A 48,353-nucleotide genomic window follows, 5' to 3' on the forward strand; every position below is an offset into this window, starting at 1 on the left:
GAGATTGTATAATAGGCGTACCCATCCGCGTAAAAATTGGACGGCTCGCCGTTGGGTTCCAAGGACAGGGATACCGCGCCCGGCATAGCCACCGGCGTCCCGAAAGTGACTTCCCCGTCTTCATCCACCGTAATCAACGCGTAATGCACGTTGCAGATATTAAATTTTACCTTATTCTTCTTTGCAGACATTTCCTGCTCCCTCCATTTCCTTATCCGTCCTGTATGCGCCTTCCCCGTCTATCGGCATTTCAAACACATACAGGACCTCATACAGCTTCTCGCTGTCGATCCAGGTCTCCGATTTCTCATAAAAAATGCCGCAGGCGTCCAAAGCGTCTTCCAGCTTTCCCTCCGCGGCGAAATCCTTCTGATCCGTATATAATTCCACCCGCGCCTCGCTGATCCGGTAATAGACCTTCCCGTCCGCAGAAAAGTTATCGCTCCCCGGAAGCAGGTAACAGACAAAGGGCGGATCCGGCGCTTCCCCTTCCGCGAAATGGTCATAGGCATAGGGAAAACAGGCGCTTTTCAAAATTTCCAGAAGTTTATCCATCCCTCAGGCTCCTTTCGATCTCTTCCTCCAACTGCCGGATGCCTTTTTCCTCCGCCGGGGCGATGTGGGCTTTGCCCTCCACCCGGCCTCCGTTCCGCTTCGCGTGGCCGTACTCCAGCAGATGGGCCAGCTGATAGCGGTTTTTGGAATGGACGGTCAGCGTCAGGCTGCTGGATGTCTCTTTTGTCTTTTTCACCGCCCAGCTTTTGGCATAGTCCCCGGTATCTTTCGGAGCGTTGGCGCGGATCTCCTTCCTTACCGTCTCCCCGGCATCCCGGACCGCCTGCTTCACATCCTCCGCGGCCAGGTCCGCGTAATCTTCCAGCATCTCCATAACAGCGTCCGCCAGTTTCCCGATCTGTACCGTCTGTCCCATGGTCACCGCCTCGCTTTCTCACACCGGAACTTCAGCGTTTTCTTCTTATAGTTCATATGGTCCACGGCCGTGATGTTGTAGATTTCCCCTTGAAACAGGATGCGGAAACCGTCCGCCGTCACCTCCGCCGCCCGTTTGCAGAAACGGACGGTAAAAGCAATGTCGGCTTCCGCCACCGTCAATCCGGCGGCCGCCTTTTCCTGTCCGCTCTCCCCGCTGACTGTGGCATGGCAGGTGTAATAATCCTCCCAAACATTCTTCCGGTTCCCGATGGCATCCGAAACCACGGAATTCTTCTGGAAAGTCACTTTTACATTCAAAAGAGCAATCTCCATCAGAACGCCTCCTTCCGGCTGCCGAAGAGCAGGGCGCGGAGCGTCAGGTTCAGGGCATGGTGGTCGGCTTCCTCCCGGTGTTCATACAAATATGCCGCAGTGAACATCACAGCTGTCTTTCCATTCTGGACCGATGCCAGTTCTTCCTCACTGTCCGTACGCAGGATATCCATGCACTGCCGTTCTGCCGAAGCTATGATAGTTTCAATTAAAGTATCATCGTCATCATCATCCACCCGAAGATAATTTTTCATTTCCTGCAGCGTCACCATAGCCTTCACCTCCCGTCAGGCAGAGGGGCGTGAATCCGTCACACCCCTCTGAAGCTGTCCGCAGGCCATCAGCTGGAAGATCCTGATTTCTGCGCCAGCACCTTCACCGCCTCGGACAGCACCAGCTTCCCATCCACCCTCTGGGAGCCAAGGAAGCCCACCTGGCCGTTGGCGGCATACAGTTCGTTCAGCCGCTTGAAGGAACGTCCCTGCCGGTCCGCGATCCAGTAATAGCTGAAATCGCCGAAGGCAATGGTCTTCGCCCCCGCCGCAATCACCGGCATATAGGCGGAGGTCTTTACCGGCCTGCCAAGCAGGGTATCCGGCGTACCGGCCATCAGGGACGGCTGCCACAGATACTGCCCCGTGGAATCCTTCAGCTTGCGCACCGCCTTGATGGTGGAGTCGTTCAGCACCCATACCGCCTTCTTCCGGTAAGGGGATTTCAGGGAATAAAACAGGTCCATCAGCTCATCCGCCGTAATGGCTGTAGAGGAAGCCGCCGTCACCCCGGTCTCCGCCCCGCCGGTGGCTGCCAGCACACCCAGAGGCTTCCCGGAGCCGTCCCCGGTAAAAAAGGCCTCTTCCTCCTTCGCCCCGATCCGGCGGGCGAATTCCTTCGCGATATAGGATTCCAGGTCAAAGACGCTGTCGTTTAAAAGTTCCTCGGATACCTTGATCATGGTACCTACCTTATAAGCCCCGATGGATACCTGCCCGAAGGAATCATCGCTCTCCGTGTACGCCCCTTCCTCATCGATCCAGGAGGCCGTCCCTTTGGTTGCCACCACCGGGATCTTCCGGTCGCCGCTGGAAGTACGGATCACGTTTGCCAGCTGGCGGAACACGTTTTCTTCTTCCAGGGCTTCCACCAGGGTACGCTCATACTCATCCGGCACCAGATACCCGCCCTCGGAGTCCGTCCCTTCCTCCAAAGCGTTGACCACGCTGGGAAGCGGCACCTTGGAGCGCATGGCATTCCAGAAGTTCGTCCTGTATTCCTCCGAAGCGCGGCCGGTCTTTTCCTTTCCCGCGCCGCCGGATGCCGGACGCCCGGTCAGGGGCGTATTCACCGGCTGGGACAGTTCCCTCTCAAAGGCTTCCTGCCGCTCCATCCGGGCGATCTCTTTCCCCAGATCTGTGATCTCCTGCTCCATGCGGGTATAGGCGGCGTCATCCTCCGCAGACAGCACACCTTTTTCATTCCTGTGGGAATCCAGGAAGGCTTTCGCTGCCTTCCACGCCTTTGCCCTCTTTTCTCTCAGTTCTAAAATCGTCATGGTCATGTCCTCCTTCTAATTCTTCAATAAATTCAGCCGCTCGTAGAGGCTGTCTACGCTGCGGCCCATCGGTTCAGTTTTCGGTTTTGTCCTGCACTTTGCCGCAATCTTATCCATTAAGGAATTGACCGCGGCGGCTTCGGAATAAAGCATGGATACCGCAGGCGGCTCCATATCCTCCGGCAGTTCTGCCCTTCCCAGAATCTCATCAGCAAAGCCAAGTTCCACCGCTTTCCCGGCATCCATCCAGGTCTCCGCGTCCATCATGTGGGACAGCTTTGTCCGGGACAGGCAGGTCTTGATCTCATAGGCGTTGATAATGGAATCCTTCACGCTTTCCAGCATCTCAATGGCCTTCCGCATCTCCCCGGAATCCCCCCAGGCGATGGTCGCCGGGTTATGGATCATCAGCATCCCCACCGGCGAAATCAATACCTTTGTGCCTGCCATGGCGATCACGCTTGCGGCAGATGCCGCGATCCCATCGATCTTTACCGTGACATTTCCCTTATAATCCATCAGCATGTTGTAGATCTGCGCCGCGGCCACGCAGTCCCCTCCGGGGCTGTTGATCCATACCGTGATATCGCCGCTCCCCGCCATCAGCTCCTCCTTAAAAAGAGCCGGCGTGACTTCATCGTCATACCAGCTCTCTTCCGCGATGGTTCCATTCAGGAACAGCACCCTTTCAGTCCTTTCCTCACCGGAATCCTGATCCCGGATCTTTCTGCTTTTCCAGTTCCAAAATTTCTTCATCGGATCTCTACTCCTTTCCTTGCAAAATCATCCGCCCCTGCAGGCATCCCCTGCTGGCCTGTTCCAAACAGCCCGGCATCCGCAAGCTTCGTCATGTTCCCGTTGATCAGGTACAGATCCCCGCCCTGCTCCGCCGGGATCCGGTCCAGGTTTTCCAGTTCCCGGATATCGTTGGCGCTCATCCAGCCATTCTGCCTTGCCGTGGCGTATCCGTTCATCCGGCTCTGGTAGTCCCCACGAAGCAGGCCGTCCACATTGAACTTAATGAAATACTTTGATTTCTCTTCCCTGGACAGCAGCGAGCGCACCATGGACTGCTCCCACCGGGACACCCAGGGATCCAGGGTATATTTCACGAATTCCAGGGACTGCTGCTCGATGTTGTTGAAGGACGACTTTTCCAGGTCCCCGATCATATGGGGCGGCACCCGGAAGATCCGGGCAATCTCATCCAGCTGGAACTTCCTGGTTTCCAGGAACTGCGCCTGCTCCGGCGAGATGGAAATGGGCGTGTACTTCATCCCTTCCTCCAGCACTGCCACCTTGTTGGCGTTCCCGCTTCCTCCGAAGGTCCTCTGCCAGCTTTCCCGCACCCGGCTGGGATCCTTGATGGTCCCCGGATGTTCCAGCACCCCGGAAGGCGCCGCGCCGTTGGCGAAAAACTTCGCCCCGTATTCCTCGCAGGCCATGGCCATGCCGATGGCGTTCTTCGCCATAGCAATGGGCGAATAACCCACCAGTCCGTCAAATCCCAGACCTGGGATATGCAGCACTTCATAAGGAGACAGCCGGACAATGGATCCCTTCATGGTAGGCGCGTCATCGGAATACAGGGTGTACTCGTAGTACAGCTGCCCCTTGTCATCCCGATCCACATACATCCGGTCTGCCATCAGAGGATATAAGGCCACCACCTCACCCCGTCCGTTCCGGATGATCTGGGCGTAGGCATTGCCCCACAGAAGCAGGTGCGTCATCAGCGTCTCCCGGAACACGAAGGACGTCATCTCCGGGTTCGGCTCATCGTGGAGCAAAAAATAAAGCGGATGTTCCACCGCTTTTTCTTTACCGCCATCGTCAGTATATCTATAGAATTGTAATGGCAGGCTGGCCACCGCCTCCGACAGGATCCTCACGCAGGAGTACACCGCCGTCATCTGCATGGCCGTCCGTTCATTCACCCGCTTCCCGGATGTGCTACCTCCCATAAAGAAGGTATAGCCGCTGCCGGACGTCCGGTTCTCCGGCTTATCCCTGCTCCTTCCAAATCCAAACAAGCTTAAAATTCCCATCAAAACCTCCTATCAAAACACCAGCAGTCCTCTGGTATCGTAAACAGATTCCCTGGTATCATTCCCGCACCGGATCGCCCGGTCCAGCCCCATGATCGCCGCGATCGCGCCATCGATCTTCTCCGTAGACTTCTCCTTATCCGCCTTGATGTTCCCAGCCGGATCGGTACGGATAAAGATGTTGTCCATCATCCACCGCAGTACCGGATGCCCGCCGTGTGCGATCCTCTGCTCCAATGTCAGCTTCATCAGTTCCTTGGTGGGCGGCGACATATCCTTAAATCCCTGACCGAAGGGAACCACCGTGAATCCCATGCCTTCCAGGTTCTGGACCATCTGCACGGCGCCCCACCGGTCAAAAGCGATCTCCCGGATGTTGAACCGTTCTCCCAGGCGCTCAATGAACTTCTCAATATATCCGTAATGCACCACATTCCCCTCCGTGGTCTGCAGGAAACCCTGCCGCTCCCACACATCATAGGGGACATGATCCCTGCGTACCCGCAGATCCAGCGTCTCTTCCGGAATCCAGAAATACGGGAGCAGTTGGAACTTGTCTTCTTCATCCAGGGGCGGGAATACCAGGACAAACGCCGTGATGTCCGTGGTGGAGGAAAGATCTAGGCCGCCGTAGCAGACGCGCCCTTCCAGTTCCTCTTCGTTCACAGCAAAAGCGCATTGATCCCATTTCTCCATCGGCATCCAGCGCACCGCCTGCTTCACCCACTGGTTCAGCCGCAACTGCCGGAAGGAATTCTCTTCCCCCGGATTCTGCTTCGCCGACTCGCAGGCCGCTTTCACCTTGTCCATCCCCACTGTGATATCCAGCGAAGGATTGGCCTTCTTCCAGACCTTCGGGTCAGTCCAGTCATCACTCTCATCCGCCCCATAGATCACCGGATAAAAGGTCGGGTCGATCTTCCGGCCTTCCAGGATGTCCTTTGCCTTCTGGTGCGTCTCATAGCAGATGGAGTTGGTATCCGTCCCTGCTGTGGTGATCAGGAAATACAGAGGCTGCATCCTGGCATCGCCGGAACCCTTTGTCATAACATCGAACAGCTTCCGGTTAGGCTGGGTATGCAGCTCATCAAAGACCACTCCATGGATATTGAATCCATGCTTGCTGTAGGCCTCCGCAGACAGCACCTGATAAAAACTGTTGGTCGGCTGATAGATAATCCGTTTCTGGGATGCCAGGATCTTCACCCGCTTATTTAGAGCCGGGCACATCCGCACCATATCCGCCGCTACCTCAAAAACAATAGATGCCTGCTGCCGATCCGCAGCACAGCCGTACACTTCCGCTCGTTCCTCTCCATCGCCGCAGCAGAGCAGAAGGGCTACCGCTGCAGCCAGTTCGGATTTCCCCTGCTTCTTCGGGATCTCAATGTACGCGGTATTAAACTGCCGGTATCCATTAGGCTTCAGAATTCCGAACAGATCCCGGATGATCTGCTCCTGCCAGTCGATCAGTTCAAACGGCTTTCCCGCCCAAGTCCCCTTCGTATGACAGAGACATTGGATGAAGTTCACGGCAAAATCCGCCGCCTCCTTGTCGTAAACGGAATCCTTCGCCTTGAACTTTGTCGGCTTATATTTCTTCAGTTTCCGCATCTTCATCCGCATCACCGCCTTTCAGCCACTGCCGGTACACCTGCTCGGAGATTTTCGCCATCATCACCGGCGGAACACTCATGCCGCAGATATACTGGACACTCTGGCCCATAAAATCATAATCCTGCGGGAAGGTCTGGCAGCTGATGATATCCTTATCCGTCATCAGCAGGCCGTCGCACATCCGGTAAAGGCTGCTGCCGGAAACGATTGTCTGCACCGGTTCCTCATCCCTGTTGATTGGAGTGGAAAAACCGTTGTTCTTCACTTTCCGCACCCGCTCATTGATATCCGCGATACACCGGTCCGTCGGAATCCGGTATTTCAGAAGCTTCGCCTGCATACTGTCCGAATCCATCGGCTTGCCATATGGCTCCCGGACATCCCCAAACGGGATCGGCTTAGAATGGAACTCCATAGACAGCTTCGGATATTTCAGGTTTTTCCGATGGGCAATAAAAAAGACGCGCTCCCTTTTCTGAGGCACGCCCATCCTTGCCGCATTGAACAAAAAGATCTGCACCGCATATCCGGCATCATCAAATCCCTTCACAATCTGGTTGACCCAGCCCTTGGCATTTCCAATGATGATCCCCTTCACATTCTCCGCGATCACAACCTTCGGCTGAAGCCTCTTCGCTATCGCTATGAAATAAAGGAACAGATCATCCAGCCGCTGCTTTGCCTGTCCTTCCCGGAATACCTTTTCCGTGTTCCATCCTTCTTCCCTGGCTCCAGCCGTGGAAAACACGGAGCAGGGCGGCGAACCGTCCAGCACATCCAGACGGAATAACTCTTCCGGAATCTTTTCATCCGGCAATTTCAGAAAATCCCTGACATCCATAAGAAATGAATGCTTCGGATGATTGTTCTGCTTATAAACCTTCATCATATCGGGATCAATCTCACAACTGCCCACGACATCATATCCCGCCAACTTGTATCCCATCGAGGAACCGCCACCGCAGGAAAAACAGGAAAACACAGTATGCCCATGCTTCGGTCTTTTCTCCAGCTCCGACAGGCTCCACTTCCATGGAAACTCAGTTGAACCGGAAACCGCAGTTTGGGCATTCATATTTGAACTCTTCATCCCCAAACACCTCCGTATCAAGTTCCGTGGATCCTGTCAGTTCCTTATTGATTCCAGTGCCATCTCCGTCCACAGGCAGGTTGACAGCCATACCAAAAAAGTCGAACCCTTCCAGATCCAGTCCTTCCAGTTCGACTTCCAATTTCATAAGATCCCATGCCGCTTTTTCGCCGGTCTTGTTATCCAGAAACCGGTATTTCTTTTTCTGTTCCTCCGTCAGTCCATCGCAGATCAGGCATTCCACATCATCCATACTCAGAGCAACCAGCGCCTTGTATCTGGTATGGCCAGCGATGATCACATGATCCTCATCCACAATGATCGGCGCAATATAACCGCACTGACGGATGCTTTCCGCAACAGCATTCACCGCGGCATCGTTTTTTCTCGGATTGTTCTTATACGGTTCTATGTCAGCCAGCTTTAATCTCTGAAGCTTCATACATCGAACACCTCCCCGCAGCAGGGACAGGTCATCGTCTTAGGGCCTGTCTCTTCCGTTTCATCATCAGGAATCGCAATCTCAGGCTGTCCGAAATCATATCCCTGAAAATCCACATCACACAATTCCACTGAAAGCTTCTTCTGATCCCAGGAAGCCATCTCCGCCGTTTTGTTGTCATACAGACGGTACTTTTTCTTCTGTTCTTCCGTCAGATCAGAAACAACGACTGCTTCACACTCCTGATATCCCAGCTTTTTCAGTGCCTTATACCTTGTATGCCCCGCCAGGATCACACCATCCTCGTCAATAACGATCGGTGCGATGTAGGAACACTGCCGGATGCTCTCCGCAACATCGTCCACCGCCTCATCATTGATCCTCGGATTATTCTCATACGGCTTTAATTCCGAAAGCCTTTTTCTTATATACTTCATCCAAGTCCTCCTATCCCCGTTTCCGTGCCGACAGCAGATGCTCCATCAGGTCATCGTGAGGATTGGCGCCGCCGTACTCCACGGAGCAGTTTTCCTTCACAATCTGATAGATCTGGTACCAGCACTGATTTACCTGCTTCAAATAGTTCTGGCTCATGGTCACATACGGTGATGTGATCGCCGCCCCTGTGGTCGGATGCTTCGCCAGAAAGCCGTATTCAGAGATACAGGTTTCGCACTGCACCCACCGGGATACCGACATGGCATACTGCTCAATCAGCTGGGTATTCACCAGCCGGTCACACCCCCGCTCCTTCAGCCAGAGGAACGTAGACCGGAACACATCCTCCGCGCAGAGATCAATGCCGCTTTTCTGGGAAGCCTTTAGAAACTCCTTCACCGGAGGCACATCCTCGCCGCTGATCTCTTCCGGCTCCGGAAGGTCAATGACCGATGCCGCCAGCCCGCTGCCGATCTTTTCCGTCAGCGCTTTGGATTTTCTGCCGGATCCTACCCTGGCGCCGCCGCGCATCGTTCCATCTTTCGCCATATTCCTCTCACCTCCTCGTCCTCGCAAGCTCAGAAGCTCGTTCATTCCGCTGCTCGTCCTCTCCCCACGAAGCAAGCTTCGCGGGAACCCCAGACTTGCAGGGGATAATTCCCCCTTTGATTTCTCATTTTTGTGCGTGACACCCCCGCACCGTTCCCCGGAGGCTGTTCCCGTGGAGATTTTACCCGCCCCTACCGGGCTTTTCTCCACCGATCTCCCCTCTCGGCGTGCTCACGGGAATGGCACGACTTGCACAACGCGATCAGATTTCTCCGGTCATGAGTGCCGCCTTCACTCAGCGGCAGCTTGTGGTGGATCTCTTCCGTCTCCACAAGAATCCCTCGTTCAAAGCACCTCTCGCAGAAAGGATGCTCTGCCGCATACTTATCCCGGATCCTCTTCCAGGCTCGACCATACTTTCTCTTGGTATTCTTGTCTCTGCCATACTTCTCATAATCGCTGTTCACTTTGCTCTGATGCTCTGGACAATACCGTCCATCCGTCAGGTTGGGACAGCCCGGATAAGCACAGGGCTTCTTTGGTTTTCTCGGCATCTGTCCACCTTCTTTCTTCCACAGAAAAAGCCGCTGCAGATTTTCTCCGCAACGGCTTGTTTTCATTTTTGCCATCTTAACTATATCATACTTCCATACTGCACATCTATAGCATTTACTGCCAACTTTCAGGGATCACGATTTTTTTCAGCGTCTCGTCATGGAGCCGGAACACTTTCCTCATGCTCATGTTCAGCGTTGTAGCGATCTGCTCCCATTTCACCATCCGCAGATACCTCTCTTCCAAAATAATCTGGCATTCTGGATCTTCCACCTGCTTGATACACCGGCGGATCACCTGCTTCAGGTTCAGAAGTTCATTGGCATCCTCCTGGATCTCCCTCTGCAGATCCAGAATCTTCACAATGATATCCTCTGTTTTGTGGATGTTCCGGTTCGGGCTGCCAGGCATGTCACTCACGGTCGAGGTTGCCTTTATTGCCAATTCATTCAAGGAAGCTACCTGCTCCAGCTTGCTGTTGATCCGCTCATCCATATAATACGCTTTCATCAAAAAGTTCTTAACCGCCGTCTGCTGTTTATCCATAAGCCACCTCCGATTGAAATCCGTAAATAGTTCTCCTCGGATTGCCTCCCTTGATTGACTCTCATTCCTTCACTTCGTCCTGAAGTCTTCGAATCAGATATTCTCCGTCAACGGTTGTCAGCTGACTGTACCAGCCAGAACGTAAAAAACTCTCAACTCTCATGGCTTCATCTATTGTCTCCCGATTCTTCGGTTTCCGCTTGATCTGCTTTAGCGCCGCTCGATAATCTGTGACAGCCTGCAGAATAATGGCGTTCGCCAGCCGCTCATAAGGATCTTCTGCCAGGTTCTTAGTTCCCGTCATCTGCCGTCACCTCCGCCTTCACTGCATCAATCAGTCTGGCCTGTGTAGCATCTTTTTCGGATAACGCCTTCATGATCCGCTCATCTACAGTACCTGCTGTCAGGATGTGCTGTACCACCACAGTTCCGGATTCCTGTCCCTGTCTCCAAAGCCTGGCTATCGTCTGCTGATACAGTTCCAGGCTCCATATCATCCCAAACCACACCAGAGTACTCCCGCCACTCTGCAGGTTTAGCCCATGTCCCGCAGAAGCCGGATGTATCAGCCCAACCTCCAGTCTTCCCGCATTCCAATCACAGATACTTTTGTCCGTATCCAGCTTTTCATAACGCACTCCCAGGGCATCCAGTCTTCTGGAAATCCGTATCAGGTCATGCTTATACCAATAAGCCATCAGAAGACTCTTTCCATTCGCTGCTTCAATCATATCCTCCAAGGCATCCAGTTTCCGGTCATGGATATTCTCTATCCCGCCGGCATCTGAATACACAGCGCCATTTGCCATCTGCGTCAGCTTCCCGGATAAAGAAGCAGCGTTCGCAGCTGTAACCTCTCCACCCGGAAGGCTTACAACCAGATCACGCTTCATCTGCTCATATTTCCTGCACTCATCCTCATCCATGTAGACCATATATTCTGAATTTACCAATTCCGGCATCTTCAGATGGTCCGTTCCCTTCATGGAAATCGTAATATCCGAAATCCGGTTGTAGATTCTCCTGTCCGCTCCCGGCCTTAAACGGTAGCTGTACACAACGGGTCCGTTCATCTGATCCGGCACAAAATAATCCAGCCGGTACTGACTAATAAATCTTCCCAGGCGTTCCCCCATATCCAGGATCTTGTACTCGGCGAATAAATCCATCAAACCATTGGAAGAAGGCGTCCCGGTCAGCCCCACGATCCGTTTTACCTTCGGCCGCACCTTCATCAATGCCCGAAATCTCTTTGCCTGCCAATTTTTAAAGGATGACAGCTCATCGATCACCACCATGTCATAATCAAAAGGCAGGCCGCTATTCTCAATCAGCCAGGGGATGTTTTCCCGGTTGATGATATAAATATCTGCATCCACCATAAGGGCGCTCCTCCTCTCTGCCGCTGTACCGATTACTATGGAGTACCTGAGTCCCTTCAGCTGATCCCATTTCTGAATTTCTGTTGACCAGGTGTGTTTTGCGACCCTTAACGGCGCTATAATCAGCACCTTCGACACCTCAAAGCGATCAAATATCAGGTCATTCAGAGCCGCCAGCACTATACTGGTCTTGCCCATCCCCATATCCAGCAGGATCGCTGCTATCGGATGTTCCTTTATAAAATTGATCGCATATTTCTGATAATCATGTGGCTTGTATCTCATCTAAAATCCCTCCGATTTTCTCCGGACCATCAAGTACATACACCGAAAATCCAAGTTTCTCCATAAGCCTGTGCCTGGATACCTGCAGCGGCCTTGGCATCTTCCCAGGAGCCTTAACCTCCACAAATCCAAAATGCCTTCCCGGCAGAAATACGATCCGATCCGGCATTCCATCAAATCCCGGTGAAACGAACTTGGGACAGATCCCACCTCTGGCCTTTACGGCCTGAACCAGTTTCTGCTCCACCTGTTTCTCTCTCATAGCTCCTCCATCAATCGAATTTATGGTGCAGGGGGTGCAGAACATTTCTATATTCCCCTTATAGGGATTTTTCTTGAAAAAATTCTCTATATGCGATATAGGTAATAGTCCTGCAACCCCTGCACCTTTTCGGTATAATCATTCAGCAAAATCTGTGTCTTTGACCTGCAGCCCCTGCACCCACATGCCGGATTTCTTCTTTTTGCGGGTAAATCCTCTCTTCTCCAATTCCAAAACAAAATCCGCATTTGTACGCTGATACTCTCCGGTACGCAGGCAGTAAGCACGGAACTCTTCATACAGTTCCCCAGACTTATACTCCAGTCCGTCACCGACCTCGCAGCATTCCTCCAGGAAAATGCCCATCCAGTCATTCATCCCGCGATAAGCAGCAATGGCATCCACAACCACCTTCGGTTTTGTCGTCTTGTGGTCATGCCCGATCACCTTCCTTGCACCCTCAATGATCCAGCTCATGATGGCCGGCGCGGCGTGCTCATATAGATAATCCGAGTAATTCTTGATATCTGAATTACCTTCGATCTTTGCATGGAACGGAATCACGATCAGCCTTCGCCAGGTCCCGTCATCGGATGCGCTGACCTTCGGCAGATGGTTCGTATAAAGCACTACTGTGTGTGAAGGGACAAAATCAAAAGGATCTTTGAACTTCTTCTCACCCCGGATCTGATCCGTGGAGCACAGCTGTTTCAGGATGGAAGTTGACAATCTCATCCCTTCTTCCAACTCTGCCGCGATGATGAGACGCTTTCCCTTCAGCTCCGCAATCTCCGGTTTTACATTTCTCCTGCAGCCAGCCGTCAGGGCATCGGCGGAAATCGCCCCGGAATAGGTACCAAGCACTCTCGACACCGTATTCCAGAAGGTAGATTTACCGTTCCGCCCTTCCCCATACGCAATAATGAGAGCCTCCTCATATACCTTTCCAATCGCCGCAAGTCCCACCGTCTCCTGCACATAATCAATCAGATCCTGATCTTTACAGAAGAATACCTGCAGGGCATTTTCCCACAAGTCTTTTCCCTTATCCCCCGGCGACACATTCGTAATCTTCGTCAGAAGATCCGCTGAATTATGGGCCCTCGCGCCTTCTATCCCCTTCTTCAGGTCATAAGTTGCTTCCGGCGTATTCAGGTAATTCTCCTGCGCGTCAAACAGGTTGATATCTGTCGCAACCATAGGCTTCGCCGCATTCTGCGTGTTGACGATATTCTTGTAATTCCTGTACTTCATCACGAAAGCGTAATAAGCTTTTGCCGCCAGATATTCCTTATAAGCATCATTCAGTTCCGGGGAAATCAGCTTCTCCAAAGCCTTCCCGCCGGTTCTTACAGCCTGCTCCGGAATACCTCCGGAGATAAGCGCCTGCATCGCTGCCGAATACTGGGATCTGGAATCCACAAGCTGCATATCCAAAAACTCTTCCACAGTTCCGACCGCCTTCTGCCTGTTTTCTCTCCAACAGCCCCCGTCATAACTTAAGAACTCTGTCGCATCCGTATAAAGAAGCTCGCCGGCATATTCCCTGACCAACACTCGCGCCTCTCCGATATCCGAATAGTCCTCAGGCTTTAAGGAACCAAACTCAGCGTTATATTCCTCCGGCGGCACATAGCCCGGCTGTATCATGACTGTTTTCTTATAAAACCGCACCGCACTTGCCCAGATCGTATTCAGCTCAGATTCCTCCAACGGCGGATCACACCGCTTCGCATGTTCCAGAAAAGCATCCTTCGCCTTATCCGTAATCCCATACTTTTTCAGAACCCTGCCAGCAAAATGGCTCATAGAATTGTTGCGTCTTCCCTCTGTAATCGGGCCGGAACCCACCGGCATCTCCCCTTCTTCCTCATAGGAAGGATCCACAGACACCTCTTCATCAATGTTCAGCCACCCTTCATGCCAAATGCACGCTCCGGTATCCGCGCCGAAAATGAACCTTGCCGCATCCAGGGCATTCCCGTCAAAAAAAGGATACTTCTCATGAACCGCCGCCTTCAGCGCCGCATAATAATCCGGATCCTCCGTTTCCTCGATCTCGAAATACACATGAAACTTAGGTCTGGCACCCCTGCCGTCCTTTTCCTTCATATGATTCCGGCTGTAGGCAATCGCATAGGATACATCCGGCAGAAGCTCCGCCAGCTTTTCCTCTGTCATCCACTCTTTTGGATCCTCAGAATGGTCGTTGTCACAATCCATCACCAGAACATTCGACTTCACAAAATTATTCTTGCTGCGGTAATCTTTCCGGTATTCTGCGCACACATGATCAAACTTCGCCGCCTCATGCAGTTCCTCCGCGGAAGTTACTTCCACCCTGTTCGGATAAAAGCAGTTCTTCGTGTCGGAAACTACATTGGCTGTATGCAAAATCAATCGCATTCGCTATGCCTCCTGTCTTAAATTCTGTTCCTGCCGGCATCTTCGCCACCGGCATGCGCCACTCGTAAAAACATCTTTTTCATATTCCATTGGACCGTTCTCCCTTCGACAGTAGTAAGGCGCTCTGACCGCCTTCTATTGATCCAAGGAGTTTCGGTTACCTGTTTTTTGACCTGATCAAAAAATTTTTAGAAAAATCCCCGTTTGAAATCTCTTCCCTTTTATAAGCGCGAAACGCATTCCACAGAAAATCCAAAATCCAATTCAAAAATCTGCCGTTCCAAACTCCTTACGACATCAGAGGAGTAAATCCGGCGGCGGCTTCCGAAAAAATTCCCTCGGAAGTCACAAAAAATTCGCTGCCAAAACTCCTTACAGCACCAGAGAGGCACACAGCCGCTCAGAAAAATACAGACAAGGAGGCAAAGAGAATGCAGAGTCAACCAGACACAAGACCTAGCAGGCGCAGCATGCCGACGGATGAAGAAATCTCGGATTTCCTGATCATCATCAGTGTCATCGCTAAGCGCCTCGCAGGCCTGATCATGACGGAAGGAGAAAGACAAGATGAGCAAAATGAATGAACTGTCCATGCTGCTGGACAATCTGATCGAATGCGGCGAAACACTAACAGAGACGGCCAGGGCACTAAAAGCGTTCTATTCATCTGACAATGACCCTTCAGCCGCTCCGGCAAAGCCACTTCCTCCCACAGAGGAACCGGCAGCCCCGGAAGCAAAGCAGCCCGAATCAAAACCAGAGAAAACGTATTCAAAGGAAGAGATCAGAGCCATGCTTGCAGCGAAAGCCAATGAGGCAGACGGCATCTATAAAGTGGATGTCAGAAACCTGGTCAGAAAGTACGGCAACGGTGGAAGCCTTACCGATGTAGACCCCAGAAACTATGCGGCTCTTGCAGCTGAAATGAAGGGAATCGGAAATGCCGGGTAAACATGCAATCCTCTCAGCATCATCGTCACACCGCTGGCTTGCCTGTCCACCAAGCGCGAAACTCTGCGCAAAGGAAGCCAACAAGTCCAGTTCATACGCCCAGCAGGGTACTGACGCCCATGCACTCTGTGAGTACAAGGTCTTGAAAGCCCTGGGACGCGATTCCCCTGATCCCACGGAGAACCTGGACTACTTTGATACAGAGATGGATGACTGCTCTGACCAATATTGTTCCTACGTTTGTGAACAGCTGCAGAAAGCAAAAACCCTCTGCAGCGATCCTCAGATCCTGATCGAACAGCGGCTGGACTTTTCCAGATGGGTACCGGAAGGCTTCGGAACCGGCGACTGCCTGATCGTTGCTGATAAGATCCTTCATATCATTGATTTCAAATACGGCGTCGGAATTCTCGTAGCAGCTGAGAACAATCCTCAGATGATGTGTTACGCCCTCGGAGCCCTGGATATCTACGACGGCATCTATGATATAGAAGAAGTCCGTATGACGATCTTCCAGCCCCGCCGCGAAAATATCAGTTTCTGGGACATCAGCAAAGCCGACCTGCTTGCATGGGCTGAGAACGTGCTGAAACCGGCAGCAGAACTTGCCATCAAAGGCGAGGGCGACTTCCATGCCGGAGATCACTGCCAGTTCTGCGCAGTCAAGGCTACCTGCCGCAAGCGTGCGGAATACAATCTGGAACTTGCAAAATATGATTTTGAGATGCCGGTAAATCTGGATCAGGCAGAGATTTCTGCCATCCTCCCCCGGATTGACGAACTCATCGCATGGGCCGGAGACGTAAAGGAATTCGCCCTTCAGTCAGCCTTAAGCGGAACAAAGTACCCGGGCTTCAAGGTAGTTGAAGGCAGATCCACAAGACGTTTCACAGATGAAGCCGCCGTAGCAGAAGCCGTCACAAACAATGGATTCGACCCTTATGAGAAGAAACTTCTCGGGATCACGGCAATGACTTCCCTTCTCGGGAAGAAGAGATTTGAAGAGCTTCTCGGCGGTCTTATCACGAAACCGCCCGGCAAGCCGACACTGGTGCCGGACACCGATAAACGGCCGGCAATAAACACAGCAATCGAAGACTTTCAAGAATAAAGGAGAAAAATATCATGGCAAAATTTGTTAATCCCACAAAAGTTATCACAGGCGTAAACACCAGATGGTCCTACGCGAACGTCTGGGATCCGAAATCCATCAACGGCGGAACACCGAAATACAGCGTCAGCCTCATCATTCCGAAATCGGATACCGCGACCATCAACAAGATCAAGGCCGCCATCCAGGCAGCTTATGAAGAAGGCCAGAGCAAACTGAAAGGCAACAGCAAATCCGTCCCGGCACTGTCCACCCTGAAGACTCCGCTCCGTGACGGCGACCTGGAAAGACCCGATGATCCAGTCTACGCCAACGCCTATTTCATCAACGCCAACTCTTCCACAGCGCCCGGTATTGTAGACGCAGACAGACAGCAGATCATCGACCGTTCCGAAGTATATTCCGGCGTGTACGGCAGAGCCAGCATCAATCTGTATGCCTTCAACACCAACGGAAACAAAGGCATTGCCTGCGGACTGAACAACCTTCAGAAGATCCGCGACGGCGAACCTCTTGGCGGAAAGTCCAGGGCTGAGGATGATTTCGATACCGAAGACGATGATGATTTCCTGAACTAATCGGACAACCTGCAACACTCAATCCGGCGGCAGTCATCAAAACATGGCTGCCGCTGCCTCCTTAAGAAAGGAACACAATATGAAAAACATTACACTTATCAAGCCAGTCATTCTCCGCAGCGCCCTGAATGATATGACAGTCTCCCAAAGGGAAATCGCTGTGGATCTTCTGATCAACCGGAAGTTCCTGCTCCCGGATGCCGATGGATTACGGCTCATCGAAAACACGAAGAACAGTAGCAAACTTCCAAAGTTCTACCTGTATGGATCAGAAGCAGTCTGCTATTACCGCCAGTCTCTGGATCTTCCGGATGTATCTCTGACCGAAATTGAGGTTGATGATATCGTCATGAATACAGAAGACTTCGATACCCTTTACGATATCCTTTATCTTCTGAACCGCATCCGTATGAGGAATGCCAGATTTACACGCCTTCTGGCCATGGATGCGCCGGTAATTATCCTCTGGAATGAATACAGGATGCTGCAGGAGCACATGGAGGATCTTCAGGATAACAACTGGTGCGGCCATCCGGTTATCAACCGTTTCAATACAGCCTATGAAGATGAAACGCCGGAATGGCATGAAGAAATCCGTAAATCTCTTGCCGATATCAGCTACAGTCTTCTCCGGTACAAGAAGGAAAACGAACCGATACCGGAAGAATAAAATACAAACGGCAGCGGGTTTTCATGCCTGCTGCCTTTCTCAAATAAAGGAATATTTACTATGGAAATCAAAGAAATGTCAATCGACCTGGAGACTTACAGCGATATTGATATCACCAAATGCGGTGCATACAAATATGCTGAGTCTGATCATTTTGAGATACTGCTCTTCGGAGTCTCCGTGAATGGCGGACCCGTCAAGGTATATGACCTGGCCTGCGGCGATACCATTCCGGAAGAAATCCTTGCAGCACTATCTGATGAAAATATAACCAAATGGGCTTTCAACGCTTCCTTCGAGCGTATCTGCCTCTCCAACTGGCTGAAGCGGCATTGCCCGGAACACTTCCGCGGATACAGCATCACTAAGGATCCGGCCTCAAAATATCTGGATCCTTCCTCATGGAAATGTACCATGATATGGTCCGCATACATGGGGCTTCCTCTCTCACTGGAAAGCGTCGGTGCTGTCCTGAAATTACAGGATCAAAAGCTGAAGGAAGGCAAAGACCTGATCCGCTATTTCTGCAAGCCATGCAAACCTACCAAGGCAAACGGCGGACGCACCCGGAACCTTCCTCAGCATGACAGTGAAAAATGGGTCCTCTTTAAGGAATACAACCGCCGTGATGTGGAAGTGGAAATGGCAATCAAGCAGAAACTCGCACGTTTCCCTGTCCCTGATTTTGTCTGGGATGAATATCACCTGGATCAGGAAATCAATGACCGCGGCATCATGATTGACCCAGAATTCGTATCGAATGCCATCGCCTTTGATGAAAGATCCAGAGCTTCCCTCATGTCAAAAATGCAAGATATCACAGGGATTGATAATCCGAACAGCGTTCAGCAAATGAAGGAATGGCTCTCCGATCGGGGCGTTGAAATGGAATCACTCGGCAAGAAAGAAGTTGCGAAGTTTGTCAAAGATTCCATTGGCAATATGGATGGTAATGTTACAGAAGCCCTGAAACTCCGCCTCCAGCTTGCGAAATCCTCCGTCCGGAAATATCAGGCCATGCAGAACGTCATGTGCTCTGACGGACGTGCCCACGGCATGTTTCAGTTCTACGGTGCCAATCGTTCCGGCAGATGGGCCGGCCGTCTGATCCAGCTGCAGAACCTTCCGCAGAACCACATCCCGGATCTCGCAGAAGCCCGCGCCCTTGTCCGTTCCGGAGATTACGATACCATGAACCTTCTTTACAACGACATCCCGGACACGCTCTCGCAGCTGATCCGCACGGCTTTTATCCCAAAGCCAGGATACAAGTTCATTGTCAGCGATTACTCTGCCATAGAAGCCAGAGTCCTCGCGCATATCGCCGGTGAAAAATGGCGTTCTAAAGTATTTGCTGAAGGAAAGGACATTTACTGCGCTTCTGCCTCTCAGATGTTCGGCGTTCCCGTGGAAAAACACGGTATCAACAGTCATCTCCGCCAAAAAGGCAAAATCGCTGAACTTGCCCTCGGATACGGCGGATCTGTCGGCGCCCTGAAATCCATGGGTGCCCTGGATAATGGTCTTCAGGAAGAAGAACTTCAGCCGTTGGTCAGCGCCTGGCGTCAAGCTAATCCAAACATCGTACAGTTCTGGTGGGATGTAGATAATGCCGTAAAGACAACAGTCCGGCAGCGTATCACGACCGAAGTCCGCGGCATACGCTTCTCCTACAAAAGCGGCATGCTCTTCATCATCCTTCCCTCCGGCCGGCAGCTCTCCTACGTAAAACCCTGTATTGGAGAAAACCGTTTCGGCGGAGAATCCGTCACCTATGAAGGAATCGGCACCACAAAAAAATGGGAAAGGATCGAATCTTACGGTCCGAAATTCGTGGAGAACATCGTTCAGGCAATCTCCCGGGATCTCCTGTGCTTTGCTATGAGGAACCTGTCCTTCTGCCAGATCGTCGGACATGTCCATGATGAGGTGATCATCGAATGCAGCCCGGAGGTCTCTGTGCAGAGCCTCTGCGGCATCATGAGCAGATCTCCGGACTGGATGACGGGCATCCTGATCCGCGGAGATGGATATCAGTGCGATTTTTATCAAAAGGATAGTTGACGTAAAACACCGCCGGAGCTGCTGCCCTGGCGGTGTTATTTTTATTCATACACAAATATGGACGACATCATCTGATAATGCTGTGGCTGCCCCATTGCTTCAAATATCCTCTTTGTCAGATCCTTATAAATCTCCGGTGCGATACTATCCTCAACAAAATGCAGACCTTCATTTACTCCAAACGAATCAGCCGCAAGGTAATTGATCATAGACGACACCATGCGAAGTTCAATTGTATCTTCCTCCCCTGTAGATTCATCAATTACTTTCACAAACCGATGACGATTCTTTACCAGAATGATATCCTGAAGTGTATGCCCATCATAGCCGCAGATCTGGATAAAATAGTACTCCAGAATCCTCCGGATCACATTCTTCAATGTAATAGAACTCTTAACTTCATTATATTCCGTCCACAATGCGGCATAAGAATTCTGCACTGGATTATAATTTTTCTTTTCTGAAGGAGCAGCTTCGTTTTTCGTAATGCAGTGCTTAATCACAGACTTATTGTCATACTTCGTGATCAAATAAAAGGATACTCGCAGATAGTTCTTTTCCTGGTTCACTGTTACTTCCCTATGAAAATATGCGTTATGAGTCAGAATAAATATCTGCTTTATATAATCGCCCTTCTCTGGCTTTTCTCCTAATGTGACATTGTTAAGGCAGATTGAAATCATCTGCCGCACCAGAGAACTAACGATAAATAAGGTGCTGCTGTCCATACTGGAAACCGGATCATCGATTACTACTATCTTATCACGCATATCACGGCCATCCGTGATCATCTCTTCTCCATGATTCGTAATTATAACTTGGGCATCTCGAGTACAACCGCTGCCATGAACCAAATTACAGAAGTACAGGAATGCGATAAAGTTTCTTTCACCTTCACTCAGCCTGTCCGCTACCGCACCATCTTCTCGAACAATCTGATATTGGTTCTTGCTGGCAGGATGTTCCTGAATACTAAAGCCTTGGAATCCTGAATCTCTAAGCATCTTATTCATGTTTGCGATTGCTTCTTCTGTATTCACGGTATGCTTATTCAGCTCATTGATTTTTTCAGCAAGCGACATAGCATAAGCTTGTTTTTTCTTTGCCGCATCGTCTATTTTTTTCTGATCATCCAAGACTTTTTCAAGATCAGAATTGTACTTGGCAATGGTATCCCCTACCCGGAATGCCATTAATTCCCATACTTGTTCAGTACATTCTTTCTTTTTGGTTCTTGCTGCATTAACAATGTCGTTGTTCTCTTTTATCTGAATATTGAATCCAACAATAAGCTCATTCAATTCCTCTAAGTAAGGTGTAATGGGATCAAGAAGCACTTCGCTACTTGGTTCCTTGATTTTCTGTTCGATAATCTGGATATTTGCACCAATGGCATTCTTCAGAATTGTCATCTTATCGCGATATTCCGTCGGATCTATTTTGGGATATACATCCTGAAGGTTATCTTGAAGAACTCTCCAAAGATTATTACCGGCTGTTTTATACGCTTGAAGTAATTGCCCCAAAGCACTGACTTCCTGCTGATATGATTCATCAAAACAATCCGCCAGATCCTTCTCAAAAGTCGCCGGCATCTTCTGCTGACAATAAGGACATTTACCGTCGGGCGTATTATGATATTTTTCGTGTCCCTGACGAACCCAGTCCGTTGCATTGAGTGCTTTTATAAATCTTGCAAAATCCGTATCGCTACTGCTAACAATACGTTTTGAAAGCAATTCCAATCCAGGAACTGTATCCATCACTTCTGTATCAGAAATCCGTTTAAAGAGGTTATATGTTCTTGCATTCCGATCGAATACCGTATCATACAGTTTTTTCAATTCATCTTCATCGTGACCGGTAGGCGCCTGCACTGTCCGGATCTTTGACAGAAACCCTTTCTTTGTCTTAGTGCCAGACATCTGAGTCTCAGAGAACTTTTCTCTGATCGCTTTTGTCAGATTCCAACAATCATTTTCTAACGTAGTTCCCATGGTTGTCAGCACGGATTCTTTCAGCTTTTTCTGTTTAAGAAGCTCTCCATATTCCCGATCCACATCGTCTTTTTCTTTCTTTGTGGCATTTAGGTCATCCTCCTGCTTAATACCTTCTTTATCAATCATGAAGACACCTGGCAGATGTTCTAACTGACGGAAATTCTCCCGGATAAAATCATCATTATATACAAGAAAGTTAAAGTCCCTGTGCGTTTTTCCCGGTTCGAAAAGAACATCCTTTGGCTCTTCGCCACCGGACAATTCGTTTGCAGGCCTCTTCAGCTTCGCTATCTCTCTTGCAATAGTTGTTTTTCCTACACCATTGTTTCCAAAAAAGTAATTTACGTATGTAGGATTGATTTTTACCCCGTGGTATGTCGCTGACGATATTGTCAGTTCTTGTATACCTGTAACCAGTTTCTCCGCCATTAGCAATGCCTCCTTTAAGACAGAGTGAATACAGAAACGCCTATCTCTTTTAATGTCGTAACCAGATCGATTCTCTTGATTGCCCAATGAGTATGATTCAACTCATTGAATCTATCATTACCATCTATCCCAAGATCAAATAAGTTCTCGTTAAGAATCTTCTGCTGAAGTGCATTCAATACTCTGTAATATATCTTGATCCCGTTATCCTGGACTTTAACATCCGTAACCAGCCCATAGTATGCCATCTGATCATCATCGGTTTTCCCCATTTCATGATTCTCGGAGCAGAAGATGGCAGGAAATGTTTTTATCTGTTCAATTGCCTCCGGCTCCAACCCATTGACTTTATCCCGTATATAGTCTGATGTGAGTTTGGAATTCAATGCACGATCTTTAGTCACATAAAAATGTCCCTGATCATAAAATGTCTCTTCAAATTGCACAAAGAGATTATAGTATTCATGACTGGTTCCATAATTTCCGGAGATTACTGCCTGCCTCTGATCCGTGGCTGCAAAATACATATTGTTGGTGATATTTCCGGTTGTGATAGAATCCGCGCGATTCACATTAACAATCTTCTCTGCCTGCTGATTTACTCCTGCTACATTATTTGAAAGACCTGCAGGGCCGGTCTTCTGTATCTCATTTGCCATGATTAATTACTCCTATATCTGTAAGTGTTCTACATGCTCAATATTCACAATCTTCTCTGCTCTTTGATTGAATACTGTTTGGGCATTCAAAATCTGATTTGTCCCCTGTCCTCCAGCTTCTCTTTGTTCACAATATTCATCGTCCCGATCCTCTTCCGCCTTATTATCTGAATCCGTATATTCTGTGCTTTCCGGTGTTCCAGATTCATCTACAGAGTCAGTCACAGCCTTCTTAAACGATATTTCCTTATCCAAAGCGTAACGCTCTCCAACAGTACCTACATATTTGTAAGGAGCTTGGCTTGTTTTATGGTGCAGCCATTGGCCAACAGTTTCGGCACCCAAAGTGTTTTCCGATCCACGTTTCGTTATGATAAAGTGCCATACAGACAGCAGAAACGGCCTTGCTCCAATGTTAGAAAGCTTTAAAAGTCCCTTTTTATCTATTACTCTGCCACCGGCCTGTACCACAAATTCGGCATCATCATCTATCGTTCTGTCCAAATCAATAACCTCAAGCAGTGCTCTGACCAGCTTCTTTCCAAGATCACCATCATCAATAAAAGCATCGATAAAGCTATCCATTTCCTCCAGCGCAAGAGCGTAATTGTCTCTGACCTTTTTATCATACGCATCGACTAAATACTGAGTCTCAAACCGCAGCCAGTCTGTGCTGTTTTTTTCACACAACTTATATTGATTCTTATGAGCAGTGAAGGTACTGTCCGAAAAATGCTCATTAAAATCATAAAACGTTCTTACTAACCCCTTCAGGCAGGTAACATCGTTAATCGCTTTTTCTTTTGCTTTATACCCATCCAGATCATTGAGACGGATACGCCTGTCTTTCTTTAATGCCTGCAAAAGCAGGATGTAAAAGGTGCCTCCACAGAGGAAGGGAATGTTCATTTCACCCATTCTTTATCCCCTTTCAAAAAGAATAAACCTAATAAACCTTATAAAGCCATTTTGCCCTGTTTAGAGATATTGACCTCAAACTTTATAAACCCGAAACTCCTATCAGCAAAGGATAAAGAACCTTTTTATCCTGCGCCACCTTCGAAGGAAGGTCCTCGACGGGGGACAGTCACAGAGTAAATGAGAGTCCATCAGCGACAAGGAGATTTCGAATATGAAAAAGAAGGATATAAAACGCAACTCAATTGTTTTTGTTAAAAACCCTTTCCCCGGCTCAGCCGGAAGTCACATCATGCAAGGCGACCATTATGCTGTCGTTTGTCAGAACAACATGGGAAACCGTTATTCCGACAGCGTGATCATCTGCTACATCACATCCAAGGTGAAACGCCTGGACATCAGAACCAATGTACCGATCCAGTGGTATGCCGGTCTTGACTACAAACCTGCAATGATCAAGTGCGGACAGATCATGACGATTGATCGTGATGACATCATCGAAGTTGTAGACACCTTACGACCAGAGGATGAAATCCGTTTCAATCAGGGGCTCAAGGTATCCCTGGACCTGAGGGACAACATCTTCGCGTAACCACAGGAGGCTTTCACCATGTATAAAATCCGCCCACCCAATACACTGGATCAATGATCCAACCATAACAACACAGCACTTTAAAAATTGAATCTGATTGCTTTGATCTAAGCGCGCATAAGCAGGAGGATGCACATACCGTTTTGGCCAGATCCGCAGGATCCATCTGAAACATTGTGCTTTACCTCTTTGTTTGTGTGCCTTTTTTCAGGCCAGCAGCAAGGACAGTCTCAGCAGTGTGCATCCTCCGATTTCAGGCAATCGCCATGAAAAAGGAGAATAACATGAATAAATACACTTCTGAGAAAACCAGCGACAAAAAGTATTATGTACTCTTTGAAACCGATGAGGAAGGCATTCGCCAGTACAAAGCTACCTCCGAACAGGAGCGCATCGGCACTTCTCTCACCAAGATGCGTGTTGAAGGCGAAATAGTTCCGGCTATCAAGCTGGAAGTTGATAAATCCACCTACGACACCTTCAAAAGGGATCAATGGATGGAAGAATACCGCTACAAACAGGAAAACCGCTGCATCATCGGCGGAGTAGGCGGTAAATCCAGATTTTGCCCCTGCAGAATCCCAAACCCTGAATACAAGGAAGGCGGCACCACTCCGAAAACCATCATGAATGACTGCGCCAAATGTAAGTATTACAGATCCTTCAAATCAACAAAAGGCAAGGTTTTCTTTTCCACCCTCACCGTCATTGATGACCATGGAAATGAGGCCCCCTTTGATCCCGCATCACCGTACCCGCTCAATCAGGCGGATGACTACATGGAACTTTTATATGGCCTGATCCGCTTTATCAAGGTACAACATCCGAAATACAGTAAATACACGGAATTGGTGGAACTTCTCGGGCATGAGCACACCCTCAAGGAAGCTTCCGTCATTCTCGGCAAACCGTACCGGACGCTTTACGGTTGGATCCTTACTCTTCGCCCGATCTTTGACGAATATATGGACACCGTAAGCCATCTTTAAGGTTATGAGATCCATCTGTGGCCTACGCCGCATATGGATCTTTTTCTTCTAAGATAATTCATCCTCTTCCTCGTTTCCTTAGAATAGTCAATCTACGACCGGATACTCTCATCGATATAATCTCCGACATTTATCACATACATTTCATCAGTCGTATCGAGCTTTCGCTTTTGAGCTCCCATGAAAGCGACCTTGAATCCGGTGCTGCCACATAGTGTGATAACCTTATAATTTTCTACCATATTTATCACTATCTTCTGGCATGGAATTCAGACTTTAAACTATCAACAAGAGAAGCTGACTTTGTAGACTCATTGCTAGTTATATCATCGACATACTTATCTATAAGTGGCGTAACTTTGTTAACCTCTTCTGCAAGCTTCACATTGTCATTTGCTACTTTAAGAATCACCTCACATAGTTTATTCATCTTATGCGCATTCATCTCAGGAATTTTGTCTTCGGCAAGGCTATATTTAAGCATCATCAGTATGTAGTATTTAAACTTCCTATATTGAGATGGCAATGTCTTATTTCTGAAAAGATACTCAAGCCTATATAAAGTAAATGCACATGTATAATAAGGTAGCAATTGATGATCATCGCTAAAAATACCATCTATGGAACTTAATAATTTCCCATAATAACGACTGGCAAGATGAGGCTTGTCGTAAAACATGGATGCTACAGATTTAATTTGTATTGCAATGGAGACAATACGTACCTTTTCAATATCCGTTCCATAATTATACTGTTTTGACCTTCTTTCATAATACAAGCGACTTGCGCCACTAAAAGTGGCATAAAAAGCTTCCAATTTTCGATGAAATTCATTTAAAGCTATCAGTTGTTCGTCAGAAACTTGTGTCTGACGATTTGTTGCCTTAATAATTTGATTTACAGTATCATCATTTTCTGTTTCAATAATTTTTATCGGAATTTGTAAATCCTCCGTAATGACATCTTTATTATTAAACAGAACATGGCTTGTCTGGCAGCCATTAACAATCTGATAATCAGTCAGTGTGAATCTGTTTCTAAGGCAAGACAATTTTTTGCAAATAACGGTAACGCCATTATTGAAAAGAACAAATTTATTGGGATCATTACTTACAGTTTCTGCCATTTCATGATTAACCGGATTGTCTCCCTGGTAATCACGAACATTATCATAAAACACACTTCTGCGAATATCGCCATTTTCATCTGTAATAAGCTTTAAGTACTCTCTGTAATCTATAAATCCCAGATATGACTGCGTTACATTTTCAATATCTGGAAGAAGAATCTTATTAGCAAAATCAATTTCTGTTTCTATAACATCAATGGTATTTCGATATAATTTTTGAAGCAAATCTGCTCCAACAGGTATGTATCTGACTTCTTCAAAGATGTTCATATCCATCAAATCATCTTTTGCTATTTCTATTCTTCCTACACAATTTCTATCATCAACCCATTTTCCTGTTGTGATGTAATACAGAATACATGTGGGCTTTTTCTTAATGTATGTAGCTTTAGAAAAAATATATTCAACAAGCTTGCTTTTTTCTTCAATCAATGTATTCCTCACCATCTGGGGATGATCCGAAAAGAAATCCTTAACCCCTGCACCAAATGTACCAAGTTCTCCATAATCAAAACTGGAAGAAGTCTTTGCTTGAATAAAAACGAAACTGATTTCTGAAAGCTTTTTGTTTAGCTCAATTAAATCATCAACTTCATCCTTGGATGTAATCATATTCCCATTGATTATAATCGCGATTGCATCTATTCCACAATCGTCACCTTTAGCAGTAATAATATCTGTCAGGCTATAGGTATCTGTATAATGTTGTTCCACCGCACAGTATGAAGCAAACATTTCAAACTGTTTGCTTTGATCTTTTTCTTCTATTTGCTGCGAAGTCAAAAATGACTCCATATAACTTTGAACTATTCTATCCATTTTATCTCCTTACTCAACCCCCAACGCCTTAAACACCGCATCCTCCGCACTCTGATACGGAATTAACTGGAACGCACTCATCAACTCCGGCGGCACCGTTGCAAAATCTACAAACGATGTCTGCGGAAGCAGCACCTTCTTCGCGCCGGAATCCAGGCACACTTGCAGCGTATCCGCCAGGTTATCCACCTTGATCAGCGTACCGCTGATACTGATCTCACCTAGGATCGCCGTGGAACTCTGCACCGGTCTTCCCAAAGCGATAGAACACAGTGCAATCAACGTCGGCAGAGCCAGCTTCCCGGTCATACCGATTCCCTGCAGATCCTGATAATTGATAATGTAATCCTTCTGCGTTGTACTGATGGAACCACTGATCCTGTTACCGTTCGCCTTCAGATAATTGAAAGCTGTATTGGAAGATTCTTTCGCGTCACGGTCAGATCCCAGTCCGGTCCGCTCCAGCTTGCCATTGCCCGGAAGCATCTGGCTTTCCAGACGGAACACTCCGATCATTCCGGACTTTCCCCGTGATACGGTATAAACCTGTCCCGGATTGCACAGCCCTTCAGGGATCAGCTTGCCGCCGCCCTGCTCAGGCACCGAAACATAATGCTCGGACATATCTTCCAGATCAATATAGGAAAAGTTCACATCATAGAACTCCATGCCGCCCAGCTTCTTCAGCTGTTCCTTAACGCGCCGGCGCATTTCCAGAGAAATCTTCAAGATCTCTTCCAGCTGTTCTTTTGTATATTCGCCGTCCGGATACATGAGCTTCACAAGACCACCCACCATCTTCCGGACCGCAATCGTATCTCTCTGATTCAGGTTCCTTCCCAAACGGAAATACTCATCCAGGGCATCCCCGTACTGTTCTTTTCTCAATTCCCGCAGGAACTCAGCCAGATAATCCGTGATGAAACCATAATCATTTGTAAAATGCTCCGGCCGAAACTTCGGGATCTCCCAACCCGGAATATAACAATGTATACGATCCAGAAACGCTGTATCTGTTCCCATCTCTGGCGGAAACGGATCAAACAGACTGGAAGTTTTCAACAGAACATCCACACTTTGATTAATATTTCCCACAAAGACCATTGATGCGGAGGCCGCCTTCTCTTCCTTGCCTCTGGCAAAGGACCCGGATGCCATATAATCCTTCATGATCTGGATCCCGTCTTTATCCTTAAAATGAATACCGGCAACCTCATCAAAAGCAACGACATCCCACATACCGACAAGGCCAATTGTCTTCCTTCCCATGTTATAGAAAAGGTTGGCCACCGTGGTCTGTCCGCCGGATACCAGAATACTGTTCGGCGATATTTCCTTATACAGATGGGACTTACCTGTGGATCTCGGACCCAGTTCACACAAATTGAAGTTATTCTCTACCAGCGGAACCATACGTAAAAGAAGCAGCCACTTCTCACGTTCAGACAGAGTATCCGGCTCCATACCGATCGAACGCATCATGATATCCAGCCACTCATCCTCTGTGAAACGTTTCCTGCCTTCCTTCAGCTCGTCAATCTCCACATGAGGCATCTGGATCGGAGTCAACTTCCGGATCTGTACCGGCATCCCATTCTTCTTTTCTTCTTCCACATACTCGTAATCAAGCTGGACAATACACCAGATACCGCCGCAAAGCAGCCGGTCGAACTTCTCCGGGTATTCATCTTCCAGGAGAACATTGTCGATACCCAGATTAGAGAAACTTGCAATATAAATATTCCGCTTCATATCAAGCCGTGCCGTGATCATGTCGATGACGGTATAGCTTCCTTTTTTCCTGAGCTTTGACAAGACCTTCTGCGATTCATCCGGTCGGACAAAGTTATCCGCCAGTATCCGCTTCACATTCTGTACCCCCTGCTCAATGATAGACTCATCATCGGAACTGCAATACTGACCAAGAAGGAACTCCAGCACGTACACCGGCACATTCGCTCCTTCCTTGATCTTCTTCGTCAGATCCTTTCGGACGATCTTTCCGTCAAAACTCTCACGGAGCTTGTTCTTTATTTCCTCACGCTTATCTACAGCATTTTCAGCGATAGGCTCCATATATTCTCTCCTTCCGCCTTAACTAAAGAAATCAAATTCGTCCACCGCAAAGGCGATATCTATCTGGAATTCTTCCCTTGATACGACCAGGCCGTCCGCATCCGCAATCACGAGATAATAGATTTCCTTGTTATCATATTTCAGCGGCTTCAGATTGAAGCTGCACCGGAATGTCCTCTCCTGTCCGTTATCACTGGTCTTATCCGCAATGATCTTCGCAACATCGCTGATCTGCTTTCCATTGCTGTCCGTGAAATACAGCTGATAGGTCGCCGCCTCACGATTATCCCCTACCGGCTCTTTCTGATAGAAGTTCAGCGAAAAGATCATATTGCTGACTTTATGCGTTGCCGACAGGAGGCTCACCTCCACCGGCTTCGTATCATACTTCTTCTGATTCCTCTGATACTGCTTGTACTGATTTCTCAGAAAATGATAATCAATAACCGGCACGACCATTTCCTGAAGGCTGATTCCACCATGAACGAAATTAAGCCCGCTGCCGTTCATCTTAATTCTTACATTTTCCTTCGGCGCAAAAGCATCATACTCGGATGTTCCACCCAAAAACTGAACCTTCTGCAGATAATCAGGATCCGAATCCCTCATCATGATTGCATAGCGTCTGCCGTACTCCACAATACGATTGACAAATCCGGTCTTGTCGATTTTGTCATCCTCGGTCAGTGGACTATAGGTATAGAGGAAACCATGATCTGCGGTAAACAGAATATGCGTTGCCCCAAAATCATTACAGATAATCTTCGTCAGGTTCTTCAATTCCCGAATCGCATCATCGCAGGCCGGGAACACCATCGTATCGGATGTATGGCTTGCCTCATCAATCGTATCATGATAGATATACACAACATCCATTCCCTTTACCATTGCGCTTCGGTCAGTCCTCTTCGCATTTACCAGATCTTCGTATTTTACTGCCACGCTATTCGGCTTCTCCGCTTTCAAGATCCTATCTCTGTATCCGGCATCCGTTGAAACGCCGTCCGCCATAACCTTCAGAACTTCACCATGCAGCTCCACTTCCAGTTCCTTATGCGGAAGCAGCGCAGCCATGCCGAACTTCGTGATAGTCGGAAAGATACCCTGAACATCCTGAAGCTTTACATCCGCCTGCGTCTCACGTCTTAACTGCTCCGCAAGGGAAGCTGCCACTTCATACCGCAAAGCATCGGAAATGACAACAAATACCCTGCTGTCCGCATTGTCAATGCGGTTTCTGTAAAAGTCCGCCTGTTGTGGCACTTCCAAAATCCGGCCATACTTTGCCAGTTCCTCAGAACATACTGCCTGCCAGTTTCCGCCCAGCTGTCCCAGGAACCAGTTTTTATACAGCCCCTCCACCTTCTCCATGACAGAGCGGAACAGGTCATGCAGATCGGAATTGTATGCCTTCAGGCTTTCCCCATAGCTCTTATGGAACAAACGGTAATAAGTATCCATCTTGTAATACTCAGAAGTATATTCTTTCCAGACCTTCTTCGCCTCGGCGGAATGGAAGCCTGTCGAATGCTTTTTATAGAACGCCTGCATGTTCGCCACCTGCAGGATCCCCTCGTAATAATCATTGAATGGCTCATAGTTCACACACGTCCGGCGTTTCTCTACTGTCCGCCTGATCACATCCACATCAATGATATGATCTCCGATCTCTGTCATCAGCTTGATCAGGATCACTTCATCCAGACACGGAAAGACTTCCGTATCCACCAGGTCACTGACCTCCAGCTTCATAAACCGCTGAGGCAGCTTTAGTTCACCCTCCACGGATTTTGCGATCTCTATCAGCTGTTCCCGATCTTCAGCATGAAGCCAGTCGGAAACAAAATCAAAGCAAAACGCCTGATGCGGCGAAGAAATGAACCCGTCAAGTCCCGCCAGATATTCCAGCCTCATCGTCCTTGTGATCGCTGTCAGAAGTATATGCGTTGCCAGCATCGCAACATCCGGCTGCTCAGCAACGTAGCCAGATCCCTGCTTCACCATACTCCAAAAAGCCTTATCCGCACCATAGTTTACAAACTCCTGATACAGATCATTCGTGTCGGTGTCCATACCGGCCTTCAGCACTTCCTTGATGATCGCCGCCGACGTGACATCTTTAATACCACCCAGGGCACCCATCACAGCCATGTGCAGTTGAGCCGGAACGCTTGGCACCTTGTTCTGGCTTGCAATTTTATCTCTGCGCACTTTTGCTTTGAAAAACTTTCGGTAGTCCTTTACCAGTTTACGCATCGCAGGTGTTGACGGAATTCCCATCTCGTCCATCCAGATAGAGATCAGATCCGCCCGGAATTCTTCACTATACATTTCAATATCCAGAAGCCAGTTATCCTCCGGCTTCTCATAGGACAATGGACAATATATCAGATAATTATTTGTAGTATCGTCCACTGACAGAAGCTTTTTCACTGCAAAGTTATTGGTTCCGGTCAATACGACCAACTTTGCATTATTCAGCGCAACCTCATCCAGCCTCTCACGAAACTCTCCATCTTCATCGTACCAGAATATAATACGGCGCTTATAGAATTCCGGCAGTGGTGCGGCAAAACGCTGATTCAATTCTTGCATGATCTTATCTGAATCCACACTACAAATCCTTTCTTGCTATATATTTATTTATTTCTGTAAGGATCTCTTCTTCGTCCTTAGCCTTAAAAATAGTTCTATATGCCCCTAATGAATATCGCACTGACTTAGAAAAAATTGAACTTGGAATGTAGTCTACAATAATCCCAATATCTCGACTATGCCACAATCCTTCCTTATTTTGAGGATTGTATTCATAGTCACCAGCTATCCTTGCAAAGGTGAACTGATGACTACTATTTGATGGAATCAAGACATAATCACCAATTTTCATTTCTTGGCAGAACGTGTACAACTGACCAGCCCAATTGGAGATGGATGTCCTTGATACTCTTCCCTTCTCTTCTATAACTAATTCTTTCAATAAGGCTCTATCATGATATTTCTTCAAGTCTTCTTTGAATCCATCCCACGGGATATATATTTTCCCGGATTCGAAATAATACTGTGCATAAATCGATTTTTGTCCAGCTCTACAAACCCACACCATATCACTCTACCTCTTATTTAACTTTTGCTAATACATCTTGAAACCTTGAATAATTCTCCTTGAATCCATCATCCAAATCTATTGATATCATTTGATCGGCAAGATGATGTATTTTCTCTTCGTATTCTCTTATTTCCGCAGCCTGATCTTGAAGCGCCTGTAATCGTTTGTTAATTGTTACTCTCTCAGAAGAAGTTACTCCACTATTTCTTTGTTCTAAATCAGATATTGCTGTTCTATACCGTGATTGCTGTTCATGAACATAGTCCGTTCTTATTCTTGCAATAATATCTGCTTTATACCTATGCATATAGATTAAACACTTGAATCCATTTTTTCTTCCTGAATCAAACAGCCAATAAATAGGCCTTTTTCCGGATCCAGGAACCTGATACATATCGCAATGATCTCGATAAAATGAATCATTAAAGTACTTTCTTATCACTTGTTTAGGGTTTTCACTCCCCCCCAACCCTTTGGCAATATACCTTAAGTTTTCATCTAACGTTTCATCTCCATAGGCTGTTCTAATAAAATCAACAAATCTTTCAACAATATCATCATTAAAATATTCATCATCACATATTGGAATAATATTATCCTGATCAACCATATAAGATTTATATCGGTCAGGATTCCACTCTCCTCCTGCATATATTAATCCATCTTCATCCAAAGAATATCGACCAAACATACATCCAACAGCATATGAAATTAGACCTTTTATTTCTCTTTTTAAGTCTGCTTTCCTAACGGTAACATTTTCCTCTTTAACAGATGAATCTACGATTGACTCAAAACCATACATATGTATGAAAATATCATTAAGGTGTTCCTCATTTTCTTTTAGCTTCGAAAATCTTCTATCGCACTCTTCAGACCATTGACGATAGGCCTCAGAAATTAATCCGGTGTTTCTAATCAGCGGAGACTTTTTGTAATCCCAAGAAATCTCAAAAGCGTCCCAGTCTTCTCTTGAAATTGATATGCATTCATCTACCAAGCTAATTATTTCACTTTTCTTTTCATCATCAATAAGAACTGGTAATTTACCAACTGCACCAGCGTTATAATCCATAGTTGGCGCTAAGAACGACAAAAATTCCATAGCAACTTTTGAATTGCATAGTCCTATAAAATATCTGACATCTACATCTTTATTAATAAATCCAGATGATCCTTTAGCATCAAAAATGCAACCAGAGGGCATATAACGCACATTAAAATCTGCTATAGTTAATGCGGTCCAAGTAAACCCTTCTCTCAAATAATATTTTACATTTTGTGGTCTCGACTTCTGTTTACCCTTATCATCTCTGAAATTAATAATTTCTTCTCCATTGTTTTCCCAGTTTACAACCAGATTAATGTTTCCGTACCATTTTCTATACTCTCCCCCCTTATGATAGAAATACCATTTTTTAGTTCTGTCTCCCCCAACACTTATTTTTCTTGAATCACATTCCTGCCAGAATCGTAGAAAACGATTATTATCACCAGTTATCAATCCCTGTTTAAGATCAGCATATTCAGACAATAGGATACCCTTCTCAAACAGACTTACTGCCTCATCACTTAGCCAGTAAGCAATGCATCGCCCAGGAATTTTTTGATAGTTCAATTGATACGTGGTGTACCTGTAACCGCATTCGGGATTTTTGATAGCTTCGAGAGTTTTAGGTTCTTGAACATCAATTCCCTTAAAATCAGAAAGACGTATATATTCGCCTGGTTCCCCTGTGTTTGAGTTATGAAGTGTAAAACCACACACCGGAACAGTTGCTCCTTCAAACGCATTATATTCAAGTTGAACCATTGACGTAATAGATGCTTGATGGAGAATCTTTACTCTCAATTTTTCATAACTCAAAATAAACATCCATACATATGGCGTCAGCAAACCTATTTGTCCATCTTTTCTACACCACGACAGTATTTTAGCTATAAATACAGAGAACAAATCCGATTTATAATCAGCATAATTTTCTTGAATAAATGCTCTCAGTTTTTCCGGCATATATGTAGAATTCATATAAGGAGGATTTGTAACCACTACATGATATTTTTTCGACATTATCTCTGCTACATTGATCAAAGGAATCAAAACATCATGTACTTGATACCTGAAAAAACTTAGTTCTTTTTCATTTTCTATTTCGTCTATTCTATCATTCAATGCCTCGAAATTCACTTCAGAGATATTCAGAATAGCCCCAAATTCCCTTGCATCTTTCATCTCTTTGAGAATAGTGTGAAGAGCACTCTTTAGGTCTTCTCGCCCATCAATAAAATAGTTTATCAGATCCTTATCGATATTATTACTTTCAACTATCGAATAGACATTTGGTTGAATATCTCGTGTAAAAAAACGCCTATCATACTGTCTCGCTTTCATCATAATCGAAAAATATGCAAGTTGGGTAGCTCTCTCATCAATATCAAGTCCAAACAAATTGTATTTCACAATGCTTGATGCTGCATCTCGGGCAGAATAACCATATGATTCATATATTTGAACAAAAACATCGAACATATATGCCAGTATATGTCCACTTCCCTGACAAGGATCTATTGCAAGGATATCTTCTGGTTTTATTCCATCACCATTGTTGAAATTATTATCATTTTTTGATTCCAAATAATATTTCCATGATATTTTTAAATTTGCATCATAATGCGTATTTAACCAAAATCTGCCCAGGGCATTTTCCACCATATATCTCACAATCCAATCTGGTGTAAACAGCTCTGTAACTGTAGCTATATCTTTATCTGAATATTGTTTTCGTGCATTTATAAGCCGCTCCTTTGGCTCAGCTATATAAAATTGATAAAGCCATCCAATAATCTGAACCTGATCCGTCCAATCTTCTTCCGGAATCAATGCGATCATCTGCTCAATCACACTTCCCTCACGGAGAAGATAATCCGGCAGAAGCAGTTCCGTATAATCCTCAATCTTCTGAAACATGCGCGGCAAAATACCGGACAACGCATTACACTGAGTGATCAGAAGATACTTATACAGTTCTTCCGTCTTGTTGGCATCCTTCAACTCAAAAACCTTGTCCATATTCAAGCCTTCCAGATCCAGCTGTATCGCATCCGCCAGAATCTGCGGCTTGAACTCTCCGTTTTCATTGGTGAAAACTCTGGTATGGCTCGGCAGATAATTATTCACTTCCATGAACCTGAGCGCAGTAAAACGGTTGAACCAGGTATAAGCCACTTCTTCCATCACCTGTTCAAATCCATCCTGGTTGATTTTTGCAATCAATGCCTGCCTCTGCTTCTTTTCTGCTACAGTAAGCACCCTGCCGCCAATGCTATCCGCATCCGCAGGAGCAGTCTTCTTCTCTGTAATCTCATATTGCTCTGCCTTCTGTGTGACACGCGCAATCAACTCCTTACGCGCCCACACCGCATATTTCTTTATCGCATTTTTATCCATAAGTTGACTCTTCCTTTACTTAACTCCGCATAAGTTCAGCTAGACAAATCAAAGATTTGCTGCCTCACTTAAGTTCGATACCGTCCGAACCCTTCAGTAACGTCTTCAACTGATCTCTCAGCTTGTCCACATATGCATCAATTTCCGCATCGCTTTCCAGCCTTGCCGCCTTCAAAAGCGATTGACGGAATATCGGCTTATACGTCTTCTTCACAACCGGCTTCACAGGATTCGCAGGTCTAGGAGCAACCGGCTTCGGGGGCCGCTTGCTAAACTCGATCTTGGAAACAGCATCATCCCGGTAATTCCACATCGGAATCGGGAAGCCCTCCATCAATGCCAGGCTTGTCGTCTCCGCAATTTTTTCCTTCTGCTGCTCATAGTACACATCAGCCTTGTCGCTGATTGCCTTGGCTGTCGCGTTTCCATCGTCTAACGCCTGATGGATCTCCGCCATACACTGATGGACTACTTCCAGTAGCTCTGTGCGCTTTTCTTCCAGCATCGCATCATGGGAAGCCTTTACCTTCGCCATCAGAGCATTCAATTCCGGAATTCTCCTGTAATCATACTTCCCATTGGAAGGGATCATGGTAATCAGGCGAATCGTGTTCAGCGCCTGATTTGCCTCTTCATCCTTCTTAATATAGTCCAGGTCATTTCTCAGATCCTGCTCAAACTTCACCGCTGTATCAAATACGGAAATCTGTGTCTTGAAGAAGGCTTCTACACTCTGCATGGCATCCTGAACATCATACAGATTATCTTCCCGCTGAAGGACACGCTCGATCAGAGCCACATTATCCTTCTGCTGTGACAGCACATCCTTCACGATGGTAACAGCATTGCTGACCACATTCCTGTCCGGATACTTATGACCCTCGTATTTTGCCAGAAGGTCTTCATAGTGCTTCTGCAGACCTTCAAACTTATCAATGATGAACTGGATCAGGCCGTCTTCATCCGCAGGAATATCCATGAGATTGAAGTAATCCCGCAGAAAATCTTTGACCGCCTTCATCCTTGTTGCGGATACCACCTGTCTCTTGGAAATCTGCGTCTTCCCGATCTCGCTCTTCTTTCTCAGCATATCTGGAAGCTTCGGATTGTTTGGCTGCACTGTTGAACCGGCATACTTGATTGTCACCTTCTGCCCTACGATCAGAAGCGCCACCACAGCCGCAATATCAATCTCACGCCATCCATAAGGGATCGCCTGGTATCTTTTCTGAACATCCGCCATGGAAGTCGGTAAGTGCTTGCGATCCTGCATTTCCAGATACTCTTCCACCTTGGCAGCAGCATCCCTGTTCGGCTCCGTTCCCGGAAGCATCGTGACGGCGCCGGTCAGAAGCGCCAAGATATCCGCATCCGATTCAGCGTTTTCCACGATCAGATCCAGGTCACTGTACACATGGGACACCAGATAATCAAGGGACTGGTCAATAACGCTCTTCGCCTTGCCTTTTTTGATCTCATAATCTCTCTTTAACGGATCCTCTTCCTTTGAAGAAACGGCTGCTGCCTTGATCTCAATCTTCTCGCCGTCCACATAGAACTGCGCATTGGTTATGGCGTCTGCCAGATCCGTCTGTGCAGATTGCTCATATTTATCGGCTTCACTCTGGTAATTCGCAATAATGTCTCTTACGCTCTTTGGAAGCTGAGCCACATTCCTCTGCTTCACATACTTGCGGATCTTCATTGCATTTTCCAACGACTCATAATACGGCGTATCAGCCAGTACCACAATAGACTGGCCCGCAGATTCTGTCATCAGGCGAAGTTCTGCCTTCTCCTCAGAATCCGCTGCCACGGTCATAATCTTCAGCCTCATGCCGCCTGTCACCGCTCCGACCGTGGTATGATCCACCATCTGATCAAAGGCAAAGTCATACTTGCCATAGCGGAACTTTTTTGCTGTATAAATATCGCCGAATACCATATGTGCGATACGCTCCACGATCGCCGCGGTATCAACCGGCATATTCTTGATTTCTCTCTGAATATCCTGTTCTTCATCCGTCAGGAAGTTATAAGTATCGCCCGTGCGTCCGATATAGTTCTGGCTCATCAGGCGGTCAAGGGATCCCCTCACCTGTTCCCTCATGATGATCTTATCCATGCGGATATCATCCGCCATCAGGATAACGATATTATCTAAATTTGCCTTGATGTCGTCGATATAGCGAACCAGATATAAAAGCTTCAGCACAGCCACATCCTGCTGCTCAATGCCGGCATTCGTGTCAGCCGCCTTCTGGCAGCGCTCGATGACCCGGCGGATAGAACTGTCAAGGAATGTGTGAACTGTATCGTAGAAGAGATAGAACGGCGCCAGTGCGAACTCGTCCTTATCCTCGATTTTCTGCGCCGCTTCCTGGAATCCGGACAGCATGGAACGCTCACCGCCGGACAGATGCTTTCCGGAATTACCGTGCTTGCGGATCTCGGCAAATACCTTCTGCATGATGATGAACTGATACGGTACGAATGGGAAGTCCCTTGCAAACTCTCCTGGACCATTAAAGCCTTTAATATCCAAAACCGCATCACCGGCAGAATAATTAAAACTGAACAGATTTCTCATCACAGAATCGTTCTCATTATATACCTGTTCCAGCTGCGGTGTTACCTCATCCTTCTTTCTGAGGATACGTTTCTGGATCACTTCATCCGCAGAGGAAGACGTCAGGGAGAGCCTGGTCTTGAATCTTGCTTGGATACGCGAGAACTGATCCTGTCTGGTCTTGATGATCTCATCGATTGCTTCCTGTCCGGTACATACCACCCAGATCTTTCCGTTGCACTCGCTTCCAATCTTCTCCACAAGCGACTGCAGGTTCATCAACAGATCAATGCTGTCGCCCACATACTGGCCAACCTCATCGATCATAAACAGCAGTCTGAAATTTTTCGGCTTGGCATCCACATAGTCCTTCATCTCGGATACAAGCTGAGCAATGGAAGTCTCAACGGTCTCTGTGCCGTCAAACCAGTTACGAGCAGCGGTCTCGCTCATACCCAGTACTTCAACCAGAGTATCTACCACATCATCCTCGAAGAATGCGAAGGCATCCCGGGATTCTACCCATGGGGAACCGTTCTTTTCTTCAAATACTCTGCGAAACTCTTCTGTCTTCCCCTTTTTATCAATAAACTGTTCCATCTTCGCGCACTTCAGATTCTCACCATAAAAACCCAGATAGTTATAAAACATCTTCGCGAATACACGCAGAACAGCAGTTTTATCCTTATTGATGGATCCCTCGATATCTATATTGAACAGGATCGTGTCGGTTTCTCCGCGGATCGCGCTTGCGATCTGCATGAAAGTCGCTTCATCATCAAACTTCTCACGGAAATAGTCCTCAACCTTCTTTCCATCTACTTCCTTGTTTTCCAGAAGGTATGACAGCATTTTCAGGAAATGAGATTTACCACTTCCGAAGAATCCGGAGATCCACACGCCCACATCTGCCGTTGGCTCCCGAAAAGATTCGGCATAATTATTGAAGAAGGTGATCATGTGCTTACGGATATCCCGCGTGATGACATATTCCTTAACTTCCTGCTTCAGTACATCAGCGGCATCCTGGTCTACCTTAACGACGCCATTGATCTTACGGTCGATGTCGTCATAAAACATTTCCTGTATTCTCATTTGTCAGTACCTCCTACAATACATGATTATTGGAACCATCAATTCCAATAATATTGAATGCGCGGTAATATGGATTCGGTTCCAGCTTATCGAACAAACGCACAAATCTTCCGTCATACGTTCCCGGATACATCACCAGAATCGGGATATCCGGAAATTCAGGCTGCAATGCTTCCAGAAGGGAATGGATCCTCATAAACGGAAAAACCTCCCCCACGCCGGTCAGAAGCAGCACATCCCCCGGTTCATGCGGTTCATACTGCATCTTCACCACAAAGCTCTTATTATTGGCAAACTTCTGCAGATTATGGAACAGAAACTCTTTTCCTTTCTTTCCTTCCATCTGCACTGCCTTTTCCGTAATACGCTTATCATCACAGATAGACAAGAATACCTTGTACAGATTTCGCTCAATCAAATGGCAGTCCAGAGACTGGTCTACAATCAGCTGCTCCGTAAAATGCCTGACGATCATTTCATCCTGGGCATCATAACAGAAAATACGAATATTCACCTCATTGCTGAGTCCCTTACCTTCCAGGAACTCCGGCTTCTGTATCTCTAATTTCAGATTATCCAATCTTTCGTTTATGTTGTTCATGTTCTCCTCCTATGAAAAGCAATTGAACGCCGCCAGTGCTCTGTCGTCGTTGTTGCTTCTTATGGCATTCTCCAGCACTGGATTCAGCCATACCGGATTAATGTGATCTGCCTTGATGTCATCCAGATACTCATTCTCCGTAAGCACCCGGATCAAAATCTGCCGGATTTTCTTCATCGTACTCTCACTCCATCCAGCCACGTAATCATCCTGTTCCTGAAGCTGCATGAAAAAAACATTCACATCCATCTGGCTGAAGGAGAAATTCTGCATCCGGTATTTCTCACCGATCACCGTGATCATAAAATCCCATACCAAACGATACTGTTTCATCATCGCATATAAACAGATTTGCTTTGCTGTCTCCTGAGGCATTGCCGCAACTGCCGCTATCAGGCTTTCATCCTGAAGGCCATGCAGACGCCGGATACAAGTCTTAGCCATTTGTCGGATGGATTTCTCTGTGGGGTATTGGAACAGATTATCCTCTACGATCCGTTCCTCCACATCTGAATCACTTAACCCTTCCTCCATCAGTCTTGCAGCAGTCCGCATCTCATAAAACAAAAATTTCTCTCTTGTGATCTGGCCGCTTCCCTTATATGGGCTTGTCATCTGATTTCCCGCCATCCGCTGCTTACCTTCCTTACATTCCCATTCTAATTATTACAAGGTTGCTGTCCCATAAAAATCCCTGCTCTATTCCGGATCATCTTCAATAAAATCAATGATGTCCCCTACGTTACAGTGCAGTACCTGACATACCTTCATCAGCACTTCCGTACTTACCACTTCGCCCTTAGACATTTTTGTCATCGTAGCCCAGCTGATCCCCGCTTTCTGCTGCAGATCTTTCTTCATCATATCTTCATCGATCAGCTGCTTCCATAATTTTTTATAGCTTATTTTCATGCCGTACACCTCATGTCCGTCATCTTCAAATTCTTTTACTGGAACTAATTTATCAATCAATTTTCAGTATATCACAGCTCCTCAATTTTCACAACGAATAATCTTTAGTTTCTCAAGAATGAACATCAGCTAAAAGCGATAACAAGATATGAAATTAAAGACTTACTTTTCTCAATATCAGGCATAAAATCAGACAGCACCTCAGGCATCTCCTGCAGTGCTGTCTGCTAATACTTCATCATCTGCGGACCGGCCGCCGGCCGTTCAACTGGAACGCGTCATGGGCTTTGATCTGCTTTACCGCCCGGCTCAGCGTGCTGCTTTTACTGTGCAGATGATACGGCAGCTGTCCATTATGACGATGAAATATGATCACCGTTCCTTCTTCCGGATACTCCGGATTATGCAAATACCAGTAGTGGCCGGTATTTTTGCTCATCAATGTCAGATCATAGTCATTTGCCATAATAATGTTAAAATAGCCCCGATCCAATCCTTTTAATTCCCTCTCTGAAAACACTTCACACCGCCTTTCCAAAATACATTTTCAATGCTTTCTCCATGATTTCAGAAATATCCGCTTCTCCAACATCCGCCAGATACGTATTGTAAACTCCTGCGTCAATCCATATCCTGACTGTCTTCTTCTCAGCCCTGGATTTCTCGGGGCATCGGAATACATTCTCCGCTGCCTCCCGGTCAATCTTCCCGTTCTGTTTCCGGAGCTGCTCCGCCTGCTTGGGGCGAATCTTCTTGCCTTCCTGCTCCGCAACCTGACAGATCAGGTCCTGCTCTTCTTCATTCAGATAGGACAGATGGACCGCCGCCATAAAGGGCAGCCTTCCATCATCCACCTGTTCCTTAAACTCCGGAATCAGATGATTCAGGCGAATCAGCCGGGAAACAGAACTTCCTGACAGCTCATATTCCTTTCCAACGCTATCCCTGCTCCTCAACTTGTGGTCACTGTGACCACAAGTTGATTTCTGTGATGCGCCTTCCAGAGCAGCAATCTCTTTCAGAATATCATTCCGTTTCCCCTGACAGGAAATCTTCTCATGCCGTTCCTTCAACACTGCCGCCTTTTCTGACGGCAGGAGATCTGTAAAGGACCGCTGGATCAGGTTCGTCTCGATCACATAAACATACGCCTCTTCCTCTGTCAGCTTATCCTTCACGATAGCAGGAATCTCCTTCAATCCCGCCAGTTCGGCAGCATTTGCCCGGTTATGTCCGGCCAGCATCTCAAATCCCTTTTTTGTACGTCTTACGATCACCGGATTCAGGACTCCATGCACCCGGATGCTCTGCACCATATCATCCAGGCGTTCTCCCTCATACAACCGGAAAGGATGGTCATGAAACGGCGTGATCTTATCAATAGCAATCTGCAGAATACCATTTTCAGATACCGCCTTATCTACTGCCATGTCCTCCGTCAGCAAATCCAAGGCATCCTGGAATACCTTCCGTTTCGGGCTATTCGCCTTCATAACCTGCCACCTCCCTCGCCAGACTCCGGTACATCTCACATGCCTTGCTTCCCGGCGCATATTCCATCAACGGCTTACTGTAATAAATGGATTCCCCCACCTTGACCGTATTCGGGATCACGCTCTCAAAGATCCGGATCCGCCCTTCAAACACCTCCATCACCTGTTCCGTGATCACCTTGCAGAGATTTGTTCTGGCGTCACACATTGTCAACAAGATACCTGCAATCTGAAGCCTCTCATTCAGCCTACTCCGTACTTTTCTCACTGTCCGGATAAAATCCTGAAGCCCCATCATGGCCAGAAGCTGCGGATTGACGGTAATGATCACTTCATCTGCTGCGGCCAGCGCATTGATGGTCAACGATCCCAGCGAAGGGCACGTATCCACTATCACAAAGTCATACCGATCCCTGAGCGGCTCCAGGATACTTGCCAGCATCTTCTCTGCCCCCATCTCCATCCGCAGCCTGCTGTCCACAGCAGACAGCATCATGGATGACGGGATAAAATCCACACCATTTCTTCTCTGAATAAACTCCGCCGGACCCGGCTGTTTCTCATCTTCCAGCTGACTCATCATCAGATGCCCGATGGTCACCGGCACTGATCCCGGATCCTCAATCCCAAAACAGGTAGAAAGATTCGCCTGACTGTCAAAATCCACTGCCAGAACCTTTTTCCCCATCTCTGCCAGACAATAAGCCAGATTCCAGGAACTGGCAGTCTTGCCAACTCCCCCTTTAAACGATCCACACATCATAATCTTACCCATATCTTCTTTTCCTCCTTGACTCTGATTTTCTTATCATTCTCAGTTTCCGTATTTCTTCACGCCTTCCGCAACCATCTGGCTCACTCCGGTAATCGCCTGCCGCTCATCGGCTTCAGCCTTGGAAATCACCAGTTTCCCGTCCTCACACTTCACCACAATCGCATCATCAATCTCAAATCCCCAGTCCTTCAGCCACTGTCCCTTCAGCATGATAGACGGGATCGTCTTATACTGATAACCACTCTGTCCACAGACCTTCATATTTCTTACACTCTTCTTTGCCATAGAATTGACTCCTTTCAGATTTGATCAGACCTTAGAATTATTACAGACTTGCCTCCATCACCATTTTCAATTCTCTCTGCCCAATGGCATCACCTCCTCGAAGTTTCAACCACGCACCCAACGCAAAAAAGCTGCTGACACGTTTTTCTCTAACGCATCAACAGCTTCTCAACTTCGATTCCGTATACTATTTTCAATGGCAGACAGGCTTCTATTCTGCTTTTTCCTCATCCCTGATTCTGCGGTAATCTTCCATATCTATACCGATCTTTACCGTAGTATCAGGTTTTCGTTTGCCCAAGAGGCACACAGTCTCGACTTGCACCGTGCCCGGAAACAAATCCACGCAGCTTACCCGTTCCGGCACATACCCTTTCCCTGTCAGCAGTTCCAGATCTCTCGCCAGACTGGTCGGTTTACAGGAGATATAGACGATCCTCTCCGCCCCAAATCCAATGATCTTTTCCAGTGCTTTCGGATGTACGCCATCACGTGGTGGATCGAGGATAATCAGATCCGGCACTTCCTGCAGCTCATCGACTACTTTCAGTACGTCTCCGGCCCAGAAACTGCAGTTATCCAGTTCATTCAATGCCGCGTTTTCTCTTGCTGCCTCAACCGCTTCCTCGATGATCTCGACGCCGACCACTTTTTTGGCTACCGGTGCCGCGATCTGGGCGATGGTACCTGTTCCGCTGTACAGGTCAAAAACAACTTTGTCCTTCGTATCTCCGATATATTCCCGTGCAGTCTCATACAGTACCTCGGCCCCCAGAGAATTCGTCTGGAAAAAGGAGAACGGTGTAATCTTGAATTTCAGTCCCAGAAGTTCCTCGTAAAAGTAGTTCTGTCCGTACAGGATTTCTGTTCCTTCATCTTTCACCGCGTCAGCCAGGCTGTCATTTCTTGTATGCAGAATTCCCGCAAAGGTTCCTTTCAGCGGCAATGCCAGCAGTGCTTCTTTCCACCCACTCAGCAGAGCTTCTTCCCCTGTATAAGCGGATGTTGTAATCAGGTCCGCCAGAATCTCTCCTGTTTTTACCGCCTTTCTTACAAGCAGGTGGCGGAGATATCCGTCATGGCGCATCCGGTGATAGAACGGCACCTTCTGCTGTTCAAAATACTCTCTGGTGCATTCCAGAATCATCCGGAAATCCTCATCCACGATCCGGCAGTCGGAAACGGTCACAATATCGTGAAAGCTTCCCCTCTTGTGCATACCAAGAGCCAGCGGGCCGTCCTTATATTCATCGCCGAACGTAAATTCCATCTTATTTCGGTACGCTTCCCGCACCGGGCTTTCCTTGATTCCTTCAAATACTCCTTCCGGAATCCGGTCTTTCAAAAGTTCCCGTACCTGGGATTCTTTGAGTTCCAGCTGCTTTTCGTACGGAAGGCTCTGGTAGGAGCATCCTCCGCACTGTCCGAAATGTGGGCACGGCGACGGGATCTCGTCTTTCGATGTCTCAAGGACTTCCAGAAGCCGTCCTTCGGCTTTCCCTTTTCTCACTTTATTAACTGCCACTTTTACTTTCTGTTCCGGAATCACATGCTTCACGATGATATCCTGCTCTTCGCCTTCCACTTTCACAATTCCTTTGTTTGGAAATTTGACGCAGCAGACAGTTCCTTCATATATGGTTCCTTTTTTCATGGTTCTTCTCTCTCCTGTATTGATTCTCAAAAAAATAAGGCAGGAAGTTGATTTCCTACCCTATCTTCTCTTGCTTTTCCAAGTTTTACTCTACTTCATCTTCGTCATCGAAGAAGTCGTCGTCAAAATCGTCATCGAAATCTTCTTCAAAATCTTCCAGATAATCCGGTGTAAAGAATGAGTATACTGCGTAAGCAATCGCTGCTACCGCTGCTACGGCTCCAATAATCGCCAGTACCCAAACAATCACCTTTTTCGTATTATCTTCATCTTTTTTCTGTAATAATTCGCTTAATTTGGAAGCTGCCATAATCTCTTCAAACTTTCCGCTCATGCTCCCTCTCCTTTCCGATGTTGCCATCTCAACGCTTATTCTTTTTGGTAATTATACCACTATCATAGACAGAATGCCATCCTTTTATGTGAACTTTTCCTGATTTTGTCATTTTAAAGGGTGCTGTTCACACCATACTCAGAAGCACGACGAGTGCGCATGCGGACGGCGGTTTGGGGTGAACCGTACTTTTAAAATTACAATTCCCCATGCTCTTTTGTCCGTCTGTCTGATCTGCGCCTACTCAACCTTCTTGAGTCTCGCAAATGCCGCAAACATTTTTTTCACTCCGACCGTATCGAACTCGACCGTTACTTCGTAGTCCCGGCCGCCTTCTGTGATCGCTGTCACCAGTCCTTCACCGAACTTCATATGACGGACACGGTCTCCCACGTCATAACCCGGTCCTTCTCCGGAAGCCACCTTAAACTGTTGCACCGGCTTTTTGATACCGAATGCCTGAGAATGAAAAGCTGCTTTTGCCTTGGCGTAGGTCTGGTTTCTTGCAATCTCTATCTGCGGTTTTTCTTTGTGCAGCTCTTTGTGCCCGCCCAGAAGTTCTTCCGGAATCTCCCGTAAAAACCGGGAAGATTTGTTGTACTGGGTCTCGCCCCGTACCATCCTTCTCCTTGCACAGGTCAACGTCAGCTCTTTCATGGCTCTTGTAATACCGACGTAGCAAAGGCGTCTCTCCTCTTCCAGTTCCATCGGATCATCTGCTGTGATGGTCATATAACTTGGGAAGAGCCCGTCCTCCATTCCCGCCAGAAAGACATACGGGAATTCCAGTCCTTTTGCGCTGTGAAGAGTCATCAGAACGACATAATCGCTCTCCTCGTCCAGATTGTCGATATCAGCCACCAGCGCCACTTCCTCTAGGAATCCGGACAGCGTCGGCTGTTCTCCGGTCTGCTCACAGCTTTCCTCGTAGGATGCTACCTTGCTTTTTAATTCTTCCACGTTTTCGATCCGGCTTTCGGCGTCTTCCATATCGATCTCTTCGAGATAGCTTTCATAGTCCAGTGTCTCGATAATATCATTTAACAGGGCAAGCGGTGTCATCCGTCCTGCTTCCTCTTTGAAATGCTCGATCAGCGCGGTAAACGATTCCAGACGGGAAACGGCGCGTCCGATATTCGGAATCAGGTCCGCCGCCCGAAGTGCCTCATAAAATCCGATTTCTTTCTGGATAGCATACTCCTGCACCCGGTTGATAGAAGTCAGTCCGATTCCCCGTTTTGGCACATTGATAATCCTGCGTACTGCCAGATCGTCCCGCCCGTTTTCGATGGTACGGAGATAGGCAAGCAGATCCTTGATCTCCCGTCTTGCATAGAAGTTGACGCCTCCGATCACTTTATATGGAATGTTGGTGGAGACAAAGCGCTCTTCAAACATACGGGACTGTGCGTTAGTTCGGTACAGAACGGCACATTCATTATAGGAAGCGCCCTCTTCCTTGACTTTCTTCTGAATGGCTCCCGCAATATAGTCCGCCTCGTCGTAGGCATTGTCAAACTGACGGCAGACTAGCTTCTCCCCTTCCGGATTCTCGGTCCAGAGTGTCTTGTCCTTCCGGCCGTGATTGTTGCGGATTACGGCATTGGCCGCATTCAGGATGGTGGAGGTGGAACGGTAATTCTGCTCCAGCTTGATTACCACCGCATCCGGAAATTCCTCTTCAAAGTTCAGGATATTCTTGATATTGGCTCCCCGGAATTTATAAATGGACTGGTCGTCATCCCCTACCACACACAGATTCCGGTATTTGGATGACAGGATCTGGATCAGACGGAACTGCACCGTGTTCGTATCCTGATACTCGTCCACCATAATATAACGGAACCGCTCCTGATAATACTCCAGCACATCCGGCTGCGTCTGGAACAGCTGGACGGCCTTCACAAGCAGGTCATCAAAATCCAGCGCATTGTTAGCACGCAGCTGCTTTTCGTATTCCGCATAGACTTCGGCAATTTTCTTTCTGGAAAAATCGCCCTCTGCCTCAAGTCGGTACTCCTCAGGACTGATCATTTCATTCTTTGCGGAAGAAATCGCTGATAAAAGTGCCCGTTCTTTGTACATCTTCGTATCGATCTGGAGATAACGGCATACTTCCTTCATCAGCGACTTCTGATCGTCCGTGTCGTAAATCGTAAAGTTCGTATCATATCCGAGCCGGTCAATAAATCGTCTCAAAATCCGCACACAGGCAGAATGAAACGTGCTGACCCAGATACTCTCGGATCCGAATCCGACCAGCTGATCCACGCGTTCCCGCATTTCGCCCGCTGCTTTATTGGTAAATGTAATGGCGAGAATATTCCACGGGTTCACCCCTTTTTCTTCAATCAGATAGGCAATGCGGTGCGTCAGCACCCTCGTCTTTCCCGATCCGGCTCCCGCCAGAATCAGAACCGGTCCTTCTGTCTGATAGACCGCTTCTTTCTGCATATCATTCAATGAATCATAAATACTCATTTTCTATGTACTCCCATCTCTGTTCGTAGTTTTATCAGTATACCATACATCTGTTCGATATTTCAAGGTATTGGAAGATTCTTCTGGCCCAACCTTTCACGTTAGTGTATAATTATTATTGGCAAAAATAGGAATTTTTCCTAAATAAAAAGGGAAGCAGAGAAAATCCCTACTTCC

47 protein-coding genes are annotated in these 48,353 nt (G+C 47.4%); 8 read left to right on the top strand and 39 right to left on the bottom strand.

Translation table 11 applies throughout. The features are described 5' to 3' along the window. From FGQ85_RS12885 to FGQ85_RS12975, 19 genes are all read right to left on the bottom strand, one after another. On the bottom strand, positions 1–191 hold a 191-nt coding region (locus FGQ85_RS12885; RefSeq protein ID WP_347563100.1), incomplete at its 3' end, for a major tail protein. Further along, positions 172–555 (bottom strand): hypothetical protein, encoded by a 384-nt coding sequence (locus tag FGQ85_RS12890; protein WP_243128562.1) that lies wholly within the window; start codon positions 553–555, stop codon positions 172–174. The genes FGQ85_RS12890 and FGQ85_RS12885, both read right to left, overlap by 20 nt. Continuing rightward, complete coding sequence (locus tag FGQ85_RS12895; protein WP_138373637.1) at positions 548–931, bottom strand: HK97 gp10 family phage protein; 384 nt, start codon at positions 929–931, stop codon at positions 548–550. The genes FGQ85_RS12890 and FGQ85_RS12895 overlap by 8 nt, the downstream gene beginning before the upstream one ends. 2 nt (positions 932–933) lie before the next feature. After that, positions 934–1,266, bottom strand: a complete 333-nt coding sequence (locus tag FGQ85_RS12900) for a phage head closure protein (protein WP_138373638.1) — start codon at positions 1,264–1,266, stop codon at positions 934–936. Continuing rightward, positions 1,266–1,538 carry a head-tail connector protein gene (locus FGQ85_RS12905; RefSeq protein ID WP_138373639.1) on the bottom strand — a complete coding sequence of 91 codons (273 nt, stop codon included), beginning with the start codon at positions 1,536–1,538 and terminating at the stop codon, positions 1,266–1,268. Before FGQ85_RS12905 ends, FGQ85_RS12900 begins: the two co-directional genes overlap by 1 nt. Positions 1,539–1,606: 68 nt before the next feature. Continuing rightward, the gene (locus tag FGQ85_RS12910; RefSeq protein WP_138373640.1) at positions 1,607–2,818 is read right to left on the bottom strand and encodes a phage major capsid protein; all 1,212 of its coding nucleotides are present in this window, start codon (positions 2,816–2,818) and stop codon (positions 1,607–1,609) included. Between the two features lie 15 nt (positions 2,819–2,833). Then, the gene (locus tag FGQ85_RS12915) at positions 2,834–3,574 is read right to left on the bottom strand and encodes a head maturation protease, ClpP-related (protein ID WP_138373641.1); all 741 of its coding nucleotides are present in this window, start codon (positions 3,572–3,574) and stop codon (positions 2,834–2,836) included. Next, positions 3,571–4,866: a phage portal protein gene (locus tag FGQ85_RS12920; protein ID WP_138373642.1), complete on the bottom strand. Its 1,296-nt coding sequence runs from the start codon at positions 4,864–4,866 to the stop codon at positions 3,571–3,573. The genes FGQ85_RS12915 and FGQ85_RS12920 overlap by 4 nt, the downstream gene beginning before the upstream one ends. A gap of 12 nt (positions 4,867–4,878) precedes the next feature. Beyond that, positions 4,879–6,480 (bottom strand): terminase TerL endonuclease subunit, encoded by a 1,602-nt coding sequence (locus FGQ85_RS12925; RefSeq protein WP_243128564.1) that lies wholly within the window; start codon positions 6,478–6,480, stop codon positions 4,879–4,881. Further along, on the bottom strand, positions 6,458–7,573 hold the full coding sequence (gene dcm, locus FGQ85_RS12930; protein WP_207670233.1) for a DNA (cytosine-5-)-methyltransferase: 1,116 nt from the start codon (positions 7,571–7,573) through the stop codon (positions 6,458–6,460). Before dcm ends, FGQ85_RS12925 begins: the two co-directional genes overlap by 23 nt. Next, positions 7,524–8,015 (bottom strand): ParB N-terminal domain-containing protein, encoded by a 492-nt coding sequence (locus tag FGQ85_RS12935; protein ID WP_138373644.1) that lies wholly within the window; start codon positions 8,013–8,015, stop codon positions 7,524–7,526. Before FGQ85_RS12935 ends, dcm begins: the two co-directional genes overlap by 50 nt. Next, positions 8,012–8,452, bottom strand: a complete 441-nt coding sequence (locus FGQ85_RS12940; RefSeq protein ID WP_138373645.1) for a ParB N-terminal domain-containing protein — start codon at positions 8,450–8,452, stop codon at positions 8,012–8,014. Before FGQ85_RS12940 ends, FGQ85_RS12935 begins: the two co-directional genes overlap by 4 nt. Before the next feature lie 10 nt (positions 8,453–8,462). Further along, positions 8,463–9,002 carry a P27 family phage terminase small subunit gene (locus FGQ85_RS12945; protein WP_138373646.1) on the bottom strand — a complete coding sequence of 180 codons (540 nt, stop codon included), beginning with the start codon at positions 9,000–9,002 and terminating at the stop codon, positions 8,463–8,465. 191 nt (positions 9,003–9,193) lie between these two features. After that, positions 9,194–9,556, bottom strand: a complete 363-nt coding sequence (locus tag FGQ85_RS12950) for an HNH endonuclease signature motif containing protein (protein ID WP_072526149.1) — start codon at positions 9,554–9,556, stop codon at positions 9,194–9,196. A 115-nt stretch (positions 9,557–9,671) separates the two neighbouring features. Then, the gene (locus FGQ85_RS12955) at positions 9,672–10,103 is read right to left on the bottom strand and encodes a DUF1492 domain-containing protein (protein ID WP_138373647.1); all 432 of its coding nucleotides are present in this window, start codon (positions 10,101–10,103) and stop codon (positions 9,672–9,674) included. A 61-nt stretch (positions 10,104–10,164) separates the two neighbouring features. Further along, the gene (locus FGQ85_RS12960) at positions 10,165–10,407 is read right to left on the bottom strand and encodes a hypothetical protein (protein WP_138373648.1); all 243 of its coding nucleotides are present in this window, start codon (positions 10,405–10,407) and stop codon (positions 10,165–10,167) included. Then, entirely contained in the window at positions 10,394–11,770 is a 1,377-nt protein-coding gene (locus FGQ85_RS12965) for a DEAD/DEAH box helicase (protein ID WP_138373649.1), read from the bottom strand. The genes FGQ85_RS12960 and FGQ85_RS12965 overlap by 14 nt, the downstream gene beginning before the upstream one ends. Further along, positions 11,751–12,032: a VRR-NUC domain-containing protein gene (locus tag FGQ85_RS12970; protein WP_138373650.1), complete on the bottom strand. Its 282-nt coding sequence runs from the start codon at positions 12,030–12,032 to the stop codon at positions 11,751–11,753. The genes FGQ85_RS12965 and FGQ85_RS12970 overlap by 20 nt, the downstream gene beginning before the upstream one ends. Positions 12,033–12,170: 138 nt before the next feature. Next, positions 12,171–14,438: a phage/plasmid primase, P4 family gene (locus tag FGQ85_RS12975; protein WP_138373651.1), complete on the bottom strand. Its 2,268-nt coding sequence runs from the start codon at positions 14,436–14,438 to the stop codon at positions 12,171–12,173. Between the two features lie 431 nt (positions 14,439–14,869). Here FGQ85_RS12975 and FGQ85_RS18415 point away from each other — a divergent pair, with 431 nt between their 5' ends. From FGQ85_RS18415 to FGQ85_RS13000, 6 genes are all read left to right on the top strand, one after another. Beyond that, on the top strand, positions 14,870–15,022 hold the full coding sequence (locus FGQ85_RS18415) for a hypothetical protein (protein WP_159431644.1): 153 nt from the start codon (positions 14,870–14,872) through the stop codon (positions 15,020–15,022). After that, positions 15,006–15,389, top strand: coding sequence for a hypothetical protein (locus tag FGQ85_RS12980; protein WP_138373652.1), 384 nt, complete (start codon positions 15,006–15,008; stop codon positions 15,387–15,389). Before FGQ85_RS18415 ends, FGQ85_RS12980 begins: the two co-directional genes overlap by 17 nt. Then, the gene (locus tag FGQ85_RS12985) at positions 15,379–16,500 is read left to right on the top strand and encodes a DUF2800 domain-containing protein (protein WP_138373653.1); all 1,122 of its coding nucleotides are present in this window, start codon (positions 15,379–15,381) and stop codon (positions 16,498–16,500) included. The genes FGQ85_RS12980 and FGQ85_RS12985 overlap by 11 nt, the downstream gene beginning before the upstream one ends. 14 nt (positions 16,501–16,514) lie before the next feature. Further along, complete coding sequence (locus tag FGQ85_RS12990; RefSeq protein ID WP_138373654.1) at positions 16,515–17,078, top strand: DUF2815 family protein; 564 nt, start codon at positions 16,515–16,517, stop codon at positions 17,076–17,078. A 79-nt stretch (positions 17,079–17,157) separates the two neighbouring features. Further along, complete coding sequence (locus tag FGQ85_RS12995) at positions 17,158–17,748, top strand: hypothetical protein (protein ID WP_138373655.1); 591 nt, start codon at positions 17,158–17,160, stop codon at positions 17,746–17,748. Between the two features lie 66 nt (positions 17,749–17,814). After that, positions 17,815–19,812, top strand: coding sequence for a DNA polymerase (locus FGQ85_RS13000; protein WP_347563101.1), 1,998 nt, complete (start codon positions 17,815–17,817; stop codon positions 19,810–19,812). 41 nt (positions 19,813–19,853) lie between these two features. Here the strand turns inward: FGQ85_RS13000 and FGQ85_RS13005 are convergent, their stop codons facing one another. Genes FGQ85_RS13005 through FGQ85_RS13015 form a run of 3 tightly spaced genes read right to left on the bottom strand, consistent with a single transcriptional unit; the run spans position 19,854 to position 23,818 of the window. Further along, positions 19,854–22,241 (bottom strand): AAA family ATPase, encoded by a 2,388-nt coding sequence (locus FGQ85_RS13005; RefSeq protein ID WP_138373657.1) that lies wholly within the window; start codon positions 22,239–22,241, stop codon positions 19,854–19,856. Positions 22,242–22,255: 14 nt separating this feature from the next. Further along, entirely contained in the window at positions 22,256–22,900 is a 645-nt protein-coding gene (locus tag FGQ85_RS13010) for a hypothetical protein (protein WP_087179369.1), read from the bottom strand. A 12-nt stretch (positions 22,901–22,912) separates the two neighbouring features. Further along, positions 22,913–23,818 carry a hypothetical protein gene (locus tag FGQ85_RS13015; RefSeq protein WP_138373658.1) on the bottom strand — a complete coding sequence of 302 codons (906 nt, stop codon included), beginning with the start codon at positions 23,816–23,818 and terminating at the stop codon, positions 22,913–22,915. Positions 23,819–24,032: 214 nt separating this feature from the next. Between FGQ85_RS13015 and FGQ85_RS13020 the strand changes: the two genes are divergently transcribed. Together FGQ85_RS13020 and FGQ85_RS13025 are read left to right on the top strand one after the other, a co-directional pair. Next, a complete protein-coding gene (locus tag FGQ85_RS13020; RefSeq protein ID WP_138373659.1) occupies positions 24,033–24,410 on the top strand; it encodes a type II toxin-antitoxin system PemK/MazF family toxin in 378 nt (125 codons plus the stop codon). A 284-nt stretch (positions 24,411–24,694) separates the two neighbouring features. Next, positions 24,695–25,399 carry a hypothetical protein gene (locus tag FGQ85_RS13025; RefSeq protein ID WP_138373660.1) on the top strand — a complete coding sequence of 235 codons (705 nt, stop codon included), beginning with the start codon at positions 24,695–24,697 and terminating at the stop codon, positions 25,397–25,399. Positions 25,400–25,491: 92 nt separating this feature from the next. Here the strand turns inward: FGQ85_RS13025 and FGQ85_RS18420 are convergent, their stop codons facing one another. The 17 genes from FGQ85_RS18420 to pcrA form a co-directional block, all read right to left on the bottom strand. Then, positions 25,492–25,641, bottom strand: a complete 150-nt coding sequence (locus FGQ85_RS18420) for a hypothetical protein (protein ID WP_171027965.1) — start codon at positions 25,639–25,641, stop codon at positions 25,492–25,494. 8 nt (positions 25,642–25,649) lie between these two features. Further along, on the bottom strand, positions 25,650–27,347 hold the full coding sequence (locus tag FGQ85_RS13030; RefSeq protein WP_138373661.1) for an AIPR family protein: 1,698 nt from the start codon (positions 27,345–27,347) through the stop codon (positions 25,650–25,652). A gap of 9 nt (positions 27,348–27,356) precedes the next feature. Next, a complete protein-coding gene (gene brxL, locus FGQ85_RS13035; protein WP_138373662.1) occupies positions 27,357–29,423 on the bottom strand; it encodes a protease Lon-related BREX system protein BrxL in 2,067 nt (688 codons plus the stop codon). Positions 29,424–29,441: 18 nt separating this feature from the next. After that, entirely contained in the window at positions 29,442–32,036 is a 2,595-nt protein-coding gene (gene pglZ, locus FGQ85_RS13040) for a BREX-1 system phosphatase PglZ type A (RefSeq protein WP_138373663.1), read from the bottom strand. 1 nt (position 32,037) lies between these two features. Continuing rightward, positions 32,038–32,526 carry a hypothetical protein gene (locus FGQ85_RS13045; RefSeq protein ID WP_138373664.1) on the bottom strand — a complete coding sequence of 163 codons (489 nt, stop codon included), beginning with the start codon at positions 32,524–32,526 and terminating at the stop codon, positions 32,038–32,040. Between the two features lie 13 nt (positions 32,527–32,539). Beyond that, a complete protein-coding gene (pglX, locus tag FGQ85_RS13050) occupies positions 32,540–35,977 on the bottom strand; it encodes a BREX-1 system adenine-specific DNA-methyltransferase PglX (protein WP_138373665.1) in 3,438 nt (1,145 codons plus the stop codon). A gap of 64 nt (positions 35,978–36,041) precedes the next feature. Beyond that, complete coding sequence (gene brxC / locus FGQ85_RS13055; protein ID WP_138373666.1) at positions 36,042–39,641, bottom strand: BREX system P-loop protein BrxC; 3,600 nt, start codon at positions 39,639–39,641, stop codon at positions 36,042–36,044. Positions 39,642–39,654: 13 nt separating this feature from the next. Further along, positions 39,655–40,242 (bottom strand): DUF1788 domain-containing protein, encoded by a 588-nt coding sequence (locus FGQ85_RS13060; RefSeq protein WP_138373667.1) that lies wholly within the window; start codon positions 40,240–40,242, stop codon positions 39,655–39,657. A 9-nt stretch (positions 40,243–40,251) separates the two neighbouring features. After that, positions 40,252–40,872 (bottom strand): DUF1819 family protein, encoded by a 621-nt coding sequence (locus tag FGQ85_RS13065; RefSeq protein ID WP_138373668.1) that lies wholly within the window; start codon positions 40,870–40,872, stop codon positions 40,252–40,254. Between the two features lie 69 nt (positions 40,873–40,941). Next, positions 40,942–41,154 (bottom strand): helix-turn-helix transcriptional regulator, encoded by a 213-nt coding sequence (locus FGQ85_RS13070; RefSeq protein WP_072526147.1) that lies wholly within the window; start codon positions 41,152–41,154, stop codon positions 40,942–40,944. A 238-nt stretch (positions 41,155–41,392) separates the two neighbouring features. Then, positions 41,393–41,674: a hypothetical protein gene (locus FGQ85_RS13075; RefSeq protein WP_138373669.1), complete on the bottom strand. Its 282-nt coding sequence runs from the start codon at positions 41,672–41,674 to the stop codon at positions 41,393–41,395. 1 nt (position 41,675) lies between these two features. Beyond that, positions 41,676–42,647 carry a ParB N-terminal domain-containing protein gene (locus FGQ85_RS13080; RefSeq protein ID WP_138373670.1) on the bottom strand — a complete coding sequence of 324 codons (972 nt, stop codon included), beginning with the start codon at positions 42,645–42,647 and terminating at the stop codon, positions 41,676–41,678. Further along, complete coding sequence (locus FGQ85_RS13085) at positions 42,634–43,422, bottom strand: AAA family ATPase (RefSeq protein WP_138373671.1); 789 nt, start codon at positions 43,420–43,422, stop codon at positions 42,634–42,636. The genes FGQ85_RS13080 and FGQ85_RS13085 overlap by 14 nt, the downstream gene beginning before the upstream one ends. 39 nt (positions 43,423–43,461) lie before the next feature. After that, positions 43,462–43,707, bottom strand: a complete 246-nt coding sequence (locus FGQ85_RS13090) for a SymE family type I addiction module toxin (protein WP_138373672.1) — start codon at positions 43,705–43,707, stop codon at positions 43,462–43,464. A 211-nt stretch (positions 43,708–43,918) separates the two neighbouring features. Further along, a complete protein-coding gene (rlmD, locus tag FGQ85_RS13095) occupies positions 43,919–45,361 on the bottom strand; it encodes a 23S rRNA (uracil(1939)-C(5))-methyltransferase RlmD (RefSeq protein WP_138373673.1) in 1,443 nt (480 codons plus the stop codon). Between the two features lie 85 nt (positions 45,362–45,446). Then, positions 45,447–45,695, bottom strand: coding sequence for a DUF4366 domain-containing protein (locus FGQ85_RS13100; RefSeq protein ID WP_087168437.1), 249 nt, complete (start codon positions 45,693–45,695; stop codon positions 45,447–45,449). Positions 45,696–45,935: 240 nt separating this feature from the next. After that, positions 45,936–48,176 carry a DNA helicase PcrA gene (gene pcrA, locus FGQ85_RS13105; RefSeq protein ID WP_138373674.1) on the bottom strand — a complete coding sequence of 747 codons (2,241 nt, stop codon included), beginning with the start codon at positions 48,174–48,176 and terminating at the stop codon, positions 45,936–45,938. Between the last annotated feature and the right edge of the window lie 177 nt (positions 48,177–48,353).

It is taken from the genome of Pseudoflavonifractor sp. BSD2780061688st1 E11, assembly GCF_005844125.1.
Taxonomy (GTDB): domain Bacteria; phylum Bacillota; class Clostridia; order Lachnospirales; family Lachnospiraceae; genus Sellimonas; species Sellimonas catena.

Excerpts from the sequence above, each read along its gene's own strand:
- FGQ85_RS12890 (WP_243128562.1), bottom strand. The coding sequence starts at position 555 with ATGGATAAACTTCTGGAAATTTTGAAAAGCGCCTGTTTTCCCTATGCC.
- FGQ85_RS12895 (WP_138373637.1), bottom strand. The coding sequence starts at position 931 with ATGGGACAGACGGTACAGATCGGGAAACTGGCGGACGCTGTTATGGAG.
- FGQ85_RS12900 (WP_138373638.1), bottom strand. The coding sequence starts at position 1,266 with ATGGAGATTGCTCTTTTGAATGTAAAAGTGACTTTCCAGAAGAATTCC.
- FGQ85_RS12905 (WP_138373639.1), bottom strand. The coding sequence starts at position 1,538 with ATGGTGACGCTGCAGGAAATGAAAAATTATCTTCGGGTGGATGATGAT.
- FGQ85_RS12910 (WP_138373640.1), bottom strand. The coding sequence starts at position 2,818 with ATGACGATTTTAGAACTGAGAGAAAAGAGGGCAAAGGCGTGGAAGGCA.
- FGQ85_RS12915 (WP_138373641.1), bottom strand. The coding sequence starts at position 3,574 with ATGAAGAAATTTTGGAACTGGAAAAGCAGAAAGATCCGGGATCAGGAT.
- FGQ85_RS12920 (WP_138373642.1), bottom strand. The coding sequence starts at position 4,866 with ATGGGAATTTTAAGCTTGTTTGGATTTGGAAGGAGCAGGGATAAGCCG.
- FGQ85_RS12925 (WP_243128564.1), bottom strand. The coding sequence starts at position 6,480 with ATGCGGAAACTGAAGAAATATAAGCCGACAAAGTTCAAGGCGAAGGAT.
- dcm (WP_207670233.1), bottom strand. The coding sequence starts at position 7,573 with ATGAAGAGTTCAAATATGAATGCCCAAACTGCGGTTTCCGGTTCAACT.
- FGQ85_RS12935 (WP_138373644.1), bottom strand. The coding sequence starts at position 8,015 with ATGAAGCTTCAGAGATTAAAGCTGGCTGACATAGAACCGTATAAGAAC.
- FGQ85_RS12940 (WP_138373645.1), bottom strand. The coding sequence starts at position 8,452 with ATGAAGTATATAAGAAAAAGGCTTTCGGAATTAAAGCCGTATGAGAAT.
- FGQ85_RS12945 (WP_138373646.1), bottom strand. The coding sequence starts at position 9,002 with ATGGCGAAAGATGGAACGATGCGCGGCGGCGCCAGGGTAGGATCCGGC.
- FGQ85_RS12950 (WP_072526149.1), bottom strand. The coding sequence starts at position 9,556 with ATGCCGAGAAAACCAAAGAAGCCCTGTGCTTATCCGGGCTGTCCCAAC.
- FGQ85_RS12955 (WP_138373647.1), bottom strand. The coding sequence starts at position 10,103 with ATGGATAAACAGCAGACGGCGGTTAAGAACTTTTTGATGAAAGCGTAT.
- FGQ85_RS12960 (WP_138373648.1), bottom strand. The coding sequence starts at position 10,407 with ATGACGGGAACTAAGAACCTGGCAGAAGATCCTTATGAGCGGCTGGCG.
- FGQ85_RS12965 (WP_138373649.1), bottom strand. The coding sequence starts at position 11,770 with ATGAGATACAAGCCACATGATTATCAGAAATATGCGATCAATTTTATA.
- FGQ85_RS12970 (WP_138373650.1), bottom strand. The coding sequence starts at position 12,032 with ATGAGAGAGAAACAGGTGGAGCAGAAACTGGTTCAGGCCGTAAAGGCC.
- FGQ85_RS12975 (WP_138373651.1), bottom strand. The coding sequence starts at position 14,438 with ATGCGATTGATTTTGCATACAGCCAATGTAGTTTCCGACACGAAGAAC.
- FGQ85_RS18415 (WP_159431644.1), top strand. The coding sequence starts at position 14,870 with ATGCAGAGTCAACCAGACACAAGACCTAGCAGGCGCAGCATGCCGACG.
- FGQ85_RS12980 (WP_138373652.1), top strand. The coding sequence starts at position 15,006 with ATGAGCAAAATGAATGAACTGTCCATGCTGCTGGACAATCTGATCGAA.
- FGQ85_RS12985 (WP_138373653.1), top strand. The coding sequence starts at position 15,379 with ATGCCGGGTAAACATGCAATCCTCTCAGCATCATCGTCACACCGCTGG.
- FGQ85_RS12990 (WP_138373654.1), top strand. The coding sequence starts at position 16,515 with ATGGCAAAATTTGTTAATCCCACAAAAGTTATCACAGGCGTAAACACC.
- FGQ85_RS12995 (WP_138373655.1), top strand. The coding sequence starts at position 17,158 with ATGAAAAACATTACACTTATCAAGCCAGTCATTCTCCGCAGCGCCCTG.
- FGQ85_RS13005 (WP_138373657.1), bottom strand. The coding sequence starts at position 22,241 with ATGGCGGAGAAACTGGTTACAGGTATACAAGAACTGACAATATCGTCA.
- FGQ85_RS13010 (WP_087179369.1), bottom strand. The coding sequence starts at position 22,900 with ATGGCAAATGAGATACAGAAGACCGGCCCTGCAGGTCTTTCAAATAAT.
- FGQ85_RS13015 (WP_138373658.1), bottom strand. The coding sequence starts at position 23,818 with ATGGGTGAAATGAACATTCCCTTCCTCTGTGGAGGCACCTTTTACATC.
- FGQ85_RS13020 (WP_138373659.1), top strand. The coding sequence starts at position 24,033 with ATGAAAAAGAAGGATATAAAACGCAACTCAATTGTTTTTGTTAAAAAC.
- FGQ85_RS13025 (WP_138373660.1), top strand. The coding sequence starts at position 24,695 with ATGAATAAATACACTTCTGAGAAAACCAGCGACAAAAAGTATTATGTA.
- FGQ85_RS18420 (WP_171027965.1), bottom strand. The coding sequence starts at position 25,641 with ATGGTAGAAAATTATAAGGTTATCACACTATGTGGCAGCACCGGATTC.
- FGQ85_RS13030 (WP_138373661.1), bottom strand. The coding sequence starts at position 27,347 with ATGGATAGAATAGTTCAAAGTTATATGGAGTCATTTTTGACTTCGCAG.
- brxL (WP_138373662.1), bottom strand. The coding sequence starts at position 29,423 with ATGGAGCCTATCGCTGAAAATGCTGTAGATAAGCGTGAGGAAATAAAG.
- FGQ85_RS13045 (WP_138373664.1), bottom strand. The coding sequence starts at position 32,526 with ATGGTGTGGGTTTGTAGAGCTGGACAAAAATCGATTTATGCACAGTAT.
- pglX (WP_138373665.1), bottom strand. The coding sequence starts at position 35,977 with ATGGATAAAAATGCGATAAAGAAATATGCGGTGTGGGCGCGTAAGGAG.
- brxC (WP_138373666.1), bottom strand. The coding sequence starts at position 39,641 with ATGAGAATACAGGAAATGTTTTATGACGACATCGACCGTAAGATCAAT.
- FGQ85_RS13060 (WP_138373667.1), bottom strand. The coding sequence starts at position 40,242 with ATGAACAACATAAACGAAAGATTGGATAATCTGAAATTAGAGATACAG.
- FGQ85_RS13065 (WP_138373668.1), bottom strand. The coding sequence starts at position 40,872 with ATGGCGGGAAATCAGATGACAAGCCCATATAAGGGAAGCGGCCAGATC.
- FGQ85_RS13070 (WP_072526147.1), bottom strand. The coding sequence starts at position 41,154 with ATGAAAATAAGCTATAAAAAATTATGGAAGCAGCTGATCGATGAAGAT.
- FGQ85_RS13080 (WP_138373670.1), bottom strand. The coding sequence starts at position 42,647 with ATGAAGGCGAATAGCCCGAAACGGAAGGTATTCCAGGATGCCTTGGAT.
- FGQ85_RS13085 (WP_138373671.1), bottom strand. The coding sequence starts at position 43,422 with ATGGGTAAGATTATGATGTGTGGATCGTTTAAAGGGGGAGTTGGCAAG.
- FGQ85_RS13090 (WP_138373672.1), bottom strand. The coding sequence starts at position 43,707 with ATGGCAAAGAAGAGTGTAAGAAATATGAAGGTCTGTGGACAGAGTGGT.
- rlmD (WP_138373673.1), bottom strand. The coding sequence starts at position 45,361 with ATGAAAAAAGGAACCATATATGAAGGAACTGTCTGCTGCGTCAAATTT.
- FGQ85_RS13100 (WP_087168437.1), bottom strand. The coding sequence starts at position 45,695 with ATGAGCGGAAAGTTTGAAGAGATTATGGCAGCTTCCAAATTAAGCGAA.
- pcrA (WP_138373674.1), bottom strand. The coding sequence starts at position 48,176 with ATGAGTATTTATGATTCATTGAATGATATGCAGAAAGAAGCGGTCTAT.